52 protein-coding genes and 2 tRNA genes (2 of these 54 cut by a window edge) are annotated in these 56,634 nt (G+C 72.5%); 20 read left to right on the plus strand and 34 right to left on the minus strand.

All coding sequences use genetic code 11. From position 1 onward, the window contains the following. The 7 genes in view from BJ981_RS04960 to dnaK are tightly spaced (at most 53 nt apart) and all read right to left on the minus strand, a layout consistent with a single transcriptional unit that may run on beyond the window. Positions 1-179, minus strand: partial view of an FAD-dependent oxidoreductase gene (locus BJ981_RS04960; protein ID WP_184608526.1) — the 5' end (the start) only. Its footprint begins 1,519 nt before the window's first position; only the first 179 of its 1,698 coding nucleotides appear in the window; its start codon is at positions 177-179; the stop codon falls past the left edge of the window. Next, positions 176-610, minus strand: a complete 435-nt coding sequence (trxA, locus tag BJ981_RS04965) for a thioredoxin (RefSeq protein ID WP_184608527.1) — start codon at positions 608-610, stop codon at positions 176-178. Before trxA ends, BJ981_RS04960 begins: the two co-directional genes overlap by 4 nt. A gap of 10 nt (positions 611-620) precedes the next feature. Then, entirely contained in the window at positions 621-3,260 is a 2,640-nt protein-coding gene (clpB, locus tag BJ981_RS04970) for an ATP-dependent chaperone ClpB (RefSeq protein ID WP_184608528.1), read from the minus strand. 53 nt (positions 3,261-3,313) lie between these two features. Beyond that, positions 3,314-3,598, minus strand: coding sequence for a chaperone modulator CbpM (locus BJ981_RS04975; RefSeq protein ID WP_184608529.1), 285 nt, complete (start codon positions 3,596-3,598; stop codon positions 3,314-3,316). A gap of 42 nt (positions 3,599-3,640) precedes the next feature. Continuing rightward, positions 3,641-4,615: a DnaJ C-terminal domain-containing protein gene (locus tag BJ981_RS39010; protein WP_184608530.1), complete on the minus strand. Its 975-nt coding sequence runs from the start codon at positions 4,613-4,615 to the stop codon at positions 3,641-3,643. Between the two features lie 10 nt (positions 4,616-4,625). After that, on the minus strand, positions 4,626-5,264 hold the full coding sequence (locus tag BJ981_RS04985; RefSeq protein WP_184608531.1) for a nucleotide exchange factor GrpE: 639 nt from the start codon (positions 5,262-5,264) through the stop codon (positions 4,626-4,628). 24 nt (positions 5,265-5,288) lie between these two features. After that, the gene (gene dnaK, locus BJ981_RS04990) at positions 5,289-7,187 is read right to left on the minus strand and encodes a molecular chaperone DnaK (protein WP_184608532.1); all 1,899 of its coding nucleotides are present in this window, start codon (positions 7,185-7,187) and stop codon (positions 5,289-5,291) included. A 318-nt stretch (positions 7,188-7,505) separates the two neighbouring features. Between dnaK and BJ981_RS04995 the strand changes: the two genes are divergently transcribed. The 6 genes from BJ981_RS04995 to BJ981_RS05020 all read left to right on the plus strand — a co-directional run bounded on the left by BJ981_RS04995 (position 7,506) and on the right by BJ981_RS05020 (position 15,743). After that, complete coding sequence (locus BJ981_RS04995; RefSeq protein ID WP_184608533.1) at positions 7,506-10,460, plus strand: helix-turn-helix transcriptional regulator; 2,955 nt, start codon at positions 7,506-7,508, stop codon at positions 10,458-10,460. Between the two features lie 181 nt (positions 10,461-10,641). Then, positions 10,642-11,493 carry an ABC transporter substrate-binding protein gene (locus BJ981_RS05000; RefSeq protein ID WP_239139456.1) on the plus strand — a complete coding sequence of 284 codons (852 nt, stop codon included), beginning with the start codon at positions 10,642-10,644 and terminating at the stop codon, positions 11,491-11,493. A 41-nt stretch (positions 11,494-11,534) separates the two neighbouring features. Beyond that, positions 11,535-12,476: an amino acid ABC transporter permease gene (locus BJ981_RS05005; RefSeq protein WP_239139455.1), complete on the plus strand. Its 942-nt coding sequence runs from the start codon at positions 11,535-11,537 to the stop codon at positions 12,474-12,476. Continuing rightward, positions 12,473-13,255 (plus strand): amino acid ABC transporter ATP-binding protein, encoded by a 783-nt coding sequence (locus tag BJ981_RS05010; protein WP_275422316.1) that lies wholly within the window; start codon positions 12,473-12,475, stop codon positions 13,253-13,255. The genes BJ981_RS05005 and BJ981_RS05010 overlap by 4 nt, the downstream gene beginning before the upstream one ends. Further along, positions 13,252-14,913 (plus strand): N-acyl-D-amino-acid deacylase family protein, encoded by a 1,662-nt coding sequence (locus BJ981_RS05015; RefSeq protein WP_239139454.1) that lies wholly within the window; start codon positions 13,252-13,254, stop codon positions 14,911-14,913. The genes BJ981_RS05010 and BJ981_RS05015 overlap by 4 nt, the downstream gene beginning before the upstream one ends. Then, on the plus strand, positions 14,910-15,743 hold the full coding sequence (locus tag BJ981_RS05020) for a serine hydrolase (RefSeq protein ID WP_184608536.1): 834 nt from the start codon (positions 14,910-14,912) through the stop codon (positions 15,741-15,743). The genes BJ981_RS05015 and BJ981_RS05020 overlap by 4 nt, the downstream gene beginning before the upstream one ends. Here the strand turns inward: BJ981_RS05020 and BJ981_RS05025 are convergent. Both BJ981_RS05025 and BJ981_RS05030 read right to left on the minus strand, forming a co-directional pair. Then, positions 15,730-16,641, minus strand: coding sequence for a LysR family transcriptional regulator (locus BJ981_RS05025; protein ID WP_184608537.1), 912 nt, complete (start codon positions 16,639-16,641; stop codon positions 15,730-15,732). The two genes, BJ981_RS05020 and BJ981_RS05025, sit on opposite strands and share 14 nt — an antisense overlap. Before the next feature lie 63 nt (positions 16,642-16,704). Next, complete coding sequence (locus tag BJ981_RS05030; RefSeq protein ID WP_239139453.1) at positions 16,705-17,133, minus strand: ATP-binding protein; 429 nt, start codon at positions 17,131-17,133, stop codon at positions 16,705-16,707. 327 nt (positions 17,134-17,460) lie between these two features. Here BJ981_RS05030 and BJ981_RS05035 point away from each other — a divergent pair, with 327 nt between their 5' ends. From BJ981_RS05035 to BJ981_RS05045, 3 genes are all read left to right on the plus strand, one after another. Next, the gene (locus BJ981_RS05035) at positions 17,461-18,369 is read left to right on the plus strand and encodes a Sco1979 family transcriptional regulator (RefSeq protein ID WP_184608538.1); all 909 of its coding nucleotides are present in this window, start codon (positions 17,461-17,463) and stop codon (positions 18,367-18,369) included. 81 nt (positions 18,370-18,450) lie between these two features. Then, positions 18,451-18,996, plus strand: a complete 546-nt coding sequence (locus BJ981_RS05040; RefSeq protein ID WP_184608539.1) for a type 1 glutamine amidotransferase domain-containing protein — start codon at positions 18,451-18,453, stop codon at positions 18,994-18,996. A gap of 163 nt (positions 18,997-19,159) precedes the next feature. Further along, the gene (locus tag BJ981_RS05045) at positions 19,160-20,047 is read left to right on the plus strand and encodes a sugar kinase (protein ID WP_184608540.1); all 888 of its coding nucleotides are present in this window, start codon (positions 19,160-19,162) and stop codon (positions 20,045-20,047) included. Positions 20,048-20,065: 18 nt separating this feature from the next. Here BJ981_RS05045 and BJ981_RS05050 read toward each other — a convergent pair whose 3' ends face one another. The 3 genes from BJ981_RS05050 to BJ981_RS05060 form a co-directional block, all read right to left on the minus strand. After that, on the minus strand, positions 20,066-20,476 hold the full coding sequence (locus BJ981_RS05050; protein WP_184608541.1) for a RidA family protein: 411 nt from the start codon (positions 20,474-20,476) through the stop codon (positions 20,066-20,068). A gap of 93 nt (positions 20,477-20,569) precedes the next feature. Then, the gene (locus tag BJ981_RS05055) at positions 20,570-21,844 is read right to left on the minus strand and encodes a cytochrome P450 family protein (RefSeq protein ID WP_204070445.1); all 1,275 of its coding nucleotides are present in this window, start codon (positions 21,842-21,844) and stop codon (positions 20,570-20,572) included. A 173-nt stretch (positions 21,845-22,017) separates the two neighbouring features. After that, on the minus strand, positions 22,018-24,423 hold the full coding sequence (locus tag BJ981_RS05060; protein ID WP_184608542.1) for a GcvT family protein: 2,406 nt from the start codon (positions 24,421-24,423) through the stop codon (positions 22,018-22,020). 71 nt (positions 24,424-24,494) lie between these two features. Here BJ981_RS05060 and BJ981_RS05065 point away from each other — a divergent pair, with 71 nt between their 5' ends. Beyond that, positions 24,495-25,469, plus strand: a complete 975-nt coding sequence (locus tag BJ981_RS05065; RefSeq protein ID WP_184608543.1) for a choline/ethanolamine kinase family protein — start codon at positions 24,495-24,497, stop codon at positions 25,467-25,469. A 77-nt stretch (positions 25,470-25,546) separates the two neighbouring features. Continuing rightward, entirely contained in the window at positions 25,547-27,121 is a 1,575-nt protein-coding gene (locus BJ981_RS05070; protein ID WP_184608544.1) for an amino acid permease, read from the plus strand. A gap of 52 nt (positions 27,122-27,173) precedes the next feature. Here the strand turns inward: BJ981_RS05070 and lipB are convergent, their stop codons facing one another. Both lipB and BJ981_RS05080 read right to left on the minus strand, forming a co-directional pair. Beyond that, the gene (gene lipB, locus BJ981_RS05075) at positions 27,174-27,824 is read right to left on the minus strand and encodes a lipoyl(octanoyl) transferase LipB (protein WP_239139452.1); all 651 of its coding nucleotides are present in this window, start codon (positions 27,822-27,824) and stop codon (positions 27,174-27,176) included. Between the two features lie 46 nt (positions 27,825-27,870). Further along, on the minus strand, positions 27,871-28,068 hold the full coding sequence (locus BJ981_RS05080) for a PspC domain-containing protein (RefSeq protein WP_184608545.1): 198 nt from the start codon (positions 28,066-28,068) through the stop codon (positions 27,871-27,873). A gap of 139 nt (positions 28,069-28,207) precedes the next feature. Between BJ981_RS05080 and BJ981_RS05085 the strand changes: the two genes are divergently transcribed. Further along, on the plus strand, positions 28,208-28,798 hold the full coding sequence (locus BJ981_RS05085) for an LURP-one-related family protein (RefSeq protein ID WP_184608546.1): 591 nt from the start codon (positions 28,208-28,210) through the stop codon (positions 28,796-28,798). Here BJ981_RS05085 and BJ981_RS05090 read toward each other — a convergent pair. From BJ981_RS05090 to deoC, 5 genes are all read right to left on the minus strand, one after another. Then, entirely contained in the window at positions 28,755-29,750 is a 996-nt protein-coding gene (locus BJ981_RS05090; protein ID WP_184608547.1) for a lysylphosphatidylglycerol synthase transmembrane domain-containing protein, read from the minus strand. The genes BJ981_RS05085 and BJ981_RS05090 overlap by 44 nt on opposite strands. Before the next feature lie 272 nt (positions 29,751-30,022). After that, positions 30,023-30,895: an aldehyde dehydrogenase family protein gene (locus tag BJ981_RS05095; RefSeq protein WP_184608548.1), complete on the minus strand. Its 873-nt coding sequence runs from the start codon at positions 30,893-30,895 to the stop codon at positions 30,023-30,025. After that, positions 30,888-31,097 (minus strand): hypothetical protein, encoded by a 210-nt coding sequence (locus BJ981_RS05100; protein ID WP_184608549.1) that lies wholly within the window; start codon positions 31,095-31,097, stop codon positions 30,888-30,890. Before BJ981_RS05100 ends, BJ981_RS05095 begins: the two co-directional genes overlap by 8 nt. Beyond that, on the minus strand, positions 31,081-32,520 hold the full coding sequence (locus BJ981_RS05105; protein ID WP_184608550.1) for an aldehyde dehydrogenase family protein: 1,440 nt from the start codon (positions 32,518-32,520) through the stop codon (positions 31,081-31,083). Before BJ981_RS05105 ends, BJ981_RS05100 begins: the two co-directional genes overlap by 17 nt. Before the next feature lie 110 nt (positions 32,521-32,630). Further along, positions 32,631-33,593 carry a deoxyribose-phosphate aldolase gene (deoC, locus tag BJ981_RS05110; RefSeq protein WP_184615652.1) on the minus strand — a complete coding sequence of 321 codons (963 nt, stop codon included), beginning with the start codon at positions 33,591-33,593 and terminating at the stop codon, positions 32,631-32,633. 263 nt (positions 33,594-33,856) lie between these two features. Between deoC and BJ981_RS05115 the strand changes: the two genes are divergently transcribed. From BJ981_RS05115 to BJ981_RS05125, 3 genes are all read left to right on the plus strand, one after another. Continuing rightward, positions 33,857-34,024, plus strand: coding sequence for a hypothetical protein (locus BJ981_RS05115; protein WP_184608551.1), 168 nt, complete (start codon positions 33,857-33,859; stop codon positions 34,022-34,024). 244 nt (positions 34,025-34,268) lie between these two features. Then, positions 34,269-37,154 carry an ATP-binding protein gene (locus BJ981_RS05120; protein ID WP_184608552.1) on the plus strand — a complete coding sequence of 962 codons (2,886 nt, stop codon included), beginning with the start codon at positions 34,269-34,271 and terminating at the stop codon, positions 37,152-37,154. A gap of 333 nt (positions 37,155-37,487) precedes the next feature. After that, on the plus strand, positions 37,488-38,057 hold the full coding sequence (locus BJ981_RS05125; protein ID WP_204070443.1) for a TMEM165/GDT1 family protein: 570 nt from the start codon (positions 37,488-37,490) through the stop codon (positions 38,055-38,057). Here BJ981_RS05125 and BJ981_RS05130 read toward each other — a convergent pair. From BJ981_RS05130 to BJ981_RS39015, 13 genes are all read right to left on the minus strand, one after another. Continuing rightward, on the minus strand, positions 38,054-39,190 hold the full coding sequence (locus tag BJ981_RS05130; RefSeq protein ID WP_184608554.1) for a UDP-N-acetylmuramate dehydrogenase: 1,137 nt from the start codon (positions 39,188-39,190) through the stop codon (positions 38,054-38,056). The two genes, BJ981_RS05125 and BJ981_RS05130, sit on opposite strands and share 4 nt — an antisense overlap. A gap of 86 nt (positions 39,191-39,276) precedes the next feature. Next, positions 39,277-39,573: a hypothetical protein gene (locus BJ981_RS05135; protein WP_184608555.1), complete on the minus strand. Its 297-nt coding sequence runs from the start codon at positions 39,571-39,573 to the stop codon at positions 39,277-39,279. Positions 39,574-39,778: 205 nt separating this feature from the next. Continuing rightward, entirely contained in the window at positions 39,779-40,207 is a 429-nt protein-coding gene (locus tag BJ981_RS05140; protein ID WP_184608556.1) for a MaoC family dehydratase, read from the minus strand. Further along, on the minus strand, positions 40,204-40,653 hold the full coding sequence (locus tag BJ981_RS05145) for a MaoC family dehydratase N-terminal domain-containing protein (RefSeq protein ID WP_184615654.1): 450 nt from the start codon (positions 40,651-40,653) through the stop codon (positions 40,204-40,206). Before BJ981_RS05145 ends, BJ981_RS05140 begins: the two co-directional genes overlap by 4 nt. Before the next feature lie 452 nt (positions 40,654-41,105). After that, positions 41,106-41,270: a 50S ribosomal protein L33 gene (gene rpmG, locus BJ981_RS05150; RefSeq protein WP_184608557.1), complete on the minus strand. Its 165-nt coding sequence runs from the start codon at positions 41,268-41,270 to the stop codon at positions 41,106-41,108. A gap of 76 nt (positions 41,271-41,346) precedes the next feature. Then, a tRNA-Met gene (locus tag BJ981_RS05155) sits at positions 41,347-41,420 on the minus strand. Between the two features lie 221 nt (positions 41,421-41,641). Continuing rightward, positions 41,642-41,714 (minus strand) — tRNA-Thr (locus BJ981_RS05160). 122 nt (positions 41,715-41,836) lie between these two features. Further along, entirely contained in the window at positions 41,837-42,055 is a 219-nt protein-coding gene (locus BJ981_RS05165; RefSeq protein WP_184608558.1) for a transposase, read from the minus strand. 136 nt (positions 42,056-42,191) lie between these two features. Then, positions 42,192-42,716 carry a MarR family winged helix-turn-helix transcriptional regulator gene (locus tag BJ981_RS05170; RefSeq protein WP_184608559.1) on the minus strand — a complete coding sequence of 175 codons (525 nt, stop codon included), beginning with the start codon at positions 42,714-42,716 and terminating at the stop codon, positions 42,192-42,194. Positions 42,717-42,766: 50 nt separating this feature from the next. After that, the gene (locus tag BJ981_RS05175) at positions 42,767-43,642 is read right to left on the minus strand and encodes a YceI family protein (RefSeq protein WP_184615656.1); all 876 of its coding nucleotides are present in this window, start codon (positions 43,640-43,642) and stop codon (positions 42,767-42,769) included. A 19-nt stretch (positions 43,643-43,661) separates the two neighbouring features. Beyond that, complete coding sequence (locus BJ981_RS05180; RefSeq protein ID WP_204070439.1) at positions 43,662-46,127, minus strand: MFS transporter; 2,466 nt, start codon at positions 46,125-46,127, stop codon at positions 43,662-43,664. Further along, a complete protein-coding gene (locus tag BJ981_RS05185; protein WP_184608560.1) occupies positions 46,124-46,591 on the minus strand; it encodes a MarR family winged helix-turn-helix transcriptional regulator in 468 nt (155 codons plus the stop codon). Before BJ981_RS05185 ends, BJ981_RS05180 begins: the two co-directional genes overlap by 4 nt. A gap of 228 nt (positions 46,592-46,819) precedes the next feature. Further along, positions 46,820-47,410 carry a MarR family winged helix-turn-helix transcriptional regulator gene (locus tag BJ981_RS39015; protein WP_204070438.1) on the minus strand — a complete coding sequence of 197 codons (591 nt, stop codon included), beginning with the start codon at positions 47,408-47,410 and terminating at the stop codon, positions 46,820-46,822. Positions 47,411-47,543: 133 nt separating this feature from the next. Here BJ981_RS39015 and BJ981_RS05195 point away from each other — a divergent pair, with 133 nt between their 5' ends. Next, complete coding sequence (locus BJ981_RS05195; protein WP_184608562.1) at positions 47,544-48,203, plus strand: FMN-dependent NADH-azoreductase; 660 nt, start codon at positions 47,544-47,546, stop codon at positions 48,201-48,203. An 85-nt stretch (positions 48,204-48,288) separates the two neighbouring features. On the opposite strand, the gene BJ981_RS05200 is transcribed toward BJ981_RS05195, so the two are convergent. Continuing rightward, on the minus strand, positions 48,289-50,340 hold the full coding sequence (locus BJ981_RS05200) for a glycosyl hydrolase family 18 protein (protein ID WP_184608563.1): 2,052 nt from the start codon (positions 50,338-50,340) through the stop codon (positions 48,289-48,291). Positions 50,341-50,834: 494 nt separating this feature from the next. On the opposite strand from BJ981_RS05200, the gene BJ981_RS05205 reads away from it, so the two are divergent. Together BJ981_RS05205 and BJ981_RS05210 are read left to right on the plus strand one after the other, a co-directional pair. Further along, positions 50,835-51,899 (plus strand): alpha/beta fold hydrolase, encoded by a 1,065-nt coding sequence (locus BJ981_RS05205; protein ID WP_239139448.1) that lies wholly within the window; start codon positions 50,835-50,837, stop codon positions 51,897-51,899. A 428-nt stretch (positions 51,900-52,327) separates the two neighbouring features. Then, positions 52,328-53,143 carry an alpha/beta fold hydrolase gene (locus tag BJ981_RS05210; protein ID WP_184608564.1) on the plus strand — a complete coding sequence of 272 codons (816 nt, stop codon included), beginning with the start codon at positions 52,328-52,330 and terminating at the stop codon, positions 53,141-53,143. 26 nt (positions 53,144-53,169) lie between these two features. Here the strand turns inward: BJ981_RS05210 and BJ981_RS05215 are convergent, their stop codons facing one another. Beyond that, positions 53,170-54,576, minus strand: a complete 1,407-nt coding sequence (locus tag BJ981_RS05215; protein WP_512700930.1) for a PucR family transcriptional regulator — start codon at positions 54,574-54,576, stop codon at positions 53,170-53,172. A 264-nt stretch (positions 54,577-54,840) separates the two neighbouring features. Here BJ981_RS05215 and BJ981_RS05220 point away from each other — a divergent pair, with 264 nt between their 5' ends. Together BJ981_RS05220 and BJ981_RS05225 are read left to right on the plus strand one after the other, a co-directional pair. Then, positions 54,841-55,725: a DUF4394 domain-containing protein gene (locus BJ981_RS05220; RefSeq protein ID WP_184608566.1), complete on the plus strand. Its 885-nt coding sequence runs from the start codon at positions 54,841-54,843 to the stop codon at positions 55,723-55,725. A 252-nt stretch (positions 55,726-55,977) separates the two neighbouring features. Beyond that, a protein-coding gene (locus BJ981_RS05225) for an SAM-dependent methyltransferase (RefSeq protein WP_239139447.1) crosses the window boundary here: on the plus strand, positions 55,978-56,634 show its 5' portion. Its footprint extends 105 nt past the window's final position; the window shows 657 of its 762 coding nt (coding positions 1-657); the start codon lies at positions 55,978-55,980; the stop codon falls past the right edge of the window.

A 56,634-nucleotide genomic window follows, 5' to 3' on the forward strand; every position in this document is an offset into this window, starting at 1 on the left:
ACGGCGACCGTGCCGTCGAGGACGACGTAGAAGGCGGGCCACCGCTCGCCCTCGCGGATGAGCACCTCGCCGGGCAGCGTGGGGTGCCGGGTGCCGTACGCGGCGAGGAGCGCCGTCTCCTCCGGGCCGAGCCGTGGAAACGCCCCGTAGAGGTCGGGGGTCTCGTGCGCCGGGCTCATGCCGTGACGAGGGCCTCGTCGACCCAGTGCCGCAGCTCCGGCCCGGGGGCCGCGCCCGCGCGCTGGGCGACGATCCGCCCCCGATTCATGATCATCAGGGTGGGGACGGCCTGGATCCCGTACCGCTCGGCCGTCCTCGGCGCGCGGTCGACGTTCACCTTGACGAGCTTGACCGTGCCCGCCAGCTCGGTGGCCAGCCCTTCGAGAACCGGGGTCACCACGCGGCACGGCGCGCACCACTCCGCCCAGAAGTCCACCAGGACGGGGACGGAGGACGCCTCCACCACCTGGGCGAAGTCGTCGTCGCCCGCCTCGGCGGTCCACGACAGCGCGTTGTGGCAGTTCCCGCAGCGCGGCACCCCGCCGGCCGCCGCGGGGACGCGGTTGTCCCGCCCGCACGCGGGGCACCGGACGACGCTGCTCGATGACATCGGCCCCTCCTCACTCCGGTGGCCGCTCCCCGCCGTCGCCCGGGTCGTTCCAGGTGACGGTGAGCCGGCCGTCCACGACGTCCACGTGGATCACCGCGCCGTCGCGCACGTCCCCGGCGATCAGGGCGCGGGCGACGCGGGTCTCGACCTCGCGGGCGATGAAGCGGCGCAGCGGCCTGGCGCCGTAGACGGGGTCGAAGCCCTGCTCGGCGATGTACCGCAGCGCGTCCTGCGAGACGTCCAAGGTCATGCGCCGGTCGGCGAGGCGGCTGCGGACGTCCTTGAACATCAGGGAGACGATCTTCTCGATCTCGGGTTCGGTCAGCGGCTTGAACAGCACGGTGTCGTCCACGCGGTTGAGGAACTCCGGGCGGAAGTGCGCCCGCAGGTCCGCCATCACCAGGTCGCGCACGTCCGGCGCGATCTCGCCGGTCCTCGACACCCGCTCGCTGAGGTAGTGCGACCCGATGTTCGAGGTCATGATGATCACGGTGTTGCGGAAGTCCACCGTGCGGCCCTGGGCGTCGGTCAGCCGCCCGTCGTCCAGCACCTGGAGCAGCGTGTTGAACACGTCCGCGTGGGCCTTCTCGATCTCGTCGAACAGGACCACCGAGTACGGCTTGCGCCGCACGGCCTCGGTGAGCTGGCCGCCCTCCTCGTAGCCGACGTAGCCGGGTGGGGCGCCGACGAGCCTGCTGACCGTGTGCCGCTCCTGGTACTCGCTCATGTCGACGCGGACCATGTTGTCCTCGCTGTCGAACAGGGCCTCCGCCAGCGCCTTGGCCAGCTCGGTCTTGCCGACGCCCGTCGGGCCGAGGAAGATGAACGACCCGATCGGCCGGCGCGGGTCCTTGATCCCCGACCGGGCCCGGATGATCGCGTCGGTGACGGCGTTCACGGCCTCGTCCTGGCCGATCACCCGCTCGTGCAGGATGTCGTCCAGCCGGAGCAGCTTCTCGCGCTCGCCCTCGCGCAGCCGGGCGACCGGGATGCCGGTCCAGCGGGAGACGATGCCCGCGATCTCGTCCTCGGTGACGACCTCGCGCAGCAGCCGGTGGACGCCGTGCTTGGCCTCCAGCTGCTCCTCGGCGGCGTTCAGCCTGCGCTCCAGCTCGGGCAGCTTGCCGTGCGTCAGCTCGGCGGCCCGGTTGAGGTCGTAGGAGCGCTCGGCCGCCTCGGCCTCGCGCCGCACCGCCTCGATCTCCTGGCGGAGCTGCTGCTCCCGCTTGAGCGCGTGCCGCTCGGCCTCCCACTGGGCGCGCATCGCGTCGGCCTCGGCGCGCAGGTCGGCCAGCTCCTTGCGCAGGGCCTCCAGCCGCCGCACGCTGGCCGGGTCGTCCTCCTTGGACAGCGCCGCCTCCTCGATCTCCAGCCGCATCACCCGGCGGGTCAGCTCGTCCAGCTCGGCGGGCATGGAGTCGATCTCGGTGCGCAGCATCGCGCACGCCTCGTCCACCAGGTCGATCGCCTTGTCCGGCAGAAAGCGGTCGGAGATGTAGCGGTGGCTGAGCAGGACGGCGGCCACCAGCGCGCTGTCCTGGATGCGCACGCCGTGGAACACCTCGAACCGCTCGCGCAGCCCGCGCAGGATCGAGATGGCGTCCTCGACCGACGGCTCGTCCACGAACACCGGCTGGAAGCGGCGCTCCAGGGCGGCGTCCTTCTCGATGTACCGGCGGTACTCGCCGACCGTGGTCGCGCCGATCAGGTGCAGCTCGCCGCGGGCCAGCATCGGCTTGAGCATGTTGCCCGCGTCCATGGCGCCCTCGGTGGCGCCCGCGCCGACCACGTTGTGCACCTCGTCGATGAACAGCAGGATCCGCCCCTCGGACGCCTTGACCTCGCTGAGGACGGCCTTCAGCCGCTCCTCGAACTCGCCGCGGTACTTCGCCCCGGCGATCAGCGCGCCCATGTCGAGCGCGAAGACGGCCTTGTCCTTCAGCCCCTCGGGCACGTCGCCGCGCGCGATCCGCTGGGCCAGGCCCTCGACGATGGCCGTCTTGCCGACGCCGGGGTCGCCGATCAGCACCGGGTTGTTCTTCGACTTGCGCGACAGGATCTGCATCACGCGGCGGATCTCGCCGTCCCGGCCGATCACCGGGTCCAGCTTGCCGGCCCGCGCGTCGGTGACAAGATCGCGGCCGTACTTCTCCAGCGCCTCGTAGGCGACCTCCGGGTTGGCCGAGGTCACCCGCTGGTTGCCCCGGATACGGGTCAGCGCGTTCAGCAGGCCGTCCCGGCTCAGTCCCTGACCGGCGAGCAGGCGGCCCGCCGCGGTCTCCGGGCCCTCGTCCATCAGCGCCAGCAGCAGGTGCTCGACCGAGACGTACTCGTCCTTCAGCCGCCGCGCCTCGGCGTCGGCGGCGTCCAGCAACCGGGACAGGCGCTGGGTGACGTACACCTGGCCGGGCGCGGCGCCGGGGCCGCTCACCCGCGGCCGGCGCTCCAGCTCGGCGGCCAGCTCGAGGCGCAGCTTCTCCGGGTCGCCGCCCGCCGCCGCGACCAGGCGGGGCACGAGCCCGTCAGGCTGTTCCAGCAGGGCGAGCAGCAGGTGCTCGCCGTCCACCTCGGTGTGCCCGTACCGGATGGCCTTGGTCTGGGCGTCGTGCATCCCCTGCTGCGATTTCTGGGTCAGTCGGTTCGGGTCCACGATGTGGCTCCCCTAGGTCGTGGTCGGGTACGGCGGCTCCGCGGGCCGCCCGATCATGGACGGTGCCGCAGGGCGTCCTCCAGTCGCTCGATGCGGTCGAGCAGGTCCAGCACCACGCCGAGCGAGGAGTAGTTCAGCGCGAGCCCGGAGTGCAGCCGCTCGATCCTGCCGAGCAGGACGAGCTGGGCGGGCGGGAACCTCAGGTCGCCGCCCGGCCCGGACATCGGCTCCAGCAGCCCGAGCCTGACCAGCCGCCGCACCAGCTCGGGATGCATCCCGCCGGCGCGCGCGAACGCCTCCAGCCCGATGCCGGGCATCCGCACCAACGACGTCGTCATGATCGCCTCCCTCCCGGCCCCGGCGCGCCGCCGTCGCGCCGGTCATGGCGTCCCCTTCCGGGGATTGAAGTCGGAGATCGCCGCGAGCCGCTCGTACAGCTCGCGCTCCTCGCGGCCGAGTTGGCGCGGCACCGAGATCCGGGCCTCGGCGTACAGGTCGCCGGGCGCGCCCTTGGCGTTCGGGAGGCCCCGGCCGCGCAGGCGCAGGCGGCGCCCGCTCGACGTGCCGGGCGGCACCTTGACCTTGGTGTCGCCGCCGGGCGTGCCGACGGCGACGGTCGCGCCGAGGGCCCCCTCCCACGGGGTGAGCGGCAGCGGGACGTAGATGTCGCGGCCCTCGACGCGGTACCGGGGATCGGATATCCGGACGACCAGGTACAGGTCCCCGGCACGGCCTCCGTCCGAGCCCCGCCCGCCCTGGCCGGCCAGCCGGATGCGCCGGCCGTCGGTCACGCCGGGCGGGATCGTGACCTGGAGCGTCCTCGGCCCCTCGGGTCCCTGGATCGTGATCGGCCGCCGCCCGCCGTGGTACGCCTCGGCCACGCTGAGCGTGATCTCGGCCTCCTGGTCGGCGCCCGCGACCGCCCCGAAGCCGCCGCCGGCCCGCCCGCCGAACATGCCGCCGAGCAGGTCCTCCAGGTCGATGTCGATGCCCTCGCCCGCGGAGAACCGGAAGCCCTTGCCCTGCCCGGCCGTGCGCCTGCCGCCCGCGCGTCCCCATGGCCCCCCGGCCCGGCCCGCCCCGGCCCCGGCGCGCGCCCGCGACCACGCCTCGGGGTCGACGTCCTCGGGCACCGAGCGCCACTCCGGGCCGAACGCGTCGTACCGGCGCCGCTTGTCCGGGTCGGACAGCACGTCGTAGGCCTCCGAGATGTCCTTGAACTTCTCCTCCGCCCCCGGGTCCTTGTTCACGTCGGGGTGGTAGGAGCGGGCGAGCTTGCGGTACGCGCGCTGGATGTCGTCCTGGGAGGCCGTCCTCGGCACCCCCAGCGCCTGGTAGAAGTCGCCCGCCGCCATCGTCGCCGCCCTAGCCCGGCGTGGTCGAGACGATCACCGAGGCGGGCCGCAACTGGTGCCGCCCCTCCCCGTAGCCGGGGCGCACGGTCTCCACGACCGTGCCCGCCGGGACCTCGGCGTTCTCGACCGTGCCCATCGCCTCGTGCGTCTTCGGGTCGAACGGGACGCCGACCTCGTCGTGCCGCGGGAACCCCAGCCGTGCCAGCAGGCCGATCGCCTGGTCGCGCACCGCGCGCACGCCCTCGACGATCGCGCTCTCCGCCGCGCCGGCCGCGCGGGCGTGCCGCAGGGCGAGGTCGAGGTTGTCCACGATCGGCAGCCACTCGCCGGCGACCCGGTCCCGCTCGTCGGTGCGGATGCGCTCGGCGTCCCTGGCGATCCGCTTGCGGAAGTTGTCCAGCTCGGCGGCGGACCTCAGCCAGCGGTCCTCCAACTCGGCGATCCTCGCCTCCATGTCCTCGACCGGGGTCTCGGCCTCCTCGTCCTGGACGTCCTCGAGCTCGGGCGCGCGCGACGCCGGTGACACGCGCGCGCCCGAGTCCAGAGGCCCGGTCCCGGGGGCGCCGGGGACCGGCCCCGTGGAGCCGCCGCCCACGGGGCCGTCGTGCGCCACCGCGTCCGGCGGCCTTTCCTCATGTCGATCAGCCATGTCGCTCCATCCCCGCCGCGCGGATCAGTCGGAGGTCGTGAACTCGGCGTCGATCACCTCGTCGTCACCGCCGCCGCCCTCGCCGCGCGGGGCCCCGGACGTCCCCGCCCCGGCGCCCGCGGGCTCGCCGGCGGAGACGGCGCCGAGCGAGTGATAGACCTGCTGCAGCTCGGAGGTGAGGTCGCGCAGCCGCTCGATCGGGGCCTCCTCCTTGATGGCCTGCCGCGCGTCGGCGACGAGCTGCTCGGCGCGGGCCTTCTCGTGGACGGGCACCGCGTCCCCGAGCTCGGTGATCCGGCGGTCGACCTGGTAGGCCACCGAGTCCAGCTCGTTCCTCGCGTCGATGGCCTCGCGGAGCCTGGCGTCCTCGCCGCGGTGCTGCTCGGCGTCCCGCACCATGCGCTCGACCTCGCCCTTGTCGAGGTTGGAGCTCTCGCTGATGGTGATCCGCTGCTCGGCGTTGGTGTCCTTGTCCCGGGCCGTGACGTTGAGTATGCCGTTGGCGTCCACGTCGAAGGTCACCTCGACCTGCGGCGCGCCGCGCGGGGCCGGGCGGATGTTCTCCAGCCGGAACCGCCCGAGCGCCCGGTTGTCGGCCGCGCGCTCGCGCTCGCCCTGCAGCACGACCACGTCCACGGCGCTCTGGTTGTCCTCGGCGGTGCTGAACGTCTCGGTGCGGCGGGCCGGGATCGTGGTGTTCCGCTCCAGGACCTTGGTCATCACGCCGCCCAGCGTCTCGATGCCGAGCGACAGCGGCGTGACGTCGAGGAGGAGGACGTCCTTGACCTCGCCCTTCAGGACCCCGGCCTGGATGGCGGCGCCGTCGGCCACCACCTCGTCGGGGTTGACGCTCATGTTCGGCTCCTTGCCGCCGGTGAGCCGCCGCACGAGGTTCTGCACGGCCGGGATGCGCGTGGAGCCGCCGACGAGGATGACCTCGTCGAGGTCGTCGGCGGTGAGCTTGGCGTCCTCCATGGCCTGCTTGACCGGGCCCATCGTGCGCTCGACCAGATCGTGGGTGATCTCCTCGAACGTCGAGCGCATCAGGGTGGTGTTGAGGTGCTTGGGGCCGTTGGCGTCGGCGGTGATGAACGGCAGGCTGACCGTCGTCTGGGTCACCGAGGAAAGCTCGACCTTGGCCTTCTCCGCCGCCTCGAACAGCCGCTGGAGCGCCTGGGGGTCGCGGCGCAGGTCGATGCCCTCCTGCCGCTGGAACTCGTCGGCCAGGTAGTCGACGATGCGCCGGTCGAAGTCGTCGCCGCCGAGGTGGGTGTCCCCCGCCGTGGAACGGACCTCGATCACGCCCTCGCCGATGTCCAGGACGCTGACGTCGAAGGTGCCGCCGCCGAGGTCGAAGACCAGGACGGTCTCGCTGCCCTTCTTGTCCAGCCCGTACGCCAGCGCCGCCGCGGTCGGCTCGTTGATGATCCGCATGACCTCCAGGCCGGCGATCTTGCCGGCGTCGCGGGTGGCGTGGCGCTGGGCGTCGTTGAAGTACGCGGGGACGGTGATGACCGCCTCGGTGACCTTCTCGCCGAGGAACTTCGAGGCGTCCTGGACGAGCTTGCGCAGGATCATCGCGGAGATCTCCTCCGGCGCGTACAGCTTGCCCCTGACCGAGAAGCGGACCGCGTCGTCGGGGCCGGGCACGACGTCGAAGGACACCGCGTTGATCTCGCTCTGCACCTCGTCGAAGCGGCGGCCGACGAAGCGCTTGACGGAGTAGATCGTGCCCTTGGGGTTGAGGATGGCCTGCCGGCGGGCGAGCTGGCCCACCAGGCGCTCGCCGCCCTCGGTGAACGCCACGACCGACGGCGTCGTCCGCTGGCCCTCCGCGTTGGGGATGACGACGGGCTGTCCTTCCTCCGTCGTCGCGATGACGGAGTTCGTGGTTCCGAGGTCGATTCCTACTGCTTTGGCCATGACGTCCTCCCCGGGTCCTGCCCCTGGCCACGCGCCCGCTCAACACGCGGCCGGCACGGACCCGCAAGCGGGCGCCGCGCCCCATACCCCACACACTCGACACTGCTCAGCCGAGCCGGACGCCACATCCTCCAACCTGACAGTCGTTCGGTCCGGCCCGACCGCTCCCCCACCCGCACCGAGCAGGGGAAACCGCCCGCGCGGCCCGCCGGCACGCCGTCACCCCTACAGAACCGGGGATGCGACCCCGTCAAACCCGCAGGTCAGACCGTGTGTACCGTGGAGGGGAGCAGGCGAGCCCCGGCGGCGGGGGGAGACATGCGAGGACGCGAGCCCGAGTGGCGCATCGTCACGCGGCTGCTGAGGGAGGCGCGGAAGGGCGGCGGAGGAACGCTGCTCGTCGAAGGCGAGCCCGGGACGGGCAAGAGCCTACTGCTGTCCGAGGCCGCCGCGCACGCGGCGCGGCAGGGGCTGGTGGCGATCACCGGCCAGGCCGAGCGGCTCGGCGAGTTCGTCCCCCTGGCCCCGTTGCTCAAGGCCCTGGACGAGCCGCCCGTCCGCGAGTTCCTCGAAGAGGACGACGCGCCGGCCGAGTGGCGCGACCCCCGCCTCCACCTGCTGGAACGGCTGCGGGCCCGGCTGGAGATTCGCGCCTCGACCCGCCCCGTGCTCGTCGCGCTCGACGACCTGCAGTGGGCCGACAGGGACACGCTGGCCGCGCTGCGGACGCTGCACTGGGAGCTGGCCGGCGCGCCGGTGGTGTGGCTGCTCGCCCGCGACATCGGAGCCTGCCGCGCCGGCCCCGGCGGCGCCCACGACGAGGCGCGGCGGCTGTTCGACATCCTGGAACGGCACGGGGCCGCCCGCGTCGTCCTCGGGCCGCTGACCGAGGCCGACGTGGCCGCGGTGGCGGAGGACGTGCTCGGCGCGGCGCCCCCGCCGGAGGTGCCGGCGCTCGCGGCGCAGACCGGCGGCAATCCCTTCCTGCTCACCGAGCTGCTCACGGGCCTGCGGGAGGAGGGCGCGGTCGAGATCGCCGGCGGGCGGGCCCGGCTGCTGTCCACGGAGCCGCCCGGCCGCGTCCACGCCCTCGTGCGCCGGATGCTCGACGGCCTCGACTGCGACACCCGGCGGCTAGTCGAGACGGCCGCCGTCCTCGGCAGGTCCTTCACGGCCGAGGACGCCGCCGAGCTGATGGGGACCACGCCCGCGGCCCTGCTGCCCGCGTTCGAGGAGGCCCTGGAGGAAGGCGTGCTCACCACCGCGGGCGAGGCGCTGGAGTTCCGGCACGAGCTGGTGTGGCGGGCCGTCGTCGCCGGGCTGCCCGCCTCCCTGCGCACGGCGCTGCACCACCAGATCGGAGAAATCCTGCTGGACCGCGGCGGCTCGGCGGTGCGGGCCGCGAGCCACCTGGTCGAGGGCGCCCGGCCCGGCGACGCGCGCACCCTCGGCGGCCTGGACCGCGCGGTCCGCGAGGTGCTCGGATCCTCGCCGGATGCCGCCGCCGACCTCGCCGTCCAGGCCGTGCGGCTGAGCGACCCGGCCGATCCCTCCCGGCCGGAACGGGTCGTCACCGCGATCCAGGCCACCGCCGAGGCCGGGCGCCTCGACGAGGCCGAGCGGCTGGCCAGGGCCGCGCTGGCGGGCCCGGTCTCCGGCGAGGCGGCGGCGGCCGTCCGGTGCGGGCTGGCGTGCGCGCTGTTCATGGACGGCCGGGCCGGGCAGGCGGTCGCGGAGGCGCGGGCCGCGCTGCGGGAACCCGGCCTGCCCGGCCACCTGCGCGACCGCGCCACCCTCGCCCTGCTCTGCGGCCTCGCGGGCGAGCCCGGCGCGCGGGAGGCCGAGACGGAGGCCGAGAGGGAGGCCGAGAGGGAGGCCGAGGCGATCCTGCTGTCCCCGGAGGGCCGCGGGGACACGCTGGTCGTCGGGGCCCTGACCGCGCTGGCCACGATCCGGTGGGAGTCCGGCCACCTGGCCGACGGCCTGCGCCTGGCCCGCGAAGCCGTCCGCCACACCGCCACCCCCTCGACCGGCGAGCGGCCGGAGCCGTACCAGGGCGACCGCGCCGGCGCGGACGGGGCCGGGGCGGAGCCGCGCGCGGACGGGCAGGGCGGCGGGTCGTCGTTCGGGGAGCGGCTGGCGTGCCCGCGGCTGACGCTGGCGTCGATACTGGCCGACGCGCGATGCCTCGACGAGGCGCGGGCGCTGCTCGGCGAGGCCGGCGAGGAGGCCGGGAACGGCGCGTGGGCGGGCCCGGCCGCGGTGCGGGCCAGGGTGGAGCTGATCGCGGGCCGCCTCGACGAGGCCGCCGCGCGGGCCCGCACCGCCCTCGACCTGTCGCGGGGCCGCGGCGCCTTCGGCACCCTCGCGTCGTCCGTGATCGCCGCGGTGTCCCTGCGCCGCGGCGACCTCCGCGCGGCGTCCGCGCACGCGCCCCCGCACCGAACCCACGGGGCCGCGCGCACCGGCCCGGAACAGGGCCGTGCGCCCGAGACACCCGAGGAGACCGCGCCCGTGCACGCCCGGTGCGCGCTGATCGCCGCGCAGGTGGCCGAGGCGCGGGACGGTCCCGTGGCGGCGGCGAAGCTCCTCGCCCACCTCTACGCCGACGCGGGGCAGGCGCGGCGCGCGCTGGTCGCCGACCCGGACGCCGCGTCGTGGCTGGCGCGCACCGCCCTGGCCGCCGGGGACCGTCCGGGCGCCGAGGCGGCGGTGGCCGCGGCCGAGGACCTGGCGGCGGGGAACCCCGGCTTCCCCGCGGTCGAGGCGGCGGCCCGGCACGCCCGCGGCCTGCTCGACGACGACCCGGACGCGCTCGGCGCGGCCGGCGAGGAGGGGGCCGACCCGTGGGCGCGGGCCTCGGCGGCCGAGGACCTCGGCGCGGCGCTGGCCGCCCGCGGCGACCGCCAGGCGGCCGTGCGCGGCCTGGACCGCGCGCTGTCCTGCTACGAACGGAGCGGGTCGGTCAGGGACGCGGCCCGCGTGCGCCGCAGGCTGCGCCGGATGGGCGTGCGCCACCGCCACTGGGCCACCGCCGAGCGCCCGGTCTCCGGCTGGGGCAGCCTGACCGACACCGAGCGCGCGGTCGCCCGGCTGGTCACGCAGGGCTGGACGAACCGGCAGGTCGCGGACCAGATGTTCATCAGCGCCCACACCGTCGCCTTCCACCTGCGCCAGATCTTCCGCAAGCTCGGCGTCGGCTCCCGCGTCGAGCTCACCCGCCTCGCGCTGGAACACCCCCACACCCCTTCCGAGGACGCTCCGCACGGCTGAGAGCCGGAAGGTAGATCTATTAACCCGCTGGTGGGTGGGCGGGAGCATCGAAGTTTTCGAGGGTCAGAACCGCAAGGGTGCATGCGTGATCGGTCCGTGACCTGTTGTCGCCAGCCTAACGTCAGGCAGCTTCAAAGTAGGAGATTTCATGACAAAGCGGCTATATACGGCTATAGCCGCCGTGCTGGCCATTTCCGCGGTCACCGGTGGTTGCGGGCGTTCGTCCTCGGGCGACGACGCGGGCAAGAGCACGGCCGCGGCCCAGGCCAAGACGGCCAAGGACCTCGTGCCCGAGGCACTGCGCAAGACCGGCGTGCTCCGGGTGGCGACCTCCGAGGGCTACCCGCCCATGGAGATGTACAAGAAGGGCACGCAGGAACTGACCGGCGTCGACCCCGACCTCGCCGCGGCCATCGCGGAGAAGCTGGGCCTGAAGGTGTCGGTGACCAACGCCGCGTTCGACGGCCTGATCCCCGGCCTGCAGGGCGACCGCTGGGACCTCGTGCTGTCCTCGCTGAGCGACACCGAGCAGCGCCGCGCCGCCGTGAACTTCGTCGACTACTTCAACGCCGGCGGCGCGATCATGGTCAAGAAGGGCAACCCGGAGGGCATCAAGACGCTCGACGACCTCTGCGGCAAGGCCGTCGTCCTGGCCAAGGGCAGCTCCAACCTGGCGATCGGCGAGAAGCAGAACGAGAAGTGCGCCGACAAGATGAAGATCACCCAGAGTGAGGACGCGCCCACCGGCCTGCTCAGCATCGACTCCGGCCGCACGGTCGCCACGATCGTGGACTCCCCCGTGGCCGCGATGTACGTCAAGGAGACCGGCAAGTACGAGGTCCTGTCCGAGCAGTACGACGCCGGACCCTGGGGCATCGCGATCGACAAGCGCGAGGAGGACCTGCGCGACGCCGTGGCCAAGGCCATGGAGGAGCTGATGGCCGACGGCGGGTACAAGGCCGTCCTCGACAAGTACGGCGTCACGGCCAACGCCGTGCCCGAGGTGCTGGTCAACACGAAACCATGGAAGTGACCCCCACGACAGGTCGGGCCGCACGGAACCAGGCGGACGGAGTGGCAGGGGCCGCGGACGGGAGCGCGGAGGAGGAGCGGTACGCGCTCCCGATCAGGGCCGCGCACCCGCCGCGGCCCGGCCGCTGGCTGCTCGCCCTGGTGGCCGCGGTGTTCCTGGTGTGGCTGGCCTACACGATCATCGTCAACGAGAACCTGCACTGGGACGTCATCACGACGTTCCTCGTGGACGGCAGGGTTCTCGGCGGCCTGTGGGTGACGATCCAGCTCACCGTCCTGTCCATGCTGATGGGCCTGGTGCTCGGCGTGCTGGCGGCCGTCATGCAGCTGTCCGGCAGCCCCGTGCTGCGCGGCGCCTCCGCCCTCTACACGTGGTTCTTCCGCGGCACCCCGCTGCTGGTCCAGCTCATCTTCTGGTTCAACATCGGGCTGGTCTTCCCGAAGTTCGGCCTCGGCATCCCCTTCGGCGGGCCGAAGCTGATGGAGTGGCAGGCCAACGAGCTGATCACGCCGTTCACCGCGGCCCTGCTCGGCCTCGGCATCAACGAGGGCGCGTACATGGCCGAGATCGTGCGCGCGGGCATCCGCTCGGTGGACCCCGGGCAGCGCGAGGCCGCCGAGGCGCTCGGCATGTCGCACCGGAAGGTGCTGCGCCGCGTCGTCCTCCCCCAGGCCATGCGCGTGATCATCCCGCCGACCGGCAACCAGTTCATCTCGATGCTGAAGACCACCTCCATGGTGTCCGTGATCGCCGGCGCCGAGCTGCTGACCGTGTCCCAGCGCATCTACCTCGGCAACTTCGAGGTCATCGCGCTGCTGGTGGTCGCCTCGATCTGGTACGTCGTGCTCACCACCCTGGCGAGCATCGGGCAGCACTTCATCGAGAAGCGGTTCGAGCGCGGCCACCACCAGCACGCCGCGACCCGCGTGTCGGGGAGGATCCGCCGCAACCTGCGGCCTTTCGCGAAGGGCGGCCCGTCATGACGGCGTCCAACGGGTCGGCGGCCCCGATGGTCAAGATCCGCGCGGTGCGCAAGTGCTTCGGCAGCCTGGAGGTGCTCAAGGGCATCGACCTGGAGGTGCCCTCGGGCGGCGTGGTGTGCGTCGTCGGCCCGTCCGGCTCGGGCAAGTCCACCCTGCTGCGCTGCGTGAACCGTCTGGAGACGATCGACGCCGGCCGTATCTGGGTGGACGGCGAGCTGATCGGGTTCGACGAGCGCGAGGGGCGCATGCACATGCTGCGCCCGGCCGAGCTGTGCCGGCAGCGGCAGGAGATCGGCATGGTCTTCCAGCGCTTCAACCTCTTCCCGCACCGCACGGCGCTGGAGAACGTCATGGAGGGGCCGGTCGCCGTCAAGGGCGTGGGGAAGGCCGAGGCGCGCCGCCGGGCGGCCGAGCTGCTGGAGCGCGTGGGCCTCGCCGAGCGGGCGCACCACTATCCGGCCCAGCTCTCCGGAGGCCAGCAGCAGCGCGTCGCGATCGCCCGCAGCCTGGCCATGAACCCCAAGCTGATGCTGTTCGACGAGCCGACGAGCGCGCTGGACCCCGAGCTGGTCCAGGAGGTGCTCGCGGTGATGCGCGACCTCGCCGCGAGCGGCATGACGATGATGGTGGTCACCCACGAGATGGGGTTCGCCCGCGAGGTCGGCGACCACCTGGTCTTCATGGACGACGGCGTGATCGTCGAGCAGGGCGCGCCGCGCGAGGTGCTCGCCGCGCCCCGCCACGAGCGGTTCCGCGCGTTCCTCGGCCAAGTCCTGTGAACGGGGACGAGGGCGCGGCGCGTGGTGTCGCGCCGGGGAGCCCGGCGGACGTGGCGCGGGCCGAGCTGCTGATCCGGGGCGGCCTGGTCGTGGACGGCACCGGCGGGCCCGGCCGGGAGGCCGACGTCGCGGTCGTGGACGGTCGCCTGGCCGTGCTGCCTCCGGGGCGGCGCGTGGCGGCCGGCGAGGTGCTGGACGCCGAGGGCATGGCCGTGGCGCCCGGGTTCATCGACGTCCACACGCACTCCGACGGCGTCGCCATGCTCGCCGAGAACGGCGCGGCCGGGGCCGCGGACCTGGTGTGGGCGTCGGTGCTGCAAGGGGTGACCACGGAGATCTGCGGGAACTGCGGCTCCAGCCTGTTCCCCGGGCTGCCGGAGCGGCTCGCGGACATGCGCGGCGAGACCCGGATCAGCTTCGGCGGCGACGTCGGGATCTATCAGGACTTCGCGGAGTTCGCCGCCCGGCACACCGCCCTCCCCCGGGCCAACCACATCACCTCCCTGGTCGGCCACGGCACGCTGCGCGCGGGCGTCATGGGCCCGGCGGACCGCCCCGCCACGCCCGCCGAGCTGGACACCATGCGCGCGCTGCTCGACCGCGCGCTCGCCCAGGGCGCCGCCGGCCTGTCCACCGGGCTGATCTACACCCCCGGCACCTACGCGGGCACCGCCGAGGTGGTCGCGCTCGCCGAGGTCGCCGCCCGGCACGGCAAGCCGTACGTCACGCACCTGCGCGACGAGATGTCCCGCGTCGAGGAGGCGCTGGAGGAGGCGATCGAGATCGCCCGCGCCAGCGGCGCCGCACTGCACGTCTCGCACCACAAGACCGCGGGCAAGTACGCCTGGGGGCGCACCGCGCGCACCCTGCCCAGGATCACCGCGCTGCGCGAGGGCGGCATGGACATCACCTGCGACGTCTACCCGTACACGGCGGGCAGCACGTCGCTGTCGGCGATGCTGCCGCCGTGGGCCAACGACGGCGGCTTCCCCGCGCTCGCCGCGCGGCTCGCCGACCCCGGCGAGCGGGAGCGGATGCGCCTGGCCATCAAGGGCGGCGTCCCCGGCTGGGAGAACACCGTCGGCAACGGCGGCTGGGACCGTGTCTCCATCGCCTGCGCCCCCCGCCACCCCGAGATCGAGGGGCGGACGGTCGCCGAGCTGGCCGCGTCGCGGAACGCCGACCCGGTGGACACCGCGGCCGAGCTGCTGCTGTCCGAGAACGGCGAGGTGACGATCATCAGCCACTCGATGGTCGAGGAGGACGTCCAGCGGGTGCTGGCCACGCCGTACGCGATGATCGGGTCGGACGGCGTGCCCAAGCCGGGCGGGCGCCCGCATCCCCGCTGGGCCGGCACCTATCCCCGCGTGCTCGGGCACTACGGGCGCGAGCTCGGACTGCTCGGGCTGGAGACCGCGGTGCACAAGATGACCGGCATGCCCGCGGCACGGTTCGGCCTGCGCGACCGGGGAGTCCTGCGCGACGGCGCCCACGCCGACCTGGTGGTGTTCGACCCCGCCACGGTGGCCGACCGCGCCACGTTCGCCAGCCCGCTCCTGCCGCCCGCGGGGGTCCACACGGTGATCGTCGCCGGCGAGGTGGTCGTCCGCGACGGCGCCCCCGCCCCGGCCCGCCCGGGAAGGGTGCTCGCGACATGAGCGTTCCCCCGCCCGTGCCGGACCTGGAGGTTCTCGCCCGGGAGTGTCCCGGGACGCTGGCCGTCGCCGTGCCGGGGCTGCTCGCCCTCAACGAGGACGCCGAGCTTCCGCTGGCGAGCGCGGGCAAGCTGCTGCTGCTCGCCGAGGTCGCGCGGGCCGTCGTCTCCGGCTCGCTGGACCCCGGCGAGGTCGTGACGCTCCGCGAGGACGACCACTGCGGGGGCTCGGGGCTGCTCGGCGGGCTGTCGCCCGCCCGCTGGACGGTCGGCGACCTCGCCCTGCTCACCGCCTCGGTCAGCGACAACACGGCCACCAACGCGCTGCTGCGGCGGGCCGGGATCGACCAGGTGAACGCGGGGGCGGCCGAGCTGGGGTTCCGGCGCACCCGGATCCTGGACCGGATCCGCGAGCCGCGCCTGCCCGAACACCCGCCGACGTTCGCCGTCGGCACCGCCGCCGAGCTGGCCGCCTTCGCGGCCCGCCTGGCCGAGGCCCTGTCCACGCCCCCCGCCAGGGAGCCGTGGGAGCGCACGCTGGCCGGGTGGATGGCGCACAACACCGACAGGAGCCTGGTCCCGGCCCTCCTCCCCCACGAGCCCGAGGACCGCGAGATCCCCGTCGCGCCCCCGACCGGCACGGTGTGGGTGGCGAACAAGACCGGCACGGACGCCGGCACGCGGACGGACGTGGGGGTGATGGCGGGACGCCGGTGGCTGGGCTACGCCGTGCTCGCCCACGGCCCGGCCGGCGCCGAGCACGCGCTGGTGACCGCGGCACGGCGGGCGGGGCTCGCGGTGGGCGCGCTGGCGCTGCGGGTCAGCGCGCGGTGACGCGGAGCCGGGCCGAGGCGTCGCGCAGGTAGTCGATGAACGAGCGCAGCGCCGGGTTGGGGTTGGTGGGCCGTACGGCCGCGCCGATGCTGCGGTACAGCTTCGGCCCCTCGACCCGGCAGGTCTGGATGCCCGAGGCGCCCTGCGTGCCGAGGCTCGGCACCAGCGCGACGCCGAGCCCGGCGCGGACGAGGCCGAGCGTCACCTCGTAGTGGTCGCTGCGGCAGCGGATCGCCGGGTGGAAGCCCTCCAGGGCACTGGCACGCTCCAGGACCGAGACCGGGGTGTCGGTGCCGTAGGTGGTGATCCAGGGCTCGTCGGCCAGGTCGGCGAGGCGCACGCGGGAACGCTGGCCCGCCGGATGCCCGACCGGCATGACCAGGAGCTGCGGCTCGTCGAACAGGTGGATGACCTCCACGCCCTCGGGCGGCTTCCACGGGTCGAGCGCGTGCTCGAACACGACGAGCACGTCCAGCGCGCCGCGTTCGAGGTCGGGCAGCAGCTCGTGCGGCTGGCCGAGCTGGAGGTCCAGGTCCACGCCGGGGTGCCTGGCGCTGAACGCCGAGAGCGCGAGCGGCAGCAGGCGGTATCCGGCCGAGGCGAAGAAGCCGATGCTGAGCTGCCCGGCGTCGGCCCGCGCCTGGGCGAGCAGGTCCTTCTCCGCGGCCTCGATGATGTCGAGCACCTCCTGGGCCCGGGTGGCGAGCCGGCGTCCGGCCGCGGTCAGGCGCAGGCTGTGGGCGTCGCGCTCGGCGAGACCGACCCCGGCCTCCTCTTCGAGGCGGGAGAGCTGGTGGGACACGGCGGACGGCGAGAGCCGCAACGTGCGCGCGGCGCCGGCGATGCTGCCGGTCCTGAAGATCTCGAGAAGCACCCGGAGGCGGTTACTGCTCAGCATCTCCTCAGTATCGGCGCAGGCAGACGTGCTGATGACCGGCCGCGGGCCCTGAGGGGGACGGCGCTAGGCGGAGGCGCGGCTCTGCTGGATCACGGCGGGGGCGGTGAACGCGGCCCAGACGAGCTTGCCGCGCCCCTCGAACAGCCGCCAGCCCCACGAGCAGCTCAGGCTCTCGACCAGCCTCAGCCCCCGCCCGGTCTCGGCGTACTGGTCGGCGTCGGTGACGACGGGCGGCCGGTCGGTCGGGTCGGCCACGGCGCACACCAGGTGGGTGGCGCGGTGGAGCAGGCGGACGCGGGTCGGCTCGCCCGCGTGCCTGACGGCGTTGGTGACGAGCTCCGAGATGACCAGACGGGCGTCGTAGCTCAGCTCACCGAGGCCCCAGGCGCGCAGCGTGGTGACGGTGAAGTCGCGCGCGGTCTTGATCGTCGTCCCGGTGCGGCCGAGTCCCGAGATCTCGGCGCCCCTCGGCTCCCAATGCTCGGACTCCACCGCTGGAAGCAGCCACCACGGCGCGTCACCCCGTACCACATGTTGCCGGCGTGCCAGGTGTGCGGTCATCGGGGTCCTCGCTACGTTGGGGGGTCGTTGCGCGGGGCAGGACGTCGGAAGTCAATCTTTCTTCACTGGACGTTCCGATGCAAGTACAGATGCACGTGCATCTAGGGTTTTTCACACGGAATCGTGACATTCCGTGGCTAGACAGTGGCAGAGAAGTGATCTTCGTGGAAAATCCACCAATAAAAGGGCTCGTATACGGCCGCCTGGAATGATGAGACACTGTCGCGTCATCTGATCCGCGGCTCTCAAGGAGCTTCCATGACGTCGGCGCTCGGTCCCCGGCCACGGCCGCAGGACAACGATGTCCTCAGCTATTCCCGGGGCGGCCCCACGGTCCTGCGCATCGTCCTCGGCGCCCAGCTCCGCAAGCTCCGCACCGCCAAGGGGATCACCCGCGAGGAGGCCGGCCACGCCATCCGCGCCTCGCACGCCAAGATCAGCCGCCTGGAGCTGGGCAGGGTCGGCTTCAAGACCCGCGACGTCGCCGACCTGCTCACGCTGTACGGGGTGACCCGCCCGGAGGAGCGCACCGGCTTCCTCGCCCTGGCCGACCAGGCCAACGCCCCGGGCTGGTGGCACAAGTTCAGCGACCTGCTCCCCACCTGGTTCGAGCTCTACGTCGGCCTGGAGGAGGCCGCCTCGATCATCCGCACCTACGAGATCCAGTACCTGCCCGCCCTCGTCCAGACCGAGGACTACGCCCGCGAGTTCGTCAAGCTCGGCCACGCGGGCGCCGGCGAGGAGGAGATCGAGCGCCGCATCGCGCTGCGGATGGCGCGGCAGAAGCGCATGACCGGCCCCGACGCGCCCCGGCTCTGGGCCCTGGTGGACGAGGCCGCGCTGCGCCGGCGGCTCGGCGACCGGAAGATCATGCGGGCGCAGATCGACCGGCTCCTCGAACTCGTCGACGTGCCCACGATCACGGTGCAGGTGATCCCGTTCGGCCACGGCGGCCACGCGGCGGCGGGCGGGCCGTTCACCCTCCTGCGCTTCACCGAGCCGGAGCTGCCCGATGTCGTCTACATGGAGCAGCTCACCAGCGCCCTGTACCTGGACAAGCGCGAGGAGACCGACCCCTACATGCGGGTCATGGACCGATTGTGCGTCGAGGCGGCCACCGCGGCCGAGTCCCGGCGGTTCCTCGCCGCCCTGCGCGAGGAGATCTGAGCCAGGGGCCGGCGCATACACCGCGCGGGGCGGGGCACGTGCCTGAGAGAAAGGAAAACCGCAGCTCAGAGGAGTAATGTCATGCTTCAGGGCAAGACGATCGCCTTTCTCACCGCCACCGAGGGAGTGGAACAGGTCGAGCTGACCGAGCCCTGGCAGGCCGTCGAGCAGGCCGGCGGGACACCGCGCCTGATCTCGACCGAGCGCGGCGCCGTCCAGGCGTTCAACCACCTGGACAAGGCGGACACCTTCGACGTCGACGCCACCGTCGACGAGGTGAGCGTGGACGACTTCGACGGACTCGTGCTGCCGGGCGGCGTCGCCAACCCGGACAACCTGCGGATGCACGAGAACGCGGTCCGGTTCGCGCGCTCCTTCTTCGACGCGGGCAAGCCCGTCGCGGCCATCTGCCACGCGCCGTGGACGCTGATCGAGGCGCGCGTCGTCGGCGACCGCGCGATCACCTCGTGGCCCAGCCTCAGGACCGACCTGCACAACGCGGGCGCGGCGTGGACCGACCAGGAGGTCGTCGTCTGCACCAACGGGCCCAACACGCTGATCACCAGCCGCAAGCCCGACGACCTCAAGGCCTTCTGCCAGGCCGCGGTCGACGCCTTCGGCGACTGAGAGGCCGCCGGCGGCCCGTCCGAGGGGACGTTCCCGGCAACACCGGACGGGCCGGACGGCCGGCCAGATCCGCTCGCGCGCATTCATTGTGGGCGGGACGGGCGTCTGCCATGCTGTCCGCCGTCAGCGGCAGAGCGCGATACGCATGGCGGAAGAGATCCATATGACCGAGGTCTTCACGCTCGGAGAGGCGCTGGGCATCGTCTCGGCCGACCGCCTGCGCCACGACTCCGAGGTCCGCCTCGACGTCGGCGGCGCCGAGTTCACGCTGGCCGTGGGCCTGGCCCGCCTGGGCCACACGGTCACCTGGCTCGGCCGCGTCGGCGCCGACGAGCTCGGCGCCCGGGCGCTCACGGTGCTGCGCGGCGAGGGCGTGGACGTCTCCCACGTCCTGTCCGACCCCGGCGCCTCCACCGGCCTCGTGGTCCGGCAGCGGCGCATCGGCCGGGCCGGGCACATCGTCCACTATCGCGGCGGGTCGGCGGGCTCGCGCCTCGGGCCGGGCGACGTCCCCGCCCGCGCCGTGCAGTCGGCGAAGGTGCTGCACGTCACGGGCATCACCCCGGCGCTGAGCGGCACCGCGTGGAGCGCCGTCCACCACGCCGTCAAGCTCGCCAGGGACGCCGGCGTCACGGTCTCGGTGGACGTCAACCACCGCCCCCAGCTCTGGCCGGACCGGCAGGAGGCCGTGGAGGCGCTCGCCGAGCTGGCCACCGGCGCGGACGTGCTGTTCGTGAACCAGGACGAGCTCCACCTCGTCGAGCCGGTCATGGGGACGGCCCGCGAGCTGGTCGTCACGCGGGGCGGCAAGGGCGCGAGCGCCACCGTCAACGGCATGCGCTACGACGCGCAGGCCGCGCCGGTGACGGTCGTGGACCCGGCGGGCGCGGGCGGCGCGTTCGCGGCCGGGTACCTGAGCGGGCTGATCGAGGAGCTGCACCCGACCGACCGGCTGCGGCGCGGCTGCGCGCTCGCGGCGTTCACCGTGGCGAGCGCGAGCGTGTGGCAGGGCCTGCCCACCCGCGCGGAGCTGCCCCCGCTGACCTTCTGAGCCCGCGCCGCCGTCCGCTCACCGTGCGGGGACGGCGGCCACCGCCTCCACCTCGACGAGGATGTCCGGCGAGGCCAGCGCGCTCACCACGATCAGCGAGTGCGCGGGCCAGTCCCCCTCGGGGAACCACGCGGCGAAGGCGTCGGCGCGGCCCGCGCGGCTCCCCGCGACGTGCTCGGCGCCCGCCACCATCGTGAACAGCCTGACCAGGTCGCGAGGCCCGGCCCCTGCCGCGGCGAGCAGCGCGGCGATGTTCTCGTAGATCTGCCGGGTCTGGCGCTCGGCGTCCGGCCCGGCCATCCGCCCGTCCGGCAGCGCGCCGATCTGGCCGGAGATGAACAACAGTTCCGTGCCGGCCGGCACGGCGGCCAGGTGGCTGTACTGCCCGACCGGCGCGCCGATCTCCTCGGGACTCCAGCGGCGGACCATGGCGTGTTCCTCTCGTTCGCCCGGGCCACCCCGCTCGAATGGCCGGTATCCCACTGAATCCCGACAAAGATCCCACATCCGGCCGGGCAGGCGTCAGATCTTCAGCGGCAGCCGGGCGAGCCGCCAGGCCCCGGGGATCGGCTGCCGCTCCAGCTCGTCGGGGGCCACGGCCAGGGACAGGCCGGGGAAGCGGCGCAGCAGGGCCTCGAAGGCGACCTCCCCTTCCTGACGCGCCAGCGCCGCGCCGAGGCAGTAGTGCAGGCCGTGCCCGAAGCCGACGTGGGTCTCCTTACGGCCGTCCGGCTCGCGGGTGATGTCCAGCCGCCCGGGGTCGCCGAACGCGCGGGGGTCGTGGTTGCCGCCCGCGAGCAGCGCCATCACCGGTTCGCCCTTGCGCACCCGCATGCCGCCGACCTCGACGTCCTCGGCCGCGTACCGCATGCGGGTGGCCTGCACGGGCCCGCACCAGCGCAGCAGCTCGTGGACGGCGCGCGGCATCAGCTCCGGCGCGCTCCTGAGCCGGGCGAGCTGGCCGGGGTGGGTGAGCAGCGCCACCGTGCCGTTCCCGATCAGGTGGGCGGTCGTCTCGTGCCCGGCGAGCACCAGGGTCAGCACGAGCGTGACCATCTCGGTGTCGCCGAGCCGGTCGCCGTCCTCGTCGTGCGCGCGGATCAGGCCGGTCAGCAGGTCGCCGGTGGGCGCGGCGCGCCGCCGCTCGATCAGCCCGTGGATGTAGGTGATCATGTCGCCCAGGACGGCGCCCACGCCGTCCGACTTCAGGTCGGTGAGCACCTTGCCCCAGGCGCGCCACTGCGGACGCTCCTCCTCGGGGATGCCGACCAGCTCGCAGATGACAGTGATCGGCAGGGGGTAGGCGAAGTGCTCCATCAGCTCGACCACGCCGTCCTCCGCGGTGCCGGGCAGCCGGTCCAGCAGGCCCTCCGTGATCTCCTCCACCCGGGGGCGTAGCTCGGCGACGCGGCGGGCGGTGAAGGCGCGGGACACGAGCCTGCGCAGACGGATGTGGTCCTCGCCATCGGCGTCGAGCACGCTGTCGAGCAGGTAGGCGGCGTATTCGCGGGGAATGCCCCGGGCCTCGATCATCCGCTCGCGGATGCTCCCCACGTCCATGCCCGGCACGTTGGCCGGGTTGTTGACGAACCGGTGGTCGCCGAGCACGGTCTTGACGTCCTCGTACCGGGTGGCCAGCCAGATCGGCGGCGTGCCCGCGAAGATGACGCCGCGCACGAGGGGGGCGCGCTCGCGCATGGCCGCGTAGGCCCCGAAGGGATCCTTCAGGACGTCGGGATCCATGAGGTCGACCGCCGCGGACTCGCGGGCGGTGTCGCCATCGGCCGAAGTTCCCATGCTCGCCCTCCCAGGGTGAGGATTCGCGCTGGACGGACCTCGCCCCGGCTCCGCCGTCGCACGCGCGCGGCCCGCCGGGTCACGAGGGGCGTGCGTTCTCTATTGACGCCGTGCGCCCGCTTCAACCCTCATCCGGGAGAATGTCCTGGTCAGGCCGACCGTTTCGGCCGCCCCTAACCGCCGGGCAGCCGGCGGGCCCGCGTGTCGCCCGGGTCGTAGAGCGGCTCCGAGGCGATCTCGGCCGGCACCCAGCCGCCGTTGACGCCGACCTCTACCCGGCCGTCCGCCCGGCCGTCCGCCGGCAGGTAGGCGTAGGCGATCGAGCGGTCGACGCGGTGGCCGTAGCCGCCGCTGGTCACCCGCGAGGCCGGGACGCCGTCCACCCGGACCGGCTCGCCGCCCAGGCAGACCTGCCGGGGATCGGCGAGCACCAGGCAGCGCAGCGACCGCTCCGGCGCGGTCAGCGCGGCGCGTCCGACGAAGTCCCCGCCGCTCTTGCGGACGGCGAACCCGAGCCCGGCCTCCAGCGGCGTGGTCTCCGGGGTGACGTCCAGCCCCCAGACGCGGTACCCCTTCTCCAGCCGCAGGCAGTCCAGGGCGCGGTACCCCGCCGGGCGCATGCCGTGCGGGAGCCCGGCCGCCATGAGCGTGTCCCAGAGGGTGAGGCCGTACTCGGACGGGCAGTACAGCTCCCAGCCGAACTCCCCGGCGAAGGTCACCCGCTGGGCCAGCACGGGCACGTACCCGACGGTGATCTCGCGGGCCCGCAGGTAGCCGAACGTCAGATCGTCGCCGGTCAGCCCGCCGAGGATGTCCATCGCCTTCGGGCCCCACAGGCAGTAGCAGGCGTACGCCGAGGTGACGTCGCGGGCCTCGACGCCGTGGCGGCGCAGCCAGGCGGCGTCGTGCACGCCGAACGCGGTGCCGGTGACCATGCGGAAGCGGTCCTCGGCGAGGCGCGTGACGGTCACGTCGGCCTCGACGCCGCCGCGCTCGTTGAGCATCTGCGTGTAGACGACCGAGCCGACGGGCCGGTCCAGGTCGGCCGCGCACAGCCGCCGGAGCCCCGCCAGGCCGGTGATCTCCAGCTTGGCGAAGGAGGTCTGGTCGAACAGCCCGGCGGCGTCACGGGTGGCGAGGCACTCGGCGCGGATCGCGGGCGACCAGATCCGCCCGGCCCACCCGGCGGGACGGTGCTCCTCCCCCTCGCGGTCGCCGTCGCGGGGCGCGAACCAGTTGACGCGCTCCCAGCCCGCCTTCTCGCCGAACGCGGCCCCGAGCTCGGCGTGGCGGGGCCAGGCCGGGGACCGGCGCAGCGGGCGGGCGGCCGTGCGCTCCTCTCCGGGGTACACCACGTCGTAGTACTTGCTGTAGGAGTCCAGGGCCTTGGCTCGTGACCAGCGGGAGCCGCGCGCGTGGGAGCCGAACCGGCGGATGTCCATGCCGAAGACGTCGTACTCGGGAGAGCCGTCGACGATCCACTCGGCCATGACCTTGCCCACCCCGCCGGCCGCGGCGAGGCCGTGCACGCAGAAACCCGCGGCCACCCACAGCCCGGCGACGGCGGTCTCGCCGAGCAGGAACTCGCCGTCGGGGGTGAACGCCTCGGGGCCGTGGACGACCTTGGCGAACGCGGTGGCGTCGGCGGGGACGTCGCGGAGGTCCGGCAGGCGGTGGCGCGCCGCAGCCCACGATTCCCGGAATTTCGGCATATCGGGGTCGAAGAGCGTGCGGGGCTCGGCCAGCGGCACGGCGGTGTCCCACACCTCGGGGCTCCGGATGTAGCCGCCGACCAGGATGCCGCCGCCCTCCTCGCGGAAGTAGACGATGTTGTCCGGGTCCCGCACGGTCGGCGTGCGCGCCGCCACGCCGAACGGCCTGGTCACCACGTACTGGTGCTTGATCGGCACGATGGGGACGTCCACCCCGGCCAGCCGCCCGACCGCCCCCGCCGCCGCGCCCGCCGCGTCGACCACGGTCTCGGTCCCGATCATCCGCGCGCCGGCCCACACCCCGGCCACGCGCCCGTCCCGGGTCTCGATCCCGGTGACCTCGGCGCCGGTCACGATGCGGACGCCGAGCTTCTCCGCGCCCGTCGCGAGGGCGCGGGCCAGGCGCGCGGGGTCGAGCCAGCCGTCCCCCGGCAGCCACAGCGCCGCGCGCACGTCGGAGACCTCCATGAGCGGCAGCAGGTCGCGCGCCGCGTCCGGCGAGAGCAATTCCATGTCCAGGCCATAGGTCTCCGCGGCGCCGGCCTGGCGCAGCAGTTCCTCGTGCCGCTCGGCCGTGGTGGCCAGCCGCAGCCCGCCGACGCCGTGCCAGCCCGGGTCCAGGCCGGTCAGCTCGCTCAGCTCGGGGTAGAGCCCGGCCGAGTACATGATCATGCGGGTCTGGGTGACCGTGGACCTGAGCTGGCCGACGAACCCGGCCGAGTGCCAGGTCGTGCCCTCGGTCAGCTCGTGCCGTTCCAGCAGGACGACGTCCGTCCAGCCGAGGCGGGCCAGGTGGTAGGCGACGCTGCACCCGGCCACGCCGCCGCCGATCACGACGGCGCGGGCCTCGGCGGGAAGCTGCTCCATCGGTACCCCCGTGTAACGACCAGACCGTGGAATCGGATCAATGGTCTGAAGGTAGACCAAAGGAGGCCCGCATGCCAGATGTGCTCGCCTCGGCGCTCGAACGCGTCGCGGCATGGGCGGGCCGCCCGGTCACCCACACCCCGATCACGGGCGGGCTGAGCCACCACGTCGTCCGCGTCGAGACCGGCACGGGCGAGCGCTGGGTGCTGCGCGTCCTCGACCCGCGCGTCTCCGCCGCCGGGCTGGGCATCCCGCTCGACCTGGAGATCGCCAACACCGAGCGCGCGGCGGACGCCGGGGTCGGCGCGCGGGTGCTGCTCCGGCTCCCCGGCGCGGTGCTGCTGGAGCACATCGACGGCGTCACCCTCGACGCGGCGGCCGTGCGCGACCCCGCGATGACCGGGCGCGTCGCGGACGCCTGCCGCCGCCTGCACGCGGGGCCGCGCTTCGCCACCGACTTCTCGATCTTCCGCAAGCTGGAGGAACTGCTGGCCCTGTGCCGGGCCCACGAGCTGAAGACCCCGGACGGCTTCGAGGACCGCCTGCCCGTCGTCCCCGACATCGAGGCGGCCCTGGAGGCGCGCCGCCCGCCCGACGTCCCCTGTCACAACGACCTGCTGCCCGCCAACTTCATCTACGGCGACGACGCCGTACGTATCGTCGACTACCAGCTGTCCGGCAACAACGACCCCGCCTTCGAGCTCGGCGACATCGCCGCCGAGGCCGAGTACGACCCCGAGATGGTCGCGCGGCTGACCCGCGCCTACTTCGGGGACGAGGAGCCCGCGGCGAGGGTGCGGCTCCATCTGATCATGTCGAACCTGACGTGGACGCTGTGGTTCGGCGTCCACCACGGCCTGCTCACCGAGCGGGCCGCCGCGGCCGGCTTCGACTACGACGCCGAAGCGGCGGGCAAGTTCGCGCGGGCCGCGCGCGACCTGGACGACCCCGGGTTCGGCCCGCTCCTCGACGACGCCAGGGGACGGCGCGCACCCGCCCGGCCCCACGCGCCGTCACCTCCCCGTCCCCCCGACCGGCCCCGGTAGAGCGCCCGCTCCGCCCCGGCCCTCCACCGCCCCACCCCCGCGCACCCCCCGCACCACCGCGCACGCAAGGAGGCCCGATGGCCCAGCAGTCCCCCCTCGACGACGACGCCCGACGCCTGGCCCAGCTCGGATACAAACAGGAGCTGGCGCGAACCTGGAGCGGCTTCTCCAACTTCGCGATCTCCTTCTCCATCATCTCGATCCTGGCCGGCTGCTTCACGACCTTCTACCAGGCGTGGAACAACGGCGGCCCGCTCGCCATCTCCGTGGGCTGGCCGCTGATCTCGGCGTTCATCCTCGTCATCGGCTTCTGCATGTCCGAGCTGGTGTCGGCCTACCCGACCGCGGGCGGCATCTACTGGTGGGCCGCGAAGCTCGGCAGGCCCGTCCACGGGTGGTTCACCGGCTGGCTGAACCTGATCGGGCTCATCGCGGTCACCGCGTCCGTGGACTACGGCTGCGCGACGTTCCTCAACCTCACGATCGGCCTGTTCAGCGAGGGCTGGGCCGCGGGCGACCCGTTGCGGCAGACGTTCGCGCTGTTCGCGGTCATCCTCGTCCTGCACGCGCTGATCAACATCTACAGCCACCGGCTGATCTCGGTCCTGCAGAACGTCTCGGTGTGGTGGCACGTCGCCGGCGCGGCCGTGGTCGTGCTCATCCTGATCTTCGCCCCGGCGAAGCACCAGAGCGTCGGCTTCCTGTTCGAGACCTTCAACCACTCCGGCTTCGGCTCCGGCGCGTCGGGCCCGACGTTCTGGCTCTACGTGCTGCCGCTCGGCTTCCTGCTCACGCAGTACACGATCACCGGCTTCGACGCCTGCGCCCACGTCTCGGAGGAGACGCACGGCGCGGCCATGAGCGCGGCCAAGGGACTGTGGCGGTCGATCTTCTACTCGGCGATCGGCGGCTGGGTGCTGCTGCTGTCGTTCCTGTTCGCCGCCACCGACGTCGAGGCGGTGAACGCGGCGGGCGGCCAGGTCGGCGCGATCTTCATGACCGCGCTCACCCCCACGCTGGCGAAGGTCGTCTTCGGCATCTCCACGATCGGGCAGTTCTTCTGCGGGATGAGCTGCGTGACCTCGATGTCCCGCATGACCTACGCCTTCTCCCGGGACGGCGCGGTCCCCGGCTGGCGGCTCTGGTCTCGGGTCGACCGCAACAGGACGCCGGTCAACGCGATCCTCGCGGGCTGCCTCGTGGCGCTGCTGATCACGGTGCCGGCCCTGTACGCGCCGAAGGGCTCCACGACGCCGGTCGCGTTCCTCGCCGTCGTGTCGATCGCGGTCATCGGCCTCTACCTGGCGTTCCTGATCCCGATCTGGCTGCGGCTGCGCATGGGCGCGGCCTTCCGGCCCGGGCCGTGGACGCTCGGGCCCCGGTACAAGGTGCTCGGCTGGATCGCGGTCGTGGAGATCGTCGTGATCGCGATCTACTTCGTGCTGCCGGTGGCCCCCGCCGGAGTGCCGGGCGCCGACGGCTTCACCTGGACGGCCGTCAACTACGCGCCCCTCGCGGTGGGGGCCGTGCTGGTCGCCATCGCCGTGTGGTGGTTCGCCTCCGCCCGCCGCTGGTTCACCGGGCCGCGCCGCACCATCGACGACGTGACCGACGCCGGCGGGCCCGCGCGCGATTCCGAGCCGGTCGGCTGACCCTGGAACGTACGGCTCGCGCCGGCACGGTTGGCGCGAGCCGTACCCCGCCTCAGGCGCCGAACGCCGCGGCGACGACCTGGCGGACGTGCTCGGCGGCGGGGGCCTGCCCGAGCTCGTTCGCCAGCGAGGTCATCTGGACCTCCGGCATGCCGCAGGCGACCGCGTACCCCCACGGGGAGAGGTCGCCGTCGACGTTCAGGGCGAAGCCGTGGCTGGTGACGCCGCGGCTCGCCCGCATGCCGATGGAGACGATCTTGCGGCGGGTGTCGCGGGTCCAGACGCCGGTGAGCAGCTCCGAGCCCGGCGGGGTGTCGCGGCGCTCCGCGGGCAGGCCGAGCGCGCCGAGGGCGTCGACGATCCGGAGCTCGACCTCGCGGACGTAGTCGACGACGCCCTCGTCCGGCCGGAGCTTGACGATGAGGTACCCGACGAGCTGGCCGGGCCCGTGGTAGGTGAGCTGGCCACCCCGGCCGGTCGAGACGACCGGGATGCCCCGCGAAGGATCGGGTAGGTGCTCGGGGAGCGTGCGCTTCCCGATGGTGAACACCTGCGGGTGGCTGAGCAGCCACAAGGTGTCCGGCCTGTCGTCCCGCTGGCGGGCCTCGACCAGCTCGGTCATGCGGTCCATGGCCTTCTCGTAGTCGACGAGATCGTCCTCGATGAGGGCCAGGGGCCGCGCGCGTAGAGTTGCTTCGCTCACGCCTCCGAGCATACGTCCCATGAATGGACCATTCAGGCGGGGTGGCTCACCAGCCGCCCATGGACGCGCGGGACGGCGCCTTGGGGATGAAAACCCACATGAGCAGGTAGATGATGAACTGCGGCCCGGGCAGGACGCAGGACAGCAGGAACAGCAGCCGCACCATGGTCGGCCGCCAGCCCCACTTCTCCGCGAGGCCGCCGCAGACGCCGGCGATCATCTTGTGTTCTCGTGACCGGTACATCTCTCTCCTCCCCCGGAATGTTCTTCACTTCGTCCAACGGTCATGTCCCCTGCCCGGTTCCGGGATGTTCATTCGGCCGCCATCCCGGCTCGGAGCCCGGACCGGTGGGGAAGAGCCCTACAGTGGCTATCCCCCGACCATGGAGAGCGACGTGGACTTCGCGACCTTGCAATCACAGCGCCGGCTGCTCGTGCGCCAGAAGATCACCATGATGGTGAACCGCTATGTGGTCCACTTGGAGCAGCCCGACGGGTCGGAGGGGCCGATGGTCGCCTTCGCCGAGCAGAAGCGCCTGGCGTTCAAGGAGCAGGTGACGCTCTACACCGACGACACCCGGCAGTACGTCCTGGCCGGGTTCAAGGCGCGGCAGGTCATCGACCTCGGCAGCGGCTACGACGTCTTGGACCACAACGGGCAGCCGATCGGCTTCTTCAAGAAGGACTTCGCCGCGTCCCTGCTCCGCTCGACGTGGCACTTCCAGCAGCCGGGCATGCCGACCTTCACCGGCCAGGAGCGCAGCCTGCTCGTGAGCCTGCTGCGCCGGTTCGCCGACTCCCTGTCGTGGCTGCCCTACCACTTCGACTTCGGCGTGGGCGCGCAGCGGGCCTTCTCGGTGGACCGCAAGTGGGGCCTGCGCGACCGGTACATCGTCGAGATCCACGACCCCCGGCTGGACCGCCGGCTGATCATCGCGATGGCCGTCGCCCTGGACGCCCTGCAGTCGCGATGACGTTCAGCGTCAGCCAGGCCCCCCAGCCCACGATCAGCACGCCCCAGTACGAGATCAGCCGGTAGATCGCCACCACGGCCGCGGCCGCGGCGCCCGTCATCCCGGCTCCCGCGAACGTCGCCGCCATCCCCAGTTCGGCGATGCCGAGGCCGCCGGGCACGAGCGCCAGCACGCCCGCGGCCTTGGCGGCGACGTACCCGAGCAGCATCGTGTGGGGGCCGACGCCGACCCCCGCGGCCAGGCACACCGCCGCGAGGCAGGCGATGTCGAGCAGCCAGTTGAGCAGCGCGAGGCCGGGCAGGACCACCGCGTCCCCGCGGGTGAGCGAGATCGCCGCGCGCGCGTCCCGCAGTCCCTCGACCAGCGACCGCGCGCGGCGTCCCCGGTCCGCCAGCCGCGCGGCGGCGCCCCGGGGCCGGAACCGCACGGCGAGCGCGACGGCCAGGGCCGCGACCGGCAGGCTCCACGCGACCGGGACGCGGGTCGCGGGCTCGGCGAGCAGCGCCACCACGCCGAGGGCCAGGAACGTCATCGTGGAGGACACCGCGACCAGCACCAGGGTGGCGGCGATGAGCGGCGGCGTCGCGCCCAGCAGGCGGAGCTGCCGGGTGATGTAGGCGACGCTGAGCACCTGGCCGCCGGGCAGCGAGTTGGAGACCGCGGTGCGGGCGTAGGTGACGGCGACGGCGCGGGGCAGCGTCAGGTGCGCCCCGCCCGCGCCGAGCAGGTGGCGGATCAGCCGGGCGTAGGCGCGCATGGACGCCGCCTCCGCGGTCACCGCCACGATCAGCCAGCCGGGGTGCGCGCCGGTCATCTGCGCCCAGACCTCGCCGGGGTCGGGCAGGCGGTCGCGGAACGAGACGGCCACGAAGGCCACGGCGGCGATCGTGAGCAGCCGGACGGCCAGCCTGCCCCGCGAGCGGGACGCGGCGCGCGGGGGTGTCGACACCATCGCCTCCTCGCGAGGATCATGACGCCCGCCGGGGGGCCGGGCGAGTGCCGGAGTCCGACAGTTGCCCGGCCGGATCTTTCCGGGTTCCCGAAACCCGCCCTGCCCCACCGAGGAAACTGCCCACCCAGGCATACCATTCCTAGACAAAGCAGACATCAAGCGGCCCCCGCTCGCAGACCCGTCCTGACCGGGAGGAACCCGCGGCAGAAGACGGGAAGGGGCGCCCGGCACACGCCGGACGCCCCTTCCCGCGGCCGTGGAGGCCGCTTCGCCTACACGCCCATCGGATGCCAGACCGTCTTGGTCTCCAGGAAGGCCGTCAGGCGCTCGACGCCCGGGTCGGCGAGCCAGTCGATCTTGCCGGTCGGGGGGCGCAGGACGCGCTTGAGGTTCCCGGCGGCGTCGCGCTCGCACGCCACGGCGAGGTCCTCCGCACAGCCGGTCAGGTCGATGGCGTTGACGTCCATGTGGGAGGCCAGCCACGGCGCCAGCTCGGCCGCCCGGCCGGTGAGCAGGTTCACCACGCCGCCGGGCAGGTCGGAGGTGGCCAGCACCTCGCCGAAGGTGACCGCCGGGAGCGGCGCGCGCTCGGAGGCCACGACCACGCACGTGTTGCCGCTGACGATCACCGGCGCGACGACCGACACCAGGCCGAGCAGCGGCCCCGCCGGCGGCGCGACCACGGCCACCACGCCGGTCGGCTCGGGCGTCGAGAGGTTGAAGTACGGCCCCGCGACCGGGTTGGCCGCCCCGCGGATCGCGCCGATCTTGTCCGACCAGCCCGCGTACCAGACCAGCCGGTCGACGGCGGCGTCCACCAGCTCCCCCGCCTTGCGCGCGGACACCCCGTCGGCGTCGACCAGCTCGGCCGCGAACTGGGCGCGGCGGCCCTCCAGCATCTCGGCGACGCGGTAGAGGATCTGGCCCCGGTTGTAGGCGGTCGCCCCCGACCAGCCGGGGAACGCCTTGCGCGCCGCCGACACCGCGTCGCGGGCGTCCTTGCGGGAGGCCCGCGCGGCGTTGGCGAGGAAATCGCCCTTGGAGGAGGTCACGACGTAGGACCTTCCGCTCTCCGACCGCGGGAACGCCCCGCCGATGTACAGCTTGTACGTCTTGCGTACGGCCAGCCGGCCCGGCTCAGTCATCGCCTCTCCAGGTCATCTCCTCCGAGGAGAGCCGCGCCTGCACGACGACCTGGTGGCAGCGGCTCACCCCGCAGCGGTGGGCGAACCAGCCCTGGCGGGCGGGCGAGGTCGCGTACCCGGCACGGGCGTAGGCGCGGCCCCGGGTGGTCTGCGCGCGCCGCGCGCGGCGCGGGCCCCTGCGGTGCTCACATGGGTCGGACATCGAGATACGCCTCCAATCCGTGCCTGCCGCCCTCGCGGCCGTATCCGGACTCCTTGTAACCGCCGAACGGCGACGCCGGGTCGAACCGGTTGAAGGTGTTGGCCCACACCACGCCGGCGCGCAGCCTGTCGGCCATCCAGAGGATGCGTGAGCCCTTCTCGGTCCACACCCCGGCGGACAGGCCGTACGGCGTGTTGTTGGCCTTCTCGACGGCCTCGGCGGGGGTGCGGAAGGTCAGGACCGACAGGACCGGGCCGAAGATCTCCTCCCGGGCGATCCTGTGCGACTGCGCCACGCCGGTGAACAGGGTGGGCGGGAACCAGAACCCCTTCTCGGGGATCGGGCAGGACGGCGACCAGCGCTCGGCGCCCTCCCGCTCCCCCGCCTCGCTCAGTTCCCTGATCTTGGCGAGCTGGGCCGCGGAGTTGATCGCCCCGATGTCGGTGTTCTTGTCCAGAGGGTCGCCCATGCGCAGCGTGGACAGGCGCCGCTTGAGCGCGGCCAGCAGCTCGGCCTCGATCGACTCCTGGACGAGCAGGCGGGAACCCGCGCAGCAGACGTGGCCCTGGTTGAAGAAGATGCCGTTGACGACGCCCTCGACGGCCTGGTCGAGCGCGGCGTCCTCGAAGACGATGTTGGCGGCCTTGCCGCCCAGTTCGAGCGTGACCCTCTTGCGCGACCCGGCGACGGACCTGGCGATCAGGCGTCCGACCTCCGTGGAGCCGGTGAAGGCCACCTTGTCGACGTCGGGGTGGTTCACCAGCGCCTGGCCGGTGTCGCCCGCGCCGGTGACGATGTTGACCACGCCGGGCGGCAGGTCGGCCTGCCGGCAGATCTCGGCGAAGGCGAGCGCGGTCAGCGGGGTGGTCTCCGCCGGCTTGAGGACCACGGTGTTGCCGCAGGCCAGCGCGGGCGCGATCTTCCAGGCCAGCATGAGCAGCGGGAAGTTCCACGGGATGACCTGCGCGGCCACGCCGAGCGGCCGCGGGGCGGGCCCGAGGCCCGCGTGCTCCAGCTTGTCGGCCCAGCCGGCGTAGTAGAAGAAGTGCGCGGCGACCAGGGGGAGGTCGACGTCACGCGACTCGCGGATCGGCTTGCCGTTGTCCAGGGATTCGAGGACGGCGAGCTCGCGGGCGCGCTCCTGAACGACCCGGGCGATCCTGAACAGGTACTTGGCGCGCTCGCGGCCGGGCAACCGCCCCCAGACCGAGTCGTACGCCTTGCGGGCCGCGGCGACGGCCCGGTCGACGTCCGCCTCGTTCGCGTGCGCGAACTCGGCCAGGACCTCCTCGCTCGCCGGGTTGATCGTCTTGTCGCGGGCGTCGCCCAGCGAGTCGACCCACTCACCGTTGATGAAAAGCCCATAGGACGGCCGGATGTCGACGATGTCGCGCGACTCGGGCGCCGGTGCGTACTCAAACATGGAGCCCGCCTCGGTCGAGGGTGAAGTATCGACACATCACGCTGCCAGCGTAGAGGGTCGTCCGGCGTGCTCCGAGGGAACATTTCGGGCACCGGGCGCCCGGCACGCCGTCAGTCGAGGGTGACGTAGTCGGGCCCGGAGTAGCGGCCCGTGGCCAGCTTCTCGCGCTGCATCAGCAGGTCGTTGAGGAGGCTGGAGGCGCCGAGGCGGAACCACTCCGGAGTGAGCCAGTCCTCGCCCGCGGTCTCGTTGACCAGGACCAGGTACTTGACGGCGTCCTTGGTGGTGCGGATGCCGCCCGCCGGCTTGACCCCCACCATGCGGCCGGCCCGGTCGCGGAAGTCGCGCACCGCCTCCAGCATCACCAGCGTGACCGGCAACGTCGCGGCCGGGGACACCTTGCCGGTCGAGGTCTTGATGAAATCCGCCCCCGCGATCATCGCGAGCCAGGACGCGCGGCGCACGTTGTCGTAGGTCGCCAGCTCGCCGGTCTCCAGGATCACCTTCAGATGGGCGTCCCCCTTGCCGGAGGCGGCGTCGCGGGCGCAGGCCGCCTTCACCGCGACGATCTCGTCGAACACCTTGCGATAGTCGCCGGACAGGAAGGCGCCGCGGTCGATCACCATGTCGATCTCGTCGGCGCCCGCCGCCACGGCCAGCTCGGTGTCGCGCACCTTGACCTCCAGCGACGTGCGGCCGCTGGGGAAACCGGTCGCCACGCTCGCCACCCGCACGCCCGAGGCCCCGAGCGCCTCGACGGCGCGCCCGACCAGGTCGGGGTAGACGCAGACGGCCGCGACCTTGGGGACCGAGGGGTCACCCGGGTCGGGGTGGACGGCCTTGGCGCACATCGCGCGCACCTTGCCGGGAGTGTCGGCGCCTTCCAGAGTGGTCAGGTCCACCATGGAGATCGCCAGGTCGATGGCCCTGGCCTTGGCGGTGGTCTTGATGGAGCGGGTGCCCAGCATCGCGGCACGCTGGTCGGCGCCCACCCGGTCGACGCCGGGCAGGCCGTGCAGGAACGCCCGGAGGGTCGCGTTCGAGGCCGCGACGTCCGTGAACGAGCTCGTCACAGTTGACACGGTTCCAGCATCCCCGACCGGGCCCGCTTGCTCCAAACGCCCCCGGCCCCGCCCCTGCCGCCCTTCACCCCTGAGAACACGCTGACCTGGTCGAACGCGAGCCGTCCTCCCCCGCCTAAGGCCCCCTCAGGTATGCCTAGGCGGTGCGGGGCGCGGAACAGGCCCGGAGATAAGGCATCCGCCCGATGTGGGGAGGGGGGCCTTAGCCGGAGTCTAGAGGTGTCAGAGAAAGCGACACCGCAAGGAGAACCGGGATGTACCCCGAGATCCACTATCAGCTCATCGTCGACCGCGTAGCCGAACTGCACCGCGAGGCCGACGACCACCGCAGGGCCCGCGAGGCCACGAGCGGGAGGAAGGCCGGGGCGAGGGGCCCGCAGCGGCGGGTGCGCGCGGTCTTCGGCAAGCTCCGCACCTCGTGAACGGCCGGAACGGCGTTCGTGCCGGCCGCCGCGGGGGCGCGGCCGCACGGACGACCTCCGACCGCGCCGACGACGCGGAGCACGGGAGACCGAACGTCACGAAGCCCGGCCGGAGCCTCCCTCCCGGCCGGGCCTGCCGTCCCCCGTGACGCGTCGGCGCCTGGCCGCGCAGGGCGCGATCGCGGGGCCCTGGCGGGCCTCCGCCTGGGGAAAAACCAGTCCGAGACATCCCATAGGTCGTGACATGCTGGCAGACATGCTGGGCCGGATGGTGAGCCCCGTCTTCGTGGGGCGGGAAGACGAACTGCGAACACTGTCCGAGGCGTTCGAGCAGGCGCGCAAGGAGGCCGCCTCGGCCGTCCTCCTCGGCGGCGAGGCCGGCGGCGGCAAGACCCGCCTCGTGACGCGCTTCGCCGACGACGCCGCCGGCGCGGGCGCGCACGTGCTCGCCGGCGGGTGCGTCGAGCTGTCCACGGAGGGCCTGGCCTACGCGCCCTTCACCGCGGCCCTGCGCCAGCTCGTCAAAGAGATGGGCGCGGCCGAGGTCGCGGCGCTGCTCCCGGACGGCGCGGCGCGCGACCTGGCGCGGCTGCTGCCGGAGTTCGGCGAGCCGAGCGGCGACAGGGAGACCGAGACCGGCAGGGCCCGGCTGTTCGAGCAGTTCCTCACGCTTCTGGAGCGTCTCGCCGAGCGCCGCGCGGTCGTCCTGGTCATCGAGGACGTCCACTGGGCCGACCGCTCCAGCCGCGACCTGATCGCCTTCCTGAGCCGCAACCTCAGGACCGCGCCGGTCATGATGGTCGTCACCTACCGCTCCGACGAGCTGCACCGCCAGCATCCCCTGCGCCCCGTCCTGGCCGAGCTCGGCCGGGTGGAGGGCGTCGTCCGGCTCGACCTGCCCCGCCTCAGCAAGGCGGAGGTCGCCGCGCAGATCGCCGGCATCCTCGGCGCGGCCCCCGAGTTCGGGCTGGTCGAGAGCGTCTACCAGCGCAGCGAGGGCATCCCGCTGTTCGTGGAGGCGCTGATGGAGCGCGAGGACGACTGCAACGTCCCCGAGTCGCTCCAGGACCTCATCATCGGCACGGTCGAGCGGCTCCCCGAGGAGACCCAGCGCGTGCTGCGCGTCGCCGCCGCCGGGGGGAACCGCGTCGGCCACCCGCTGCTGGCCGCCGTGACCGGCCTGTCCGACGTCGATCTGGAGAGCGCGCTGCGGCCCGCGATCGCGCGCAACGTCATCCAGGTGGCCGACGGCCGCGCCTACGTCTTCCGCCACGCGCTGATCCGCGAGGCCGTCCACGACGAGATGCTGCCCGGCGAGCACAACCGCGTCCACGCGCGCTTCGCCGAAGAGATCGACCGCGACCGCAAGCTGGTCCCGCCCGGCCGCGCGGCGATCGAGATGGCCCACCACTGGTACTCCGCCCGCGACCACCTGTGGGCGCTGATCTCCGCCTGGGAGGCCGCGGGCAAGGCGGCCCGGGCGTTCGCCTACACCGAGCAGATCCAGCTCCTCGAACGCGTCCTGGCGCTGTGGGACCGGGTGCCAGGCGCCGCCGAGCGCATCGGCGCCGACCACACCACGGTCCTGGAGCTGGCCTCGGAGGCCGCGACGATCACCGGCGAGACCGAGCGCGGCATGAAGTTCGTCAAGGGCGCGCTGGCCGAGCTGGACGAGACCGCCGAGCCCGAACGGGTGGCGGCCCTGCTCGTGCGGCGGGCCGGGCTCAAGATGGACAAGGGCCGGCGGGGCGGCCTGGAGGACCTCACCTACGCCGAGCGGCTGGTGCCGGAGCCCGGCTACGCCCGCGCGCACGTCCTGGCCAGGCTCGGCTCGCACCTGATGTTCGTCAACCGGACGGTCGAGGGCGCCCGGCTCACCGAGGAGGCCCTCGGCATCGCCCGGACGATCGGGGACGAGTGCCTGGAGGCCGAGCTCCTCACCAACCTCGCGCTCGGGCAGTCCCTGGCCGGCGACCTGGAGACCACGCTCCGCACCAACGACCGCGCCGCCGAGATCGGACGCGCCCTCAAGACCGGGCGCATCGTCCTGCGCGCGCTCGCCAACAACGTGGACGCCCTGAACAACCTCGGCCGCTCCGAGGAGGCCGTCGAGCTCGCCCTGGAGGCCGAAGGCCTGGCCAGGAAGTACGGCCGCTACCGCGTCTCGGGCTGCTTCATCGCCAACAACCGCGCCGAGGCCCTCACCTCGCTCGGCCGCTGGGACGAGGCCGTCGAGGTCGTCGAGCAGGCCCTCGCCATGTCCCCGATCCCGAAGACGCGCGCGTACCTGCTGCAGACCCGGGCCGACATCGCGGCGTCCCGGGGCGAGATCGAGCTGCTGGAGCGGCTGCTCGGCGAGCTCGGCGCCCTGCACGGCGAGCGCAACGAGCTGGCCCAGGAGTGGATGAACAACACGCGGCTGCTGATCGACATGCACCTGCTGCGCGGCGACCCGCTGCAGGCCCTCAAGGTGACCGAGACGCTGCTGTCGGAGTCGTCCAGCCAGGCGTACTCCAGCAAGCCCATGCTGGGCTGGCGCGCCCTGAACCAGAGCAGGCGGACCTGCGAGGCCGCCGCCGCCGTCGACCCCGAGGCGGCCTGCGCCGTGCGGGCCCGCGCCACCGAGATGGCCGCGGCGCTCGGCGAGGGCGGGCCGGTCGCCGCGGCCTTCCGGCTGTCGTTCTACGGCGACTTCGCGGCGGCCGAGGCGTCCTGGCGGCGGCTCGGCCGTCCCTTCCCCCGGGCGAGGATGCTGACCGGCCTCGCGGAGGCCGCGGCCACGGCCGGCGACCGCGGCCGGGCCGCCGCGCTGCTGCGCCAGGCGCACGAGATCGCCACCGCCCTCGGCGCGCGCCCGCTGGCCGGGGACGTCGAGGCGCTGAGCCGCCGCCTCGGCGCGGCGGTCGAGACGCCGTCGCCGGAGCAGGACGGCCCGGCCGGGCTGACGCCCCGGGAGACCGAGGTGCTGCGCCTGGTCGCCCTTGGGCGCTCGAACCGGGACATCGCCGGCGAGCTGTTCATCTCCGCCAAGACGGTCAGCGTGCACGTCTCCAACATCCTGGCGAAGCTCGGCGTCTCCACCCGCGGCGAGGCGGCGGCCGCCGCCCACCGCCACTCCCTGCTCGCCTGACCCGGCCGCGGAGATCTTTACTTTTCCCTGGTCCTTCGCTGGGACAGGGGTTCGCGGCGTCCCCGCGCCCGTGACCTGCTCTTGCCCGTCGGCGCGCCGTGCTGGAGCGGAGGTGGATCGGATATGGTGGGGGTGAAACACCGAAGGGGAGTAGTCCCAATCGCGTGATCGACATGCTGGCGTAAGCCCGGTCGCGCGGGCCTCATCGAGGCGGACGAGACCTTCGGCCTGGTGGCAATGCACGCACGCCGCCGGGCCGAGGTCGCGCGCCCTGAGACTCCCGCGGTGCACGCTTCCAGGTCCGGTGGCGGGGACATGGAAGGACGACCCCCCGTGGAAGCGTTCTGGATCAGCCTCGGCGTCATCTTCGTGGCGGAGCTCGGCGACAAGAGCCAGCTCATGGCCATGACGTTCGCGACGCGCTTCAAACCCTGGCCGGTGCTCGCCGGCATCACCATCGCGACCGCGGTGGTCCACCTGTTCAGCGTCGGGCTCGGCGGGCTCATCGGCGACGCGCTCCCCACGACCGCCATCGCGATCGCCGCCGGCATCGCGTTCCTCGGCTTCGCGCTGTGGACGCTGCGCGGCGACGAGCTGAGCGAGGCGGAGTCACAGAAGGCCCAGCGCACGACCAGGAACGCGCTGATCGCCGTGACCGTGGCCTTCTTCCTCAGCGAGCTCGGCGACAAGACCATGCTGGCGACGATCACGCTGGCCACCCAGCACGGCTGGTTCGGCACCTGGATCGGCTCCACGATCGGCATGGTCGCCGCCGACGCCCTGGCCATCCTGGTCGGCCGCCTGCTGGGCCGGCACCTCCCTGAGAAGGTGATCCGGTACGGCGCCGCGGCCGCCTTCGCCCTGTTCGGCGTCCTGCTGCTCCTCGAACCCCTTCTGACCTAGAGCGTGAGGCCGACCAGGATCGGCTCGTTCACCAGCGTCACGCCGAACTTGGCCTCGACGCCGTCGCGGACCTCCCGCGCCAGGGCCAGCAGGTCCCCGGCCGTCGCCGCCCCGTGGGACGGTTCCGCGACGTGCCCGGCGGCGGCCGGCGCGACCGCCATGGCCTCGGGGTCGGTCGGGAAGCCGGTGACGTGCAGGCCGCCCGGGTTGGTCAGCGCCAGCGTGTGCTTGGTGGAGATCCGGGCGGGGCCGCGGCGGTAACCCTTGGGGAAGCCCGCGTGCTCGATCAGCCAGGCGGCCGGAACCTTCACCGCGCCCCCCGGCATCTCCCAGCCGGGGAAGTCCGGGGCCCGGAGCCTCAGCTCGGCCGCCTGCGCGGCGTCGAGGATCGGGTTGGTGAAGAACGAGCCCGCGCTGCAGGTGTCGGGGTCGGCGGCGTCCAGCACCATGCCCTTGCCGCGGCGCAGCTCCAGGACGGCCGTGCGCGCCTCGTGCAGGGAGACCCGGTCGTCGATCGCCACGCCGAGCCGCGCCGCCAGCTCCTTGTACGCCACCGGGCCGGACTTGTCCGTCCTGTCCAGCACGTAGGTGACGGACAGCACGACGTAGCGGGAAAGATCATCCTTGAACGCGCTGTGCCGGTAGGCGAAGCCGCACTCCCCGGCGTCCAGGTCGAGCAGCGTGCCGGAACGCCGGTCGTACACGCGCACGCCGGAGATCGTCTGCGCGACCTCCTGCCCGTAGGCGCCGACGTTCTGGATGGGCGTCGAGCCGACCGACCCGGGGATGCCGGACAGGCACTCGACCCCGGACCAGCCCTCCGCGACCGCGCGGGCGGCCAGGGCGTCCCAGTCCTCGCCCGCCTGCGCGGTGACCACCGCGCGGCCGTCCCGCTCGTGGACCTGCACGCCGCGCGTGGCGACCCGGACCACCAGGCCGTCGAAGCCGTCGTCGGAGACCACGAGGTTGCTGCCGCCTCCGAGCAGCAGGACCGGCTCGCCGGCGCGGTCGGCCTCGGCCACCAGCGCGACCAGCTCCTCGGCGGAGTGCGCCTCCACGAAGGCGCGGGCGGACCCGCCCACCCTCAACGTGGTGTACGGAGCGAGCCGTACACCTGCCATACGGTCAGCCATGCACCTTCCCCAAGACCCCGAGACCCGACGGCACGCCGACGTCGCGCGCCGGCCCTCAGCCTAGACCGGCCCGCGCGCCCGCTCCGCTACCGGCCGTCTCCGGGGCGGTCCCGGCGGTCGTCCGCCGCGCGGGACGGGGCCGCGTCGCGGTGGCCGGCCGCGGCTGGCGGGGACTGCACGTGGCCGCCGGGCTCCGGCGTGGCCTCGATCTCCTGGTCCAGCCGGGAGGCGGCGAGCGTGGAGTCCCACAGCACCTGCGAGCTGACCGCCCGCTCGGCGCCGGGGTCGCGGCGCGTCGCGTCGTCGGCGTCGGGGGTGCGGGCGTCGGCGGCGCCCGCGGCGCGGTCGCGCGGCTCCGCGTGCCGCTCCTCCACGGCCTCCACGGCCCTCTCCGGCCGCTGCCCTTCTCCTCCGGTGTCGGGTCTGTTCCCGCTCCGCCGCTCGGCGGGGCGTCGTGCGTGCTCAGGTGTGTCGTTCACGCTGCCCCAGTACCCATCGGGCAGGGAAGCATTCGGACGCGCGGGTCAAGTCCGGCGCGGGCCGGACGCGGCCCCGGGCAGGCTCGGTGGAGGTCCGGCTCGGCGCGGGTCAGGCGAGCCGGACGACCGCGCGGGCCTTGGACAGCACCCGGGCGTCGCCGGACCTGGCGGTCAGCGCGACCACGACCCGGTTGTCGGCGAGCTTCTCCTGGACGACCCCGCTGACGGTGATCACCGCGCCCTCGTCGTTGTCGGGGACGACGACCATGGACGAGAAGCGCACGCCGTAGTCCACGAGGGCCCCGGGATCGCCGGCCCAGTCGGTGACGAACCGCCCGGCCTGGGCCATCGTGTACATGCCGTGCGCGATCACGTCGGGCAGGCCCACGGCCATGGCGTGCCGCGCGTTCCAGTGGATCGGGTTGAAGTCGCCGGACGCGCCCGCGTACATGACCAGGTCCACGCGGTGGACGCGGTACTCGGCCGGGGGGATCTCCTGTCCGGCCTCGACCTCGTCGTACTTCACGGTCGCGGTCACGCGGCCCCTCCGCGCTCGATCAGGGTGTTGTAGGTGGTGCAGACGGGCTCGCCGTGCACGGTGCTCACCTCGCTGGTGACGGTGACCACCTCGTTGCGGCCCATGCTGCGGATCTCGGAGATCGTGGAGGTGCAGACCAGCTCGTCCCCGGCGTAGATGGGCCGGACGTAGGCGAACCGCTGCTCGCCGTGGACCACCATGGCGTAGTCGAGGCCGAAGTCGGGGTCGGCGAGCGCCTCCGCGGCGCCGCCGAGGGTGAACACGATGGGGAAGGTGGGCGGGGCCAGCACGTCGGGGTGGCCGGCCGCGCGGGCGGCCTCGGGCTCGCGGTAGAGCGGGCTGGGGTCGCCGATCGCCGCCGCGAACTCCTTGATCTTGACGCGGCTCACCTCGTAGGGCGCGGACGCGTGATACGTCCTCCCGACGAAATCGCGATTCAAAGCCATCGTGCCGCTGCCCTTTCCCGAGGCGTCCCCGCCCGACGGTAACAGCACGACCCGCGGCAGGGAGCCGGCCACGCCCCGCGCGACGGCGGACGCGGACATGCGGCAGCGAAGCCGCGCACGTGCGCCCTTCGGGAGCGGAGACCTCTTCTGAGGCGGGCGCCCGCCGGTCGACCCGCGGCACGGCTTCACCGTGCCGGCGTGCTTCTCCCGCGCACCGGGCCGTGGCGGCACGGTTTCGGGCATGCGAAAAGCCGACGTTCCGTGCTGGAACGCCGGGCATTCGCGAAGCGTGAACCGCTGTACTCCCGGGCGCGATGGCTCGGGAACCCCTGTACCGGGCGAGACCGCCGCCTCAGGCCGATGCCTGGGGATGGCGGCGACCGTCTACCGGGACTCGGCCCTGTGAGGGACTGCCCCCTCGCCCACGCGCCTGCGCGCGGGGCGTGGTGTGCCTAGCGCGTCTCGCGGTGCGCGCGGTGGCACTTGCAGTTGGGGCAGTACTTCTTCAGCTCAAGCCGGTCCGGGTCGTTGCGCCGGTTCTTCCGGGTGATGTAGTTGCGGTGCTTGCACTCCTGGCAGGCCAGCGTGATCTTCGGCCTAACGTCGGTGGCAGCCACGTGGGAGTGCCTTTCTACGTTCGGGACACATGGACGACCCACACCCGGCCTCCGTGGAGGAAACCGAGGAGGGTAGTAGCGGAGGCGGGACTTGAACCCGCGACACAGCGATTATGAGCCGCTTGCTCTGCCTGACTGAGCTACTCCGCTTCATGGCCGGCGAAATCGACCGGCTTTGAAAGGATACCCGACCTGTTCGGCGATCGCGCACACGTGTTCACGTACCCGACCCGGCCTGGATGTTCCGAGTATGCCGGATCGCTGGACGCCTGCACTTCCCCTATTTCACAGGCCGACTTTCGAGCGCGGTCTGATATCGCTCAAGCGAAAAGCCCCACCCCGGAGGCCGGGAAAGGGCGTTTGCGCTGCCGAGCCCCTTTACGGAATCGAACCGTAGACCTTCTCCTTACCATGGAGACGCTCTGCCGACTGAGCTAAAGGGGCCTGTCGCTCGCATCTCGCGTCACCGCGTCGCGCTGCGGACAGGTGTAACCATACACGGACCCCGCGGCCGACGCGAATCAGAACGCCCACCGGGGCACGACCCGGAGACCCCCGGAGAGGGGTCAGCGAGCGGCCTCTCGGCGCCCGCGCGCGGCCCGTTGCCCGAAGGGCAGGGTGATCACTTCGCACAGGTCCGCGAGATCGACATAGGGCCGCAGCTCGTCGACGGAGAAGCAGTCCGCGACGTGCTCGCCGTGCCGCCGGAGACGGAGCACCTGGCGGTCGCCGCACATCGCGCCCGTGATCTCGTAGCCGTCGGGCCCGACCCAGCGCGTCTCCATAGCCGGACAGAGTATGCCTAATCACCCGTAGTTTCTCGAAACGACACGCTTCGCTATGGCACCAGTCGCCCCATCACCGGGAAAGGGCACGTCGAACCCCGGAGACCCCACCGAAAGGGTCTCCGGACGTTCTGTCTCACCGCTGGCCGGGCGCCCCCTGGCCCTCAGGTCCCGTGCTCTCGCCGAGCGCGTTGAAGCGCTCCAGCATGCGGCCGAGCAGCCGGACGTCCTCCTGCGGCCAGGTGCCGAGCAGGCCGTAGAACCGCCGCTGACGCGCCGTACGGGCCCGCTGGAGCCGCTCACGGCCCTCCTGCGTCAGGTCGAGCAGGTGGGCCCTGCCGTCCAGCGGGTCGGGCTCGCGGCCGATGAGGCCCAGCTCCTCCAGCACCTTGAGCTGGCGGCTGATCGTGCCCTTGCCCACGCCGAAGAACCCGGCGAGGTCGCTCGGCCGCGCCGGGGCGGCCTCGTCGATGCGCACCAGGATGCCGTAGGCGCCGGGCTCCAGCTCGGGGTGCACCGCGCGGCCCATCTCGGCGGACAGCGCGCGCGAGCGCCGGAAGAGGATGCCAAGCTGACGTTCGAGCGCGCAGTACGTCTCGTACTCCTCACGGGGAATCCCCCCGAGCGCCTCGACGGGCGGCGCCTCCTGTGTCTCGGTCATCGTGCGGCCTCCTCTCCTTCACTTTTCCGGTCCTCTCTCCCGGGCAACGATCAGGCCTCGGGGATGCGTTCCCCTTGGACGGCCTGAATGTCCAGTTCCACCTTCAGGGTGGCCCCGATCAGCGTGATCCCCGCCTGCACGATCTGGTTGTAGGTCATGGCGAAGTCCTCGCGGCGCAGCTCGGTGGTCGCGCGGAACGCGGCGCGCAGGCCGCCCCACGGGTCCGGGCCCGTCCCGAGGTAGGACAGGTCCAGATCCACGGAGCGGGTGACGCCCGCCATGCTCAGCAGCCCGTGCACGGTCCAGCGGTCCGGTCCCGCCGGGCTGAGCCCGGTGCTCCGGTAACCGATCACCGGGTGCGCCGCGACGTTCAGGAAGTCGGCCGAGCGCAGATGGTCGTCCCGCGTCCGGTTGCCGGTGTCGATGGACGCCGCGTCGATCTGCGCGATCACGGCGGAGTCCTCGGCGCGGGCGCCGACGTCGATGCGCCCGGCGAACGCCGAGAACCGTCCCTGCACGCTGGACAGGCCGAGGTGCTGGGCCGTCGCGGCGATCTTGGAGTGCGCCGGGTCCACCGTCCAGGGGCCGGGCGGGGGCAGCTCGGCGCCGTCCTGGCGGGACAGGACGAGCACGCCCGCCTGGGCGGCCCCGGAGGCGGTGGCGATCGCCGTGGAGGCGGCCGGCGCGTACCCGATCGCGGTGACCACCACCGTGTACGCGCCGGGGCGCAGTGGCGGAGTCGCCACCGCGCCGTCGGCGTCGGCCGCCGCCCGCACCACCTGCTGCCCTGACATGTCGGTCACGGTGACGACGGCGTGCCGTACCGGCCAGCCGTCCTTGGTCCGCACCACGGCGTGCAGCCCCCGAGCGCCCCCGGCGGGGCGCGGAGCCGCGTCCCGGGCGTTCCTGGTGCCGTTGGAGTGCATCACGTCCCGATCCCCTCGCTCAGTCGGCGTGGCCGAGCCACACGTCGTACGGCTCGTCCCCGCGTCCGTTGAGGGTGATCGTGTTCGCCACGGGCGGGTAGCCGGCGGCCACGACGGTGTACTGGCCGCCGGTGAGGTCGGCGAAGGCGTACTCGCCGTCCACGCCGGTCGTGGCCGAGCCGACCACGTTGCCCGCCGCGTCCAGGATCGTGACCCGGGCGTCGGCGAGCGGGCCGCCGTCCTTGACCCGGATGGTGCCCCTGACCTGGGCGGCCGGGAGCAACTGGATGTCCTGCCTGGTCTGGCCGGTGCCGACCTCGACCGGCGCGGCGGTGGGACGGTGCCCTTCCGCGCTCACCGTCAGCGTGTAGACGCCGGCGACGATCCCGGCGAAGCCGAACATCCCGGCGGCGTCGGTCGTGCCCGTCGAGACGACCTCGCCGCGCACGTCGGTGACGACGACCATCGCCTCGGCGACGGGGCCGCCCCCGGCGCCGACGACCATGCCGGTCAGCTTCCCGGAACCGGACAGGACCAGGTCGAAGTCCAGCGGCTGGTCCCCGACGGCGAGCGTGGCCACCTGCGGGTCGTGGTCGCCCGCCGACGCGATGAGGACGTACGTGCCCCCGCCGGGCGTCCACAGGTCGTAGGAACCGTCCGCCTGCGTGACCGCGCGGCCGAGCTGGTGCCCGCGCACGTCGATCAGCGTGAGCGTGGCGTGGCCCACCGGCGCGCCGTCCGAGCCGGTGATGAACCCGCGGATCCCGCTGCCGCCCTCGGCCCGCGTCGCGACCGCGGCGCCGCCGCCGAGCGTGCGGGTCTCCTCGCCGGCGAACGCGTTCACGGCGTGGCCGTTGGACTCCGCGACCACGGTGTCGCGCTGGGCGTGCCGGCCCGGGGCGGTGGCGCGCTCGTCGGCGCCGGGGACCTCGATGGGGTCGGCGTTGGACGTGCGCAGCGGGATCTCCTTGATGAACAGGATGATGAGCAGCGCGAGCAGCGCGAACGGCGCCGCGTACATGAAGACGTCGCCGACGCCGTGGCCGTAGGAACTCTCGACCACCGTGCGTATGGGGAGGGGCAGCTTGGAGAGCTGAGGGATCGTGCCGTCGCCCGCGGCGTGCCCCTTGAGGCCGAGCTTGGTCAGCCCCTCGTCCATGTAGTGCATGACCCGGTTGCCGAGCACCGCGCCGAGCGCCGAGACGCCGATCGCGCCGCCGAGGGTGCGGAAGAACGCGACGACCGAGCTGGCCGCGCCGAGCTCCTCGGGCCTGACCTGGTTCTGGACCGACAGGACGAGGTTCTGCATGGTCATGCCGACGCCCACGCCGATGCAGAACATGTAGACGGCGAGGATCCAGTAGTTCGTGTCGTACCGCAGCGTCGCCATCAGGCCGAACCCGGCGGTGAGGAAGAGGCCGCCGACGACCAGGAAGATCTTCCAGCGTCCCGTCCTGGTGATGATCTGCCCGGCGATGGTGGACGACAGCGCCAGGCCGAGGATCATCGGCAGCGTCATGACGCCCGCCATGGTCGGCGTCTCGCCGCGGGCGAGCTGGAAGTACTGGCTGAGGAAGGTGGTGGCGCCGAACATCGCGATGCCGACGAACATGCTGGCCGCGACGGCGAGGCTGATCGCGCTGCTGCGGAACAGCCGCAGCGGGACGATGGGCTCCCTCGCCCGCGTCTCGACCAGCAGGAAGAGCAGCGCCAGGACCACCGCGCCGCCGACCATCGCGCCGGTCTGCCACGACAGCCAGTCGTACTTGTTGCCGGCGAAGGAGACCCAGACGAGCAGCAGCGACACCGACGCCGTGATCAGGACGGCGCCCGTCCAGTCGATCTTGACCTCGCGCTTGAGCACGGGGACGTGCAGGGTCTTCTGCAGGACGATCAGCGCGATCACGGCGAAGGGGACGCCGACGTAGAAGCACCAGCGCCAGCCGAGCCAGGAGGTGTCCACGATGACGCCGCCGATGAGCGGGCCGCCGATGGTCGCGAGCGCGAACACCGCGCCGAGGTAGCCGGAGTAGCGGCCCCGCTCGCGCGGCGAGATGATCGCCGCCATGATGACCTGGGCCAGCGCGGTGAGGCCGCCGGCGCCGAGGCCCTGGATGACGCGGGCCCCGATGAGCATGCCCGGGTTCTGCGAGAGGCCGGCGATGGCCGAGCCGATGATGTAGATGATCAGGCCGAGCTGCACCAGGATCTTCTTGCTCACCAGGTCGGCGAGCTTGCCCCAGAGGGGCGTGGAGATCGTGGTCGCGAGCAGCACCGAGGTGATGACCCAGGTGTAGGTCGTCTCGTCGGCGTGCAGTTCCGCGATGATCGTGGGAAGGGCGTTGGAGACGACCGTGGACGACAGGATCGCCACGAACATGCCGAGGAGCAGGCCCGATAGGGCTTCCAGGATCTCCTTGTGCGACATTGGGGGAGCCGGGTCGGGTGCCGCCTCCCGCACCCCGGCCGGTACTGCGGTTGTCATCGATGTCCTTTCACTACCGTGGCCGCGCGGTGGGCCCGGTGCGCGTCGAAGCTGTGGCGGAGGCGTCCGAGGAGGACGGAGAGCCGGGCGACGTCCTCGTCCGTCCAGTCCGCCAAGGCGCCGGCGAGGAGATGGCGCACCTGGCCGAGGGTCTCCTCGGCCACGCGCTCGCCGTCCGGAGTGAGCCGCACGTACCAGGAGCGCCCGTCCCTGGGGTTCGGGACGCGCTCGATCCAGCCGCGTTCCTCCAGATCGGCCACGTGCCTGCTCATCACCGACTGATCGACCTCGAACATGCACGCGAGCCGGCCGATGCGCAGCTCGCCGGTCCTGCGCAGGGTCACGAGCAGGGCGAGGCCGGCGCGGTGGCCGGTGAACGGCATGTCGCGCTTGATCACTCTGATCACCGCGCCCATGTCGTGCAGCCCGGCGAGCAGTTCGCCGCAGCCTTCCTCCGACACCATCTCCGCCTCCATCTGGTTGCCTTAGGCAAATATATATGATTGCTCTAGGCAACCTTCGGAGGGGTATGTACAGCGATGTCCGATGTGCTGACCTGGGATCCCCGTCGACGGAAACCCGGATCGACACCGGCGGAGGACGCGGCCTGCGCGGGCTTTCGCCACACGGGCACGGCGATGATCGCCGGGCCGCCCGCCTGACGCGGCGAGCCCGGCGTTACAGGGAGGGTGCTACGAGGACGGGGTGCGACGCGCCGACAGGGTGGCCGCCGAGTCGGCCGCCTCCCCCTCGCACAACTCCTCCACGACCTGGCAGGCGCCGGGCGAGGGGTCGAGCCGGTCGGCGTGCGCGGCCGCCTTCTGGAGCAGGTCGCGGAAGGCGTTCCCCTGAGCGCCGAGGCCGGACAGGACGTGCGCCTCGACGGCGGCCAGGGCCGCGCCGCGCTCCGCCGCGACCTCGCGTCCGCGGTCGGTGGCGACCACGCGGCGGCTGCGCCGGTCGAGGGGGTCGGGCTGCCGCCGTACCAGCCCGGCGGCTTCCAGGTCGTCGATCAGATAGGTGAGCACCGTGCGGTCGATGCCGAGCTGCGTGGCCATGACGCCCTGGTTTCCGGCGAGCTCCTGGACGGCCGAGACCAGCACCTGGTAGCCGCGGGGACCTCCGGGGATGCCGCTCAGCACCTCCTCGGCCGCGCGGCGATAGGTGCGCAGGAGCACGCCGAGACCCCAGCCGAGATCGCCCCGCAGGGCGTCGGCCGAGGCGCGCGCGGAAGCCGGAGCACTGCGCTCCGGCGTGGACGACGAACGTGGCGAGGGTCCCACACCCCCACCGTACCCGCCGAGGCTCATGATCGGCTGACCAAAAGATCTGTGACCAAACTCATCTGCTTGACATATGTTCTGCACTACATAATATCTGTCGAGCAGAACAAAGCCGCGAGGAAGGTCGATTCCGATGATCTTGTTTCGTCTCGATGCCAGCATCCAGGGCGAACGGTCGGTGAGCAGGCAGGTCGCCGACACCGCCGAGGCCGCGTGGCGGCGCGCCAGGCCCGACGGCCGGGTGATCCACCGCGACCTGGCCACGACGCCGGTCCCCGCCGACGCCTGGGCCCTGGCGGTGACGGGCAACGCGACCCCCGAGGAGCTGCGCACCGACGCCCAGCGCGACGCCATCGCGCTCGCGGCCGAACTGGCGGACGAGATGGCCCAGGCCGACGCCTACGTCCTGGCCGTCCCCCTCTACAACTACGGCGTCTCCCAGCACGTCAAGACCTGGCTGGACCTGCTCTTCACCGACCCGCGCTTCGCCCCCGGCACCGAGCCGCTGCTGGCCGGCCGCCCCACCGCGCTGGTGATCACCCGCGGCGGCGGCTACGGCGAGGGCACCCCCCGCGCCGGCTGGGACCACGCCACCCCCTGGTACCGCCGCATGTTCGGCGACCTGATGCGCATGGACCTGCACGTGAGCGAGGTCGAGCTGACGCTCGCCGAGGTCCACGACTCGATGGCGCCGCTGCGCCCGCTCGCCAAGGAGTCGCTGCGCGCCGGGCACGAGTCCGCCGAGCGGCACGGGCGCGTCATCGCCGGGCAGACGGCGTCCGCCCTCACCTGACCTCCCCCACGGACCGGATGCGAGCACGGAAAAGGGCCGCCGCGCCCTGGTGGGTCGCGGCGGCCCCTGTGCCGTCAGGCCGTGATCACCCGGTCAGGGTGAAGTCGTCGGCGTAGACGTTGCCCTGGCCGTACCAGCCGTGCACCGACAGCGTCACCGATCCGTTGGAACCGGTGGTGAAGGGCAGGCTGAGCTGGCTCCAGCCGCCGGACGAGCCCCACGTGGAGGCGCTGGCGCCGCCCGAGACCGAGATGAAGGCGAAGCTGCCCTGCACCCAGCCCTTCAGCGTGTAGCTGTGGTTCGGCGTCAGCGTCAGCGTCTGGGTGCACTCGCCCGTGCTGCTGGAGGACGCCGCGACCTGCAGGGCGTGCGTGCCTCCGTGGGCCGGCGAGCCGACCACCGCGCTGCCGTTCTGGCAGTTCCACGGGCTCAGGGCCCCGGACTCGAAGTCGCCGTTGGTGATGCCGCCGCCCGGCGCCGCGGTCACGGTGAGCGCGTAGGTGGCGCTGTGGCTGCCCGAGGGCGCCGTGCCGGTGACGGTGATCTGGTAGGTGCCCGGCGCGGTCGTCGCGGCGGTGACCAGCTTCAGCGACGAGGTCGCGCCCGCCGTCACCGAGCTCGGCGTGAGCGTCGCGGTCACCCCGGCGGGAGCACCCGTCGCGGCGAGCGTGACGGTCTGCGCCGAACCGCTGGTGACCGCGGTGTTCACGGTCGCCGTCGCGGTGGAGCCGGCCGTGACCGAGCCGGACGCGGGGCTGACCGCGACCGAGAAGTCACTGCCCGGCGTGCCGGTGATCGTGAGGTTGAAGGTCGTGTCGTGGCTGCCGGAGGCCCCGGTGCCCTTGACGGTGATCGGGTAGGTGCCCGGCGTCGCCGACGAGGTCGTCACCAGCTTCAGCGACGAGGAGGCGCCCGCCGTCACCGAGGCCGGCGTGAGCGTCGCGGTCACCCCGGCGGGAGCGCCCGTCGCGGTGAGGTTGACCGTCTGCGCGGACCCGCTGGTGACCGCGGTGTTCACGGTCGCCGTCGCGGTGCCGCCCGGCTGCACGGACCCGCTGGAGGGGGAGACCGAGACCGAGAAGTCGTTCGACGGGGTGCCACCGCTGGTGAACGGCGCGAATGCCTGGCTGAAGAACCAGGTGCTCTGGGCGATGCCGGAGCAGCTGTCGGAGCCGCCGGTGCCCGGGCAGCCGCCGTTGTCCCGCTGGAGCGCCCAGAACGAGATCATCGCGATGCCCTTGCTCTTCGCCCAGTCCAGGACGGGAGCGGCGTCGGTGGTGTAGAAGGTCTCCGCGGCGCCGAAGTCGTCGATGCCGATCATCTCGGTGACGCCGATCATGCCCCACAGCTCGGTGTCCGACTTGCTGGGGTACAGGTTCTTGAGCTGGTTGAACAGCCCCTGAGCGGAGCTCTTGGTGTCGTTCGCCATCTGGTGGGAGGCGTTGTCGTAGTAGTCGAACGTCATGATGTTGACCACGTCGATCCTGGCGCCGTTGGTCACGGCGTTGCGCAGGACGGCCAGACCGCTGGAGGCCAGACCGCTGGTGGTCGTCGGCAGCGTGTACGAGAACTGGATCGTCTTGCCGTTGGCGGCGGCCCAGTCCTCGGTCAGCTTGATCGCCTTGTTGCGGCGGTCGATGCCGGCGCTGTTGTTCAGCGAGTTGTCCTCGATGTCCAGGTCGATCCGCGTAATTCCGTACGTGGTGATGATGCTCTGGAAGACCGAGGCGATGCTGTTGACGTTCGTGCAGCTGTCGGCGATCTCGGTGCCGGTGTTGGTCGCCGTGTAGCCGCCGAAGGAGGCGATGACGTCGCCGCCCGCCGCGCGCATCGTGTTGATGGACGCGCCGAACGTGGACTGCGAGATCGGCATCTCGGTGTCGCCGTTCCAGTAGGCCGTACACGACCCCTTGGTCGCGGCCTGGAGGAATGCCATGGTGAGGTATTTGGCCCCGGACTGCTGGGACAGGGTGGCCGGGTCTTCCCCGGTCCATGCCTCGAAGTAGGGGGCGAAGACGTGAGCGGGTATTCCGGCCGCCGCCTGGGCGGGCGCGCCGCCCACGACGGCGAATCCGAGCGCCGCGGCGGCGGTCGTGATGACCGCCAGCGCCATGCGCAGCATTACGCGCAGTTGCATGGAGACTCCCACACGCGAAGTCAGGCCGGGGTCGTACGTCCCGGCCATCTGGGGGGTGGCGCATCGGCCGGCGCGCGGCGTCGCCGATGCGTGCTTCAAGATGGGGCGTGCTGCGGATCCGCGTACCCAATCGTTGGATCAGCGGGTTCTTTTGTCAAGTTTCTTAACAGTTGTTCTAGGCAACTTTCTTAACAGTTGCGTCGCCACATGGGGCTTGACCTGGACATATGGCTTCTGATTTCCGTGCGGACGGGACGGCCTAATCGATCTTGTGCTGGGCGGACGCCAGATCGGCCCTCCACGGCGTGGCCCCTGCGGCCCCGCGGAGGCGCGGCGCCCCGATCCACCAGCCACATCGGGTCACTTCGGCAACCGGCACCCCAGCGGCGACAGGGGGCACCCCAGCCTCACCAGACCCCACCCCAACGCCCCCGGCCACCGGTACGGCCCGCCGTTAGCGTGTCGCCGTCCCCGCTCGTCGGAGGGAGTCGAAGGTGCAGCTCAACAGAGGGTCGGCCCTCATCGCCATGGCGGCGCGAACGCGGGCCCGCCGCGTCGCCGGCCTCGGATGGAACGTTCTCGGCGCGATCATCGCCGCGGCCCTGCTGGTGTTCGTCACGGCCGCCGGCGCCGCCGCGGGCGGGCCCCGCCCCGGCGCCGCGGAGCCGCCAGTGGGCCGGGCGAGGTTCCACCCGTCCTTCACGCACGGCCGGGTGCCCGTGGACGGCGGCGTCCTGCACTACGTCCGCGGCGGCTCAGGGCCCGCGCTCGTCCTGCTGCACGGCTGGCCGCAGACCTGGTGGGAATGGCGCAAGGTGATGCCCGCCCTCGCCCGCACGCACACCGTCATCGCGTTCGACCTGCCCGGCCTCGGCGGCTCCACCGTCCCGCCCGGCGGCTTCGACGCGGCCACCACCGCGCGCCGGATCCGCCAGGCCGTCCACCGGCTCGGCTTCCCGCGGGTGAAGATCCTCGCCCACGACGACGGCGCCCTCGTCGCCTACCCCTACGCCCGCGACTTCCCCTCCGAGGTCAGCCGGCTCGCCGTGCTCGAACTACCGCTCAACGGCTTCGGCCTTGAGGACGCCTACCGTCTGAGCTGGCACTTCCGCTTCAACTCCTCCCCCAAGCCGCTTCCCGAGCGGATCGTCTCCACCCGGGACGACGTCGAGGCCTACCTCGGCGGCCTCTTCGACGGGGCACACCGTCCCGCGGCCATCGACCGGCGCGAGTACTTCCGCGCCTACGCCGACCCCGCCACCCGCAGCGCCGCCTACGAGTACTACCGGGCGTTCGCCGCCAACGCCGCCGACAACCAGGCCAACGCGTCCAGGAGGCTGGCCATGCCGGTCCTCGCGATGGGGGCGCAGCACGTCTTCGGCACCCAGGTCGCCGAGTCGTTCCGCCATGTCGCCGAAGACGTCCGCGAGGTCGTGGCCCCCGACTCCGGCCACTGGATCCCCGAGGAGAACCCCACCTTCCTGATCGACTGTGCCGCCCTTTTCTTCGGCTCCCCTGCCTCCACCCCCTCCCCCGCCTTGGCGCCCTGCGCGCCATGACCGTGCCCGATTCCGAGAACCGAAAAGCTGAAGTGGCGGCGAACAGCGTCTTCGGCGTCAACGGAGGAGGAGTCTGCACTGCCCTCCTCTCACGCGCCTGAGTAGCGATACTCGACCCCGCCCGCTCCACACCTCAGTCGCCGCGTGAGTGGTCCCGACAAACAGCCGCCGAACCCTCGGCGTATAGAGAGGCGGGGCCGCGCCCTGGCCCGTCGCGGTCCCCGCCCGGCTCGGTGTAGGTGGCACGGTCCGAAACCGTCGCTCCCGGCCCATAGTGTGGGCGGCGGCGGCAGGCGCACCGCCCTCGCCCCGCCCGGGTGATCCGGTCACCCGCGACCGGCACCGCGGACCGGAGCCAGGACGAGCCGTGCCCCGCCCCCCATACCGCACGGATCAGTACAACCGTCTTCACGATTCGAGGCAGGACCATGAGCACAGTGACCTCGCAGGACGGCACGGTCATCGACTACGACCTCTACGGCGACGGGCCCGCCGTCATCTTCATCGGCGGAGCGACCCAGTACCGCGCCATCGACCTCGGCACCCGGCAGACCGCGCGTCTGCTCGCGGACGAGGGCTTCACCGCCGTCGACTACGACCGCCGCGGACGCGGCCGCTCCGGCGACACCTCGCCGTGGGCGCTGGACCGCGAGGTCGAGGACCTCGCCGCCCTGATCAAGGCGGCCGGGGGCGCCGCCACCCTCTACAGCAGTTCCTCCGGCGCCACCGTGGCCCTGGCCGCCGCGGACGCCGGCATCGGCGTCACCGCCCTGGCGCTGTACGAGCCGCCGTTCTTCGCCGGCGCCGACCTCTCCGAGCACCTGACCGCGCTGCGCTCCTTGCTGGCGGACGGCAGGAACGACGAAGCGATGCGCTACAACATGACGACGGTCATCGGCGTCCCGTCCGAGGTCGTCACCGGCATGGCGAATTCATCCGGCTGGGCCGACATGGTGGCGGTCGCCCCCACCCTGCTCTACGACCTCACGGCGACCAACGACGTCAACACCGACCCCGACTGGGCCGCCCGCTGGTCCTCGATCACCGTCCCGGCGATCGTCTACTCAGGCGACCGAACCTTCCCCGGCCTCCCCGAGTGCGCCGACGCGGTGGCCGCCGCCCTCCCCACCGCCACCCGCCAGATCCTCCACGGCCAGGGCCACGGCCCCACCCCCGAGGCCATAGCCCCCGCCCTCCTCCGGTTCCTCGGCCGGGCGGGCGACGCATCGGACGACGGGCGTTAGGAGCGCGGGCGCCACCGGCGGCCGGCTCAGGTCCAGGCGCCGGCCGATACCCGGGCGACGGTGGTGCTCAGTATCCGCACTCCGCGTACCGAACTGGGGTCCACGTTGGTCAGGTCGCGTACGCGACGCAGGCGATAGTCCAGTGTCCGTGGATGGATGTGCAGGGCGGCCGCGGCGGTGAGCCGGTTCATGTCGGCGCGGTAGTAGGCGTCCAATGTCCTCACCAGGTCGGGGCCGCTCGCCAGGCGGCGAGCGATCTCACGCAACCACTGGTCGACCTCGGGGAGTTGCGCGGCGCCGAGTTCGGCGAACACGTCGGCGACGCCGGAAAGGGTTCGCGGTGTGGTCTCCACCGGTGCGACGTGCGCAACGCGCCGCGCCAGCTCCGCCGTCCTGTCCAAGGCGTTCACCGGTCCGGCGGCCGTGCCCACCGCGCAGGGCCTGTCCAGCCGTTCCACGATGTCGCGGACCAGCCTCATGAGCCGGTCGCCGTGCGACACCGGCGGTGACGACGACACCGGGGACGAGGACGCCGGGCCATGGTGCGGCACCAGGACGAGCAACTCGTTCGGTCCCTGCCAGGACAGCGGCACGAGATGGTCGCCGTACACGCGCGCGATGAGATCGTCGTGCGCGGTCTCGGCGCGGCCGAACGGACCGCCCGGCATCCTGACGACGACCACCAGGTAGCGGTCGTGCAGGGGGACGCCCAGGCCGCGCGCGAGGCTGGCGGCGATGGCGTCGCCGGTGAGCAGCAGGTGCGTGAGCGTGCGCACCCGGGTCGCCACCGAAAGGCGCAGGTGCTGCTCGTCCATGTACGCCTGGAGGTAGGCGGCGCAGCCGCGCATGCCCTGGGCGCCGCACCACGCGGTCAAGCGCAAGAGCTCCTGCACGTCGTGCCCTTCGACCGCGTCGTAGCACTCGCGGAGCATCAGGTCGGCGTGCAGCGTCAGCACACGCCGTACCGTGTGGACGGAGAAGCCACCGCGCGCACGCTGCTGACCGATGCTCCCGATGAGGGAAAGGTCGTCCGCGTCGAGCTGCCTGTCTTCGCTGACGCACTCGATCGTGCGACGGCGGAACCAGACGGCGTAGTCCAGCGTCTCGGCGTATGCCTGCGGGTCCGCGCCTTCCTTGCGGTACTCCGGCAGCTCACGCATATACACGCTCACTTCGGCTCGCGCGTTGGCGTCGCAACGTTTCATCAACGTGCGTAAAAGGTCGCCCATACCGATTCTTCCCTCTTTGTGCGGGCGGCATCGCACACACCGCGCCGACCGAATGACCCTCAGGCCTTGCCAAATCGTCCGAACACGCTGAGCGCGCCTCATGGTAACCCGCCACGGCACGACGTTCAGTATGTGAGCCGTACGGACGATCATCGAATCCAATGAGGGGTCCGACACTATGTCGCCAACGGCCCTGCCAGCCATTATCGAGCAAACATCCAGACCCAAAGCGAAAATTCAAAGCCGAAATCGGTGTCCCGGCGGCCGTTACTCCAAGGCGCGTTCCATCGCCACCGCGATTGCGAGAAATGACAATCCGACCTTGATCGCGGCCGGACGATTCCACACATGTCACGACGACAGTTCCTCTGTCCCCCGGCAAAGTTGTTGCCGCTGACGGCGCCGGCATATCGCGATGACGAGAGCCGTCGGCCACACTCGCCGACACTTTCGACAGGGGAGGAATCGATGCAGGTAAGAATCAGAAGAGGAATCGCCGCGCTCATCGCGCTGACCGCCGCGACGGCGCTCGCCATCGGGCCCGCGGGAGCCGGTTCGGCGGCGAGCCGCCATTCGGCCTCTGCCGCCTCACTGCGGGCGTTCGGGATCACCAGTGACGGCAAGGTCATGGCCGAGTTCACGACCGACAAGCCGGAGGAGCTCAACTGGGTCAGGCGGATCAGCGGGCTCGTCAACGACACCGCCGCGATCGGCATCGACTTCCGCGTCCAGGACGGCAAGTTCTACGCCGTCGGGAACCGCGGCGGCGTCTACACGATCTCGCTCCCGACCGGCGCCCAGGACCCGGTGGTCGTCACAAAGGTCTCCCAGCTCGGCGTCGCGCTGCAAGGCACGAACTTCGGCGTCGACTTCAACCCCGCCGCCGACCGGTTGCGCGTGATCAGCGACACCGGCCAGAACCTGCGGCACAACCTCAACGACAACACGACGGTGCCGGACACCCCCTTGAGCACCGACTCCTGCGCCCCCGCCGTCACCGGCGTGTCCGCCGCCGCCTACACCAACAACGACCTCAACAGCGCCACCGCGACCACCCTGTTCGACATCAACACCACGACCGGCCAGGTCGTCATCCAGTCCCCCGCCAACAGCGGCCTGCTGGCCCCCACCGGCGCGCTCGGCACGTCCGTCGGCTCCAACGCGGGCCTCGACATCTACAGCGACCTGAGCAACGGCAAGACCGTCTCCAACTCCGCCTACGCCACCCTCGTCCTCCCGAACGGCGACGCGACCCTCAACGCGGTGGACCTGACCACCGGCGCCGCCACCCGCATAGGCGACCCCTTCCCCCTGGCCATCACCGACATCGCCCTCGCCCTCGACTCGAACTGACCCCACGACCACGGCACGAGAGGCCCGTCACCGCGCAAGCGCCGGTGACGAGCCTCTCCGAGCCGATCTGGCACGTCCGGGGGCCGCGGGTCATTCCTAACGACGATATGGCCAGGCATAATCACAAAAGCCAAGCCAGCACAGCGCGGGAGAACCACCATGGCGGACGAGCCGGCCGGACGCTTATCCCATCAAAACGATTCCGGTGACGCGCGGAAACAGCCTTCGAGCAGAGCGCGCATCGACACCTCCGTGCCGCACTCGGCGCGGGTCTGGAACTACCTGCTGGGAGGCAAGGACAACTACCCGGTGGACCGGCAGGCCGGGGACCGGGTCCGTGAGGTGTTCCCCGGCATGGCGGACGTCGCGCTGCACTCCCGGTACATGCTCACCCGGGTCGTGCGGTACCTGGCCGGAGAGGCGGGCATCCGCCAGTTCCTGGACATCGGCACCGGCCTGCCCACCGTCGACAACACGCACGAGGTGGCCCAGCGGGTCGCGCCGGAGTCGCGGATCGTCTACGTGGACAACGACCCGCTGGTGCTGGTGCACGCGCACGCGCTGCTGACCAGCACCCCCGAGGGCGTCACCGACTACATCGAGGCGGACGTGCGCGAGCCGGAGGTGATCCTGGAGGCCGCGGCCAAGACCCTCGACCTCGGCCGGCCCACCGCGCTCATGCTGATGGGCATCCTCGGCCTGGTCGGCGACGACGACGAGGCGCGGTCGATCGTGACCCGGCTCATGGCCGCCCTCCCGCCGGGCAGCTACCTGGCCCTGTACGACGGCGCCGACACCGACCCGGCCTACGTCCAGGCCCTCCGCAACCACAACGCGCGACCCGGCGTGGTCCCCTACACCGCGCGCAGCCCGGAGACGATCGCCCGCTACTTCGACGGCCTGACGCTC

Origin of the sequence: Sphaerisporangium krabiense (genome assembly GCF_014200435.1) — a bacterium.
Taxonomy (GTDB): Bacteria; Actinomycetota; Actinomycetes; order Streptosporangiales; family Streptosporangiaceae; genus Sphaerisporangium; species Sphaerisporangium krabiense.

Coding starts and splice junctions, on each gene's coding strand:
- BJ981_RS05215 (WP_512700930.1), bottom strand. CDS start 54,576: ATGGCTGGCAGGGCCGTTGGCGACATAGTGTCGGACCCCTCATTGGAT.
- BJ981_RS05195 (WP_184608562.1), top strand. CDS start 47,544: ATGATCTTGTTTCGTCTCGATGCCAGCATCCAGGGCGAACGGTCGGTG.
- BJ981_RS05200 (WP_184608563.1), bottom strand. CDS start 50,340: ATGCAACTGCGCGTAATGCTGCGCATGGCGCTGGCGGTCATCACGACC.
- BJ981_RS05065 (WP_184608543.1), top strand. CDS start 24,495: ATGCCAGATGTGCTCGCCTCGGCGCTCGAACGCGTCGCGGCATGGGCG.
- BJ981_RS05055 (WP_204070445.1), bottom strand. CDS start 21,844: ATGGGAACTTCGGCCGATGGCGACACCGCCCGCGAGTCCGCGGCGGTC.
- trxA (WP_184608527.1), bottom strand. CDS start 610: ATGTCATCGAGCAGCGTCGTCCGGTGCCCCGCGTGCGGGCGGGACAAC.
- BJ981_RS05080 (WP_184608545.1), bottom strand. CDS start 28,068: ATGTACCGGTCACGAGAACACAAGATGATCGCCGGCGTCTGCGGCGGC.
- BJ981_RS05175 (WP_184615656.1), bottom strand. CDS start 43,642: ATGCACTCCAACGGCACCAGGAACGCCCGGGACGCGGCTCCGCGCCCC.
- BJ981_RS05010 (WP_275422316.1), top strand. CDS start 12,473: ATGACGGCGTCCAACGGGTCGGCGGCCCCGATGGTCAAGATCCGCGCG.
- BJ981_RS05115 (WP_184608551.1), top strand. CDS start 33,857: ATGTACCCCGAGATCCACTATCAGCTCATCGTCGACCGCGTAGCCGAA.
- BJ981_RS05210 (WP_184608564.1), top strand. CDS start 52,328: ATGAGCACAGTGACCTCGCAGGACGGCACGGTCATCGACTACGACCTC.
- dnaK (WP_184608532.1), bottom strand. CDS start 7,187: ATGGCCAAAGCAGTAGGAATCGACCTCGGAACCACGAACTCCGTCATC.
- BJ981_RS05220 (WP_184608566.1), top strand. CDS start 54,841: ATGCAGGTAAGAATCAGAAGAGGAATCGCCGCGCTCATCGCGCTGACC.
- BJ981_RS05085 (WP_184608546.1), top strand. CDS start 28,208: ATGGAGAGCGACGTGGACTTCGCGACCTTGCAATCACAGCGCCGGCTG.
- BJ981_RS05060 (WP_184608542.1), bottom strand. CDS start 24,423: ATGGAGCAGCTTCCCGCCGAGGCCCGCGCCGTCGTGATCGGCGGCGGC.
- BJ981_RS05020 (WP_184608536.1), top strand. CDS start 14,910: ATGAGCGTTCCCCCGCCCGTGCCGGACCTGGAGGTTCTCGCCCGGGAG.
- BJ981_RS05185 (WP_184608560.1), bottom strand. CDS start 46,591: ATGGTGTCGGAGGAAGGCTGCGGCGAACTGCTCGCCGGGCTGCACGAC.
- BJ981_RS39010 (WP_184608530.1), bottom strand. CDS start 4,615: ATGGCGGCGGGCGACTTCTACCAGGCGCTGGGGGTGCCGAGGACGGCC.
- BJ981_RS05090 (WP_184608547.1), bottom strand. CDS start 29,750: ATGGTGTCGACACCCCCGCGCGCCGCGTCCCGCTCGCGGGGCAGGCTG.
- BJ981_RS05095 (WP_184608548.1), bottom strand. CDS start 30,895: ATGACTGAGCCGGGCCGGCTGGCCGTACGCAAGACGTACAAGCTGTAC.
- BJ981_RS05035 (WP_184608538.1), top strand. CDS start 17,461: ATGACGTCGGCGCTCGGTCCCCGGCCACGGCCGCAGGACAACGATGTC.
- BJ981_RS05105 (WP_184608550.1), bottom strand. CDS start 32,520: ATGTTTGAGTACGCACCGGCGCCCGAGTCGCGCGACATCGTCGACATC.
- BJ981_RS05130 (WP_184608554.1), bottom strand. CDS start 39,190: ATGGCTGACCGTATGGCAGGTGTACGGCTCGCTCCGTACACCACGTTG.
- BJ981_RS04975 (WP_184608529.1), bottom strand. CDS start 3,598: ATGACGACGTCGTTGGTGCGGATGCCCGGCATCGGGCTGGAGGCGTTC.
- BJ981_RS05145 (WP_184615654.1), bottom strand. CDS start 40,653: ATGGCTTTGAATCGCGATTTCGTCGGGAGGACGTATCACGCGTCCGCG.
- BJ981_RS05165 (WP_184608558.1), bottom strand. CDS start 42,055: ATGGAGACGCGCTGGGTCGGGCCCGACGGCTACGAGATCACGGGCGCG.
- BJ981_RS05170 (WP_184608559.1), bottom strand. CDS start 42,716: ATGACCGAGACACAGGAGGCGCCGCCCGTCGAGGCGCTCGGGGGGATT.
- BJ981_RS05040 (WP_184608539.1), top strand. CDS start 18,451: ATGCTTCAGGGCAAGACGATCGCCTTTCTCACCGCCACCGAGGGAGTG.
- BJ981_RS04985 (WP_184608531.1), bottom strand. CDS start 5,264: ATGGCTGATCGACATGAGGAAAGGCCGCCGGACGCGGTGGCGCACGAC.
- BJ981_RS05025 (WP_184608537.1), bottom strand. CDS start 16,641: ATGCTGAGCAGTAACCGCCTCCGGGTGCTTCTCGAGATCTTCAGGACC.
- BJ981_RS05045 (WP_184608540.1), top strand. CDS start 19,160: ATGACCGAGGTCTTCACGCTCGGAGAGGCGCTGGGCATCGTCTCGGCC.
- BJ981_RS05050 (WP_184608541.1), bottom strand. CDS start 20,476: ATGGTCCGCCGCTGGAGTCCCGAGGAGATCGGCGCGCCGGTCGGGCAG.
- BJ981_RS04995 (WP_184608533.1), top strand. CDS start 7,506: ATGCGAGGACGCGAGCCCGAGTGGCGCATCGTCACGCGGCTGCTGAGG.
- BJ981_RS05070 (WP_184608544.1), top strand. CDS start 25,547: ATGGCCCAGCAGTCCCCCCTCGACGACGACGCCCGACGCCTGGCCCAG.
- BJ981_RS05120 (WP_184608552.1), top strand. CDS start 34,269: ATGCTGGCAGACATGCTGGGCCGGATGGTGAGCCCCGTCTTCGTGGGG.
- BJ981_RS05100 (WP_184608549.1), bottom strand. CDS start 31,097: ATGTCCGACCCATGTGAGCACCGCAGGGGCCCGCGCCGCGCGCGGCGC.
- BJ981_RS05180 (WP_204070439.1), bottom strand. CDS start 46,127: ATGACAACCGCAGTACCGGCCGGGGTGCGGGAGGCGGCACCCGACCCG.